We start from the raw sequence: 57,671 nt of genomic DNA, 5'->3' as shown, positions 1-57,671 counted from the left end.
TGCCCGACGCCGTCGTCTTCACCAGCCCGCTGGACCGCGCCAGGGAGACCTGCGCCCTGGCCGGCTTCGGCGACCGCGCCGTGGACCGCCCCGAGCTGCTGGAGTGGGACTACGGCCAGTACGAGGGCCGGACCGGCGCGGACATCCGCGCCACCGACCACCCGGGCTGGCTGATCTGGCGCGACGGCGTGCCCGGCGGCGAGAAGCTGTCCGACGTGGCCGCCCGGGTGGACGCCTTCCTCGCCGACCTCAACGACGAGCACGGTGTGCCCGAGGCCGACACCACCGTCATGCACTGCGCCGACCGCGACGTGGTGCTCTTCGCCCACGGCCACCTGCTGCGCATCCTCGCCGCCCGCTGGCTCGGCCTGCCGCCGGAGTTCGCCCAGCGCTTCAAGCTCGGGACGGCCGCCCTCTGCGTGCTCTCCTGGGAGTACGGCGCCCCGGCGGTCGAGATCTGGAACGACCTCAGCCACCTGGAGGGCCTGAAGCACTGACCCGCCGCGCCCTCCCGGCCGGTGCGGCGAACGCACCGTCAGGGAGGGCGCGCCGCCCCCGGGAGGGCCGGTCCGGGGTGTGCCCGGCCCCGGGCGGCGGCCGGCTCAGGCCGCGGCCGCGAGGTCGTACCGGACCAGGAAGTGTCCGACCTCCGGGACGTTCCGGTGCACGCGCAGCCGCTCGGCGGTGTCCGCCAGCATGCTGCGGATCCGGGCCGAGCGGACCTCGCCGAACAGCGCCACGGCGGCGTCGCCGTGGTGGGCCGCACCGGCCAGGTCCCCCCGGCCGAGCCGGTCGTGCGCCAACTCGGCGGTGTACAGCACCCGGTTGCGGACGAAGTGCGGCTCCTGGAGCGCTATGGCCAGCCCGGCCTGCTCGCTCGCCCGGTCCCAGTCGCCGAGGGCCGACCAGCACTGGGACTGCAGCCCGGCGATCTCCGCCTCGCCGAAGAAGGACATCCACTCCGGGTCCGCCTCGCAGGGGCCGCGGTCGAACAGCGTGTACGCGCGGGACAGCGCCCGTTCACAGGCGGTCCGGTCCTGCAGCAGCGCCCATCCGCCGGCCTCGCGCATGGCCAGCAGTGCGAGCAGCCGGTCGGAATCGAGGTCGCGGGCGGCGGCCTGCCCGGCCTGGGCGGCGCGCAGCGCCTCGCGCGGCCGGCCGGCGTCCCGGGCGAGGAAGGCGCTGTTGCAGAAGACGTGCGCCTCCAGGGCGGCGTCGCCCGCCATCCGGGCGGTCGCCAGCGCCTCGGCGTAGAGCGAGCGGGCGTCCGCCAGCCGGTTCGAGTCGTGCGCCAACCAGCCCACCGAGATGGCCAGTTCACCGGCCCCGGCCTGGAGCCGGCGCTCGGTCTCCGGGCCGTACTCGCCGTCGTTGAGCAGCAGGTACGCGGTGCGCAGCGACTGCCCGGCCCGTTCGAACAGGGCGTCGGCCCCGTGTGCGTCGTCCGCCAGCCGGATGTCCCGGACGGCCTGTTCGACGCCGAGCACCTCGGCCGTGCCGACCTTGCGCGGCGGCGGGACCGGCCCCGGTCGCCCGGGGACGACGGCGGCGCCGGGCTCGAACAGCGCCGGCCGGGGGCCGAACCGGCCCGCCCCGGGCCCCGCTTGGGCCGGGATGAAGGCGCCCGCCGCCCTCGCGGCGGCGCCCGCGGCCGGGGCGGGGCGGGTGGCGGCGGCCTCGACCGGGCGGTCGAGGCCGATCACGGCGGCCAGCGCGGCGGAGCCGCCGGCCAGCAACGTACGGCGACGCACGTCGTCGTTCTCCTCGTCGAAATGGTGCGGTCCGGCGGGCCCCCTGGGCGGCGCCGCGGGCCTCGGCAGCAGGGGCCCGTGCGGCGGGGGCGCTTCCGCGTACGGCGAGGCAGCGTACGGGAGTTGGGTGGAGAGCGGTGATCGGGGGGCGGGCACGGGCGGGAACGCGGGGTGGAGCGGGGGTGGTTCGACCCCGGTACCGTCCGTCGGGCGGCGGCGGACGGCGGTGCGGGGGCAGAAGCCGAGGTCGGTCAGCGACCGGTCCGGCCACATGTGCCGGAAGACCCGCTCGTACGCGTAGTTGGGGCAGCGGATCTCGCCCGCCTCGACCCGGCCGACGTAGCGGGCGTCGCAGGAGACGTGCTCGCCGATCTCGCGGGCGGCCCGGCGCACGGCCATGGCGAACTCGCCCGGCGAGCGGTCGCCGCGCAGCGCGCGCATCACGGCGTTGGGCGACGGGCGGTTCGGCTCGGCCGGTGGGGTGGCTGCCATGATGCGCTCCGTGGTCGTGCTCGGGGCTCGGGGCTCGGGGCTGGTGCGAGGTGGCGGGGCCGGACTGCGGGACGGCTGCGGACGGGCCCGGCCGGGGTGGGGCGGACCTCCGGGCTCGCCACCGACAGTACCCGGAGTCACCGACAGTACCCGGAGTCACCGACACGTTACGGCGAGTTCGTGGCTGATGTGCTGACAATTCTGTGCAAAGCGGGCGCGATTGCCGGGATCTGCCATGAAATGCCATGCCTTGCTGTAAGGCGCCCCGTGGCCTGGGGCGCATCCTCGGCGTTGTCCTGATACGCGGAAGCCCCGCCCGCCGCCCGCCCCGCCGTCCCCCGCGGCGCCCCGGCCCCCCGGGCGGCGGTGCTTCCGACCGGACGAGGTGACAGGAGGGCCCGTGATGGCCGCCGGAGTACCGCAGTACCGCCGCCTGGTCGCCGGGGGCGTGCTCGCCGACGCCGCCCCCGCCCTGTTGCCCGAACCGGTCGACGAGCGCGGGCCGGTCCGCGGCTCCGCGGCGGGCGGCCGCGCCCCGTGCGGCGGCGGCAGCACCCCGCTCCGGCGCCTCGGCGCGGACGACACCGGTGTCGGCGGCGTGGTCGTCTCCGGCTACGACACGGTCACCGTCGCCCTGCGGCACGGGCTGGAGGCGGTCGACATCCTGCGGCTGCGCCGGGCCTGCGGCGTGGTGCTGCAGAGCCGCAACGGCAGCACCCTCTCCTTCTTCGTCCCGGCCGGCACCTCGGCCACCTGGCACCTGCCGGGCAGCTCGTGCACCGCCGGGGCGCTGCTGCTGCCCGCCGCCGACCCGCGCTGGGTGATGCCGCCCGCCGGGGCCGACTGCGGCGCCCGCCCCACCGACGCCTGGGTCCTCCGATCGGCGCTCTGCGAGGCCGCCTGCACCCTCACGGCCGGCGGCCTCGGCCCGTTCTGAGCCGCGGCCCCCGCCGAACCTTCCGCCCCCGCCCGCAGACCGCCTTCCCCACCGGTCGGTCGCCCCGACCCCGCTGAGCTGCGGAGCCCTCCCGCGCGACGGCGATAATGGCCGGTATGGGACGCAGCAGCAGAGCCGGCCGGAGCACGGACCGAAGCCGAACGGCGGCCGACCCGCAGCCGGCGGCCACCGGCGCCGGCGGCCGGACGCACGCCCAGGGCCCGCTCACCCGCCCCGTCGACTCCGGGCTGGCCGAGCTCCGCCCCGACCGCGACCGCCCCGCCGCCTGGTCGCTGCTGATCGACGGCGCGCCGCAGTCCATGGTCGACCTCGCCGACCCGACCCACCTGGGATTCGAGTACCAGCGCCGGCTCGGCCACCTGATCGACCTGGCGGCCCCGCCCGGCCGCCCGCTCACCGTCCTGCACCTCGGCGGCGGCGCCCTGACCCTGGCCCGCTACGTCGCGGCCACCCGTCCGCGCTCCCGCCAGCAGGTCGCCGAGATCGACACCGCGCTCACCGAACTGGTGCGCACCGAGCTCCCCCTGGAGCGGAGCTGGCAGATCAAGGTTCGCGGCGCGGACGCCCGCAGCGTGCTGGAGCGGGCCCCCGAGGCCGGCGCCGACCTGGTGATCGCCGACGTCTTCTCCGGTGCCCGGGTGCCGGCCCACTGCACGACCGTCGAGTTCACCGCGCTCGCCGCGCGGGCCCTGGCCCCCGGCGGCCGGTACGCGGTGAACATCGCCGACGGCGCGGGGCTGCCGTTCGCCCGCTCGCAGATCGCCACCCTCGGCGCGGTCTTCCCCGAGCTCTGCCTGGTGGCGGACCCGGCGGTGCTGCGCGGCAAGCGCTTCGGCAACCTGATCCTGGCCGCCGCACACACGCCGCTCCCGCTCGCCGAGCTGGGCCGCAAGGTGGCCTCCGACGCCGCGCTCGGGCGGGTCGAGCACGGCCGCTCCCTGGCCGACTTCGCGGCCGGCGCCGCCCCGGCCACGGACGCCACTGCGGCGCCCTCGCCGGCCCCGCCCCCGGGCGTCTTCCACTGACCGCACCCGGTCCGCCGCGCCGGTGCGGCGGGGCGGTGGGCCGGTGCGGAAAAGCAGTTGGCCGCGACCGACGGGCCGTTGAGAATGGGAAGCTCTGTCCGGAATGCGGACGGCCGTGACCGGCCGGAGGGGCGTGCCATGAGGATCAGACCTGCTCGACCGGACGAGGCGGCGCTGCTCAGCGCCATCGCCCTGCGCTCCAAGGCCTACTGGGGCTACGACGAGGCGTTCATGGCCGCCTGCCGGGAGGAGCTGACCCTGGACCCCGCCGCGATCGAGCGGCGGCGAACGGCGGTGGCCGAGGCCGGCGGGCGGGTGCTCGGCTTCGTCACCCTCGTCGGAACGCCCCCGCAGGGCGAGTTGGGCATGCTCTTCGTCGAACCCGACAGCATCGGGCGGGGCGTGGGCCGCCGCCTCGTCGACCACGTCAGAGAGCGGGCCGGGGCGATCGGCTTCCGCCGCCTCACCATCGACGCCGACCCGAACGCCGAGCCGTTCTACCTCGCCATGGGCGCCACCCGGATCGGCACCACCCCGTCGGAGTCGATACCGGGCCGTGAACTGCCGCTGCTCGCCCTGGAGATCGCGGCGGCCGCGGGGGCCTGAACGGGCCCGGGCCGCGGTCAGTGGCCGCGGGGCAGTCCCCGGTGTTTGCACATCGCGGCGCCGGTCAGCAGCAGCCCGGCCGCGATCGGGGCGAGGACGGCCGTCCCGGTGCCCGCGAGGCCGTGCCCGGCCGGATCGGCGGTGACCACCGCCGGATCGACGGCGGCGAGGTTCTCGTGCGGAGCGGTTCGCTCGGCGGCGGCGGCGGTGCCGGGAACGCCGGTACCGCCGGGCCCGGCGGTCGACCCCGGCCGATCGGCACTGCCGTGGACGGACGGTGGGGCCGCCGCGCCGTTCGGCCCGGGGGACGGTGGCGCGGGCCGCCCCGCGGCGGCACCGGAACGGCCGGCCGGCGCCGCCGACTCCGGACCCTCGCCGTCCCGGGAGGCCCGCGCCTGCGCCGTGCGCGCCTGCACGGGCACGGCGTCGAGCAGCCCCGAGGCGATCGCGAACGCGTCCGGGACGGCGGCGGGCTGACCGGGCAGCGGCAGGCCGCCCGCCCTGATCCGGCCCTGGAGGACGTCGCCGACCCGCGCCCGGCCGGCGGCACGGGACTGCCCGTCGGCCGACGCCGAGCCCCGGCCGCGGCCCGTGCGGTCGGCGGGCTCACCCCGGTTGCCGGAGCCCTCGCCGGGGCCGTTCTCCCGGTCCTCCGCGGCGGGCCGCTCGGCTGACCCCCCGTCGGGGGCGCTTCCGCCGCCCGGGGCCCGGCCGACGGTGCGATTGACCGGCTCGGGCAGTGGTTCGGCGGTCGCGGCGAGAGCCCCGGGCGCCCCCAGCCACCAGACCTGGGCGAGGAGCGCCCCGCCGACCGCGACGGCCCGCGCCCGGGTCGGCCGCCTACCGTCCGTGCGCCCCGTGAGGGCGACGCCGCGTCGGACGGGTTCCGGTGCCATGGTCGCGTGATTGGCTCGCACGTGAATCGAGAACGAGCGGACGGGCCGTGAGGTCACGGTCGCCGTTACGGACAGTCATCGTCGCGAGCCGAGCCGCGAGCCGCGAGCCGCGACCGCACTCCGGACGGGCCCGAAGGCCCGGACGCGCCCAGTGACGGTCAGGAGTTGGGGCGCAGGGTCCAGATGACGGTCATGACGCCGGTCACAGCCCCGTCGGCACGGGTGATCTCGACCGTGACGGGGAACTCCGGGCGCTCGCCCTTGTCCAGCTCGGCGACGATGTCGGCGACCGGGCGGCCCAGCACGGCCGTGGCGGTGACGGCGCCCATGGCCAGCTTCTTGTACGCGATCTCGGCGCTGACCGCGAGGGGCACCGCGCGCGAGAGCTGGTCGCCGAAGGCGCCGAGGACGATGCAGCCGCTCGCGGACTCGGCGAGGGTGAACATCGCGCCGGCGTGCGGGCCGCCGACGTGGTTGTGGTACTCGGGCTGGTCGGGCAGCCGCAGCACGGCGCGCTCCGTCGTGGTCTCCAGGTACTCCAGCTTGAGGGTGCGTGCCATCGGCACGGTCGAGTCCAGCAGCTGGCCGATCGAAGGTGTCGTCATGGCAGCTAGGTTACTAGTCGGTAGCTTCGAGCGGCAGACCCGTCGACGGATCTCACACCCCGGATCGACCTCGGTGGATCCGTCCGCGGCGACCTCCCGCCGATTTCGTTCCGGGCGGGCGCCGACCCCCCGGGGGCGGAAGTCCCGGGCATGCGAAAACGCCTGAGGGCCGATCTCTTCCGAGATCGGCCCTCAGGCTCTGGGGTGAGTGACGGGACTCGAACCCGCGGCCACCTGGACCACAACCAGGTGCTCTACCAACTGAGCTACACCCACCATCTGTCCGGTCCGTTCCCGCTCTCGCGTTCCCGTTCCGACAGGAAGAACTCTACAGGATCCGAGAGGGTGCTCGCGCCAGGGTTTCGATCAGGCGTCCGCGGGCACCCTCCGGCCCGTTCCGACGGCTCCGACCGGGGCCGCCGGAACGGGCCGGGGAGGCCGGGTCAGTCCGTCGACGTCGGGGCCTGGTACTTCTCGGCGATCGCCCGGGAGGTGTCGGTGTCCGGACCGGGCTGGGGGACGAACACCGCCTCGCGGTAGTACCGCAGTTCGTCGATGCTCTCGCGGATGTCGGCGAGCGCCCGGTGGTTCCCGCCCTTCTGCGGGCTGTTGTAGTACGCCCTCGGGTACCAGCGGCGGGCCAGCTCCTTGATCGAGGAGACGTCCACGATCCGGTAGTGCAGGTGCCCCTCCAGCGCCGGCATGTCCCGGGCCAGGAAGCCGCGGTCCGTCGCCACCGAGTTCCCGCAGAGCGGCGTCCGCCCGGCCTCGGGCGCGTACTCGCGGACGTAGGCGAGGACGAGCGCCTCCGCCTCGGCGAGCGTGACGCCGTTCTCCAGCTCGTCGAGCAGGCCGGAGGAGGTGTGCATGGCGCGCACCACTTCGGGCATGTTGGCCAGCGCCTCGGCGGGCGGGCGGATGATGACGTCGACGCCCTCGCCGAGGACGTTCAGCTCCGAGTCCGTCACCAGCGCCGCGACCTCGACCAGGGCGTCCCGGTCGAGGTCGAGGCCTGTCATTTCACAGTCGATCCATACCAAACGGTCATTCACGCCACTCACCCTACGGCGCGATCACGCGCCGCGGGCACTGGAGGAGCCGAGCGCGGCGCCGGGGCGCAGGCCTCCGCGGCGCGCTCGGCCTGGCCGTGGCCGTCCGGTTCGTGCGCTTCGTGCGCCTCGCGGGCCGGGTCGGCCTGGCTGACCGGGTGGGACTGGTGGGCCTGGTGGGCGTCCCGAGCGGCCCGGGCCTCGCGGCCGGGGTCCGGGTTCCCGGCCCGCCCGCCCTGCGGACGGACCTGGGCGGCCCGGGCCTGCTGGGCCCGGCCCTCCGCCGTGCCGGTCGCGGGGGCCGGCACCCGGCCGGCGGGCGCACCGTGCCCGCGGCCGCCACCCGGCCCGACGCCGGGTACGCCGCTGCCGCCGGCCGGGCCGGAGTCGTCGGACGCCTGCTCCGCCGCGGCACGGTGCCCCTGGCCCTGGCCGCGTGCACCGGGCTGGGGGTGGCCGTCCTCCGCGGCGGCGTGCTCCGCCGTACGCGCCGGACGCCCCGCCCCCGGACCGGCCTGCGGCGGGACCAGCGGCGACCGGACCGGACCGCGCCCCGCCCCCGGCTGCCCGGGGTGCGGCTGGTGCGGGTACGGCTGCGCGGCGCGGGCGTGGAATCCCTGTGCTGCGGGCTGCCCGTGCTGGTGGCCGTGCTGCCCCGGGTGCCCGTGCTGGCCCGGGTGCGCGGAGCCGCCGGCCGCCGGGAACGCGGCCCCGGCCGCCTGCCCGTGCTGCCCGAGCAGCGCCCCGCTCGCCGCCGCGGCCGCAGCGGCGGCCGCGTGCGCGCCGGCCGACTGCGCGGCGGCGCCCACGGGACGGAGCTCGCCCGCGTGCACCGGAACCGGCGTGGGCGCGGCCGTGCCGGGCCGCCGGGCCCGGTAGCTGGTCCGGTAGGCGGCCGGCGAGACCCCGAGCTGGCGCCGGAAGTGCCCGCGCAGCGCGACCGGCGACCGGAAACCGCAGCGGCGCGCGACGTCGTCCACCGACAGCTCCGAGGTCTCCAGCAGCCGCTGCGCCTGGAGCACCCGCTGGGTGATCAGCCACTGCAGCGGGGCGCTGCCGGTCAGCGTGCGGAACCGCCGGTCGAACGTGCGGCGGCTCATGTAGGCGCGGGCCGCCAGCACCTCGACGTCGAACTGCTGGTTCAGGTTTTCCAGCGCCCAGGTGACCACCTCGGCCAGCGGGTCGTTGCCGATCTCCTCCGGTAAAGACTGGTCGATGTACTGGGCCTGTCCGCCGCCGCTGCGCCGGCTCGGCACCACCAGCCGGCGGGCGAGCGCGTTGGCCGCCTCGGCGCCGTGGTCGCTGCGCACCACGTGCAGGCAGAGGTCGATGCCGGCGGCGGTGCCGGCCGAGGTCAGCACGTCGCCGTCGTCGACGAAGAGCTCGCGCGGGTCGACGTGGACCCGCGGGTAGCGCTTGGCGAGGGTCGGCGCGTACATCCAGTGCGTGGTGGCCGGGCGGCCGTCCAGCAGGCCGGCGGCCGCGAGGACGAACGCGCCGGTGCAGAGGCCGATGATCCGTGCGCCCTCGTGGTGGGCCTTGCGCAGCGCGGTGATCGCCTCGACCGGGGGCGGCTGCGAGATCGAGCGCCAGGCCGGGACCACGATCGTCCCCGCCCGGGCGAGGGCCTCCAGCCCGTACGGCGCGGAGAGCGTGAGCCCGCCGGTGGTGGCGAGCGGCCCCTCCTCCCCGGCGCAGACCAGCAGGCGGTAGCGCGGGACCCCGGCGTCCTGGCGGTCGACGCCGAAGACGGAGAGCGGGATCGAACTCTCGAAGATCGGTGCACCGCCGAAGATCAGCACCGCGACGGTCTCGCGCCGGCGCCGGCCCGACAGCTTCCGGGGCGCGGTGCCCATCACGGGCGCGGAGGTGCCGTTCGCCCCGTGGCCGGTGGGGCCGTGGCCGCCCGGAGTGTGGCCGGCGGGGGTGTGGCCGCTCGGGCTGTGCCCGTTGGCGCCGGCGGCGATGCCCTGGCCCGCCGTCCCGGCGGGGAGTCCGCCGGCGTGGGCGGGCGCCGGGCCGCCGGAGAACGCGGGGAACGCCGCGTCCGCCGCCGGCTGCCCGAGGGCGGCCTGGCCGTACGACTGCCCGTGGCCCTGGCCGTGGCCGCCGTGCAGCGGGCCGCCGTACGTCTGGCCGCTGTGCTGACCGTTGTGCTGACCGGCGTGCTGGGCGAGGTGCTGGCCGCCCGCGTGCATTCCGGCGGCGTGGCCGGGAATCGACGGGCCGGCGTGACCGCCCGCAGCTGCGCCGTGGGCCGAAACCTGATTGACGGACGATCGGCTGACGGTTCGTCCACCGTGCTCCATCGCGGCCGAGTAGGCCGGCGAGCCCGGGGCGGCGGCCGGGGGAGCGGTCGGGACGGACGGGGCCGGAGCGGCCGCAGAGCTGTACGAGGGGTACGGGGCGGCGCTGGAGCTGCCGGAGAGGCGGGTGTTGGCAGCGGCGGAGGCGGCGGCTCTCGCGGAACGACCCGCGATGCCGGCCACCGGCTGGCCGCTGTCAGGACCCGCGTCGCTCCTGCTCACCCTGCTCAAGGCGCTCAAGCCCCCTCGGTGGTGTGGTGTGGTGGTGCGGCACTGCTAGCCAAGATCGAATCTATCGGGTGGACCGTTGCCGTTGTGACAAGTTCACCATCCGACGCTATGTCGACATGGCAATTTGGCGTGATGCATTCGATCACGAAGCGTGGCACCCGTCGACCCTTCTGGGAAGGGGGCCTGTGTCAGGGTGGCTGGTTGTCGCGGGACTGGTCCTGGGGCGTCCGGTTCCCGCGCGCCCGGTCGGCGGGTCTGGGCTGCGGCTTTGCCCAAGGCCGGGGGAGTCGCGCGAGATTGACCGAAAATCGACGGTGCACATGAGGGCGCACAAGTGACGAAGCGTGCGCCTCCCTGGCTTCATCCGGCCAGTGCCGGGGCGGGTGAACGGTGGTCGACCGCCCCGCGCTAGCGTCCTGATGTGAAGACCATCAGCCGGCTCGAACAGGCCACCGACAACGCTGCCGAATTCTGGCTCGCCCAAGCCCGCGCCCATGGTTGGCAGCGGCTCGTCGATCCCCGATTCACCGCGGTCCGCTGCGCCCGAACCCCGGAGGACGCCCACCGCATAGTCGTGACCCGCCCCGGCGACGGCATTGCCGCACTGGAGGACGACTTGGCGGGCCTCATCCGGGAGTGGGGCAGCATCGGCGTGACCGTCGAAGACCCTTACGGGGTCCTGGACATGACCCGCCACGGCCTCGGTCACGGCCGTGCGATGGCCGTGATGACCCGTGAGCCGGGCCCGCTGGAGGACCGGCGGTTCGATGGGTCGGCGGCCGTCCCGGCGGCGTCCTCCGGCCGCGGCGGTGGCTGGTCCCTGACGGTCGATGAGGTGCTGGACGCCGACGGCTTCGCCGAGGCGGAGCACGCCGTGGTCGACGGTTTCCCGATCGAGTCCAGCCAGCCCTGGACGCGCGGGGGGATGCTGCCGGAGGCACTGCTGCACGAGCCGGGCCTCCGGGCCTGGCTCGCCCGGATCGACGGTGCGCCGGCGGGTGCCTGCCTGACCTACGACGACGGCCGGGCCACCGGGGTCTACTGGGTCGCGACGCTTCCCGAGCACCGTTCCCGGGGGGTGGGCCGCGCGGTCCTGGAGACCGCGCTGGCCGGCGCCCACCCGGAGCGCCCGGCGACCCTGGTCGCCACCATGCTCGGCGAACCGCTCTACCAGAAGCTCGGCTTCACGGAGCAGGGCCGCACGCACTGGTGGACCCCGCTCGCCCCCGCGGCCGAGTAGTCGAGTAGCCGAGTGGCCGAGTAGCGGACCGGGTGCCGGTCGGCTCGGGTCGGGCCGCCAGGCCGCCGGGCCGCCGCTGTGACCGCCCGGCCGGCCCCGGTCGTCCGGGTCCGTACCGGGGCGGCACAGGGCCCGCACCGGGTGGGTGCCCGGTGCGGCTCGCCTCAGGTCCGGACGGCCGCTGCCCGGGCGGTGGCCTCGCCCGCTCCCTGCGGAGCGGCCAGGGCCGGCCACGGACCGAACCGGGCGGCCGGGGTCGCGAACAGCGTCCGTGCCGGGCGTTCAGCGGCCGGGCGCCCACTCGCCGGGCCCTCGGCGGTACGGCGCCCGCCGCCCGGCCGGTCGATGCCCGCCCGCGGTTCCGCCGGGACGGACGGGGGGCCCGTCGCGACCGCCAGGCCGACCGTGCCGGTCAGGGCCACGGTGCCGGTCAGGGCCACCGTGCGGGAAGAGGCCGCCGTGTTGGCAGGGGCCGCCGTGTTGGCAGGGGCCGCCGTGCCCGGCAGCCCCGCGGTATCCGTGGAGCGAGCGCCGCCGGCCACCGCAAATCCGCCGGAACGGTTTCGGACAGCGATCTCCGCCGCCTGGGCCGCGGGTCCGTTCCATGCCGCGCTCCCGGCATTGGGCGCATGAACCCCGTCCGGGGCGGACAGCGGAAGCTGTGCGCCGGGCCGCGCGCCGGGCCGCGCCGGCACCGCGCGGGCGCGCTCCCGGAGGGGGCCCGGTGTTGCGGCCGCCGGTGTTGCGGCCGCCGTGCGACGCCGGGCGCCACCGACGGCCCGGATCCCGGGCCGAAGGCCCGGCGCGCCGCGGGCGGACAGCACCTGCCCGATCGCCTCCGGCAGCCCGGCCGCCTTCAACGTCGGCCGGTAGCCGGGCTCGGCCCAGGGGCGGCCGTGGTGCAGCCAGACGCTGCGGAGCCCCGTCAGTTCCGCGCCCGCGATGTCGGCGGGGGCGTGGTCGCCGATCATCCAGGTGTCCGCCGTCCAGTCGCCGGTGGGCGCGATGCCGCACCGCTGGGCGGCGATCTCGAAGATCAGCGGGTCCGGTTTGACGCAGTCCGCCTCCTCCGAGATCACCCAGCCGTCGACGAGCGGGCCGAGGCCGGTCCGGCGGATCTTCTCCAACTGCGGCCGCGTGTTGCCGTTGCTGACGATGCCGAGCGTCCAGCCCGCCTCGCGCGCCGCCCGCAGCGCCTGGACGTGCCGAGGCGGGCAGTGGATGTGGGAGTTGATGCCGCGCCGGTAGTGCGCCAGCAGGAATTCGAAGGAGTCGTCCAAGCCGTAGCGGCGTCGGACGGCGGACAGTACGGTGCTGCGCGGCACGTAGCCGCCGCCGTCGATGGTGACGAACCAGTCGACGTCGCCGGGCGGCAGGTTTCGTTCGGCCAGAAGATCCTGAGCCCAGGCCCGGAAAGCGGCATCCCTGGGGAGCAGCGTGTTGTCGAGGTCGAGCAGGAGCAGGGGCATGCCGAGCATGGTGCCAGCGGGCACGGGTATGCATCTGGCAAATGCCAGAGGCCGTCGCGAACCGGCATGAAATGGCTGAAACCGGTATCGGCTCCTGACGCACGGAGCGGTGCCGGACAGGGCCCAGGGCTGTGCTCGGAGCCGTGCCCGTGGTGCGGATGTCGTGCGGTATCCGGCGAGCAGGTGGTACGGCACCCGGCCGGATCGCGGGCGGCCGCGCGCGGTGACGGGCGGCAACGGATCGTCGTCGATCAATGACAGTCCGGTCACGGTGTCCGGGGGGCCTGTTGCGCCGCCCGGTCCGCTCAGTCAAGCTCCAGAGAACCTCCTTTGCCAGAGGGGGCGCGACCGCGCACGCGACGGGCGCACCGCCGCCGGCGGGCGCATCCTCCGTTCGCGGGAACAAGGGTGATCCGGGGCTCCGCGGCTGGGCTGAGCCTTTCGCCCGTCGTACTCTGAAAGGAATAGGTCACAAACGGTGGTGCTCGGCGCAGACCGACGTCGTCCCGTGGGCGGCCCTGCTGCCTGGGCAGCGTTGTCCTCTCCTGTCGGCCCATCTCCTGCGAAGAGCCTTGAGCCATGGCTGGTTTTGAGTCCTCCCGACCGGTTGAACCGGATGCGCCCCGCGTCGGCGGCGCGTCGGCCGGAGGAGACGGCCGCCGGAGCGCGGACGACGCCGAGGTCCGGTCTGCTGCCATGGGCGCCGGTGCCCTTTCCCGCGCCCTCCGGAACATTGCGCGCCGGAGCCGCCCCGGCTCCCGTCAGCGCCGGGAACAGCACCGGTCCGACCCCGTGGAGCCGGCCGTGAGCGGCCGTCTGGGGCCGGGCGCCGAGCGTCCGGGCGTCCCTGGCCCGCCCAGCGCGACCGGCGAGCCGATCGCGCAGGAGGCTGCCGCCCGTGCCTGTGACCCGGCCTTCCAGCACGGTGTGGTGGTCGGTTTCGACGGCTCCCTGTCGAGCGAGCGCGCCCTCGCCTACGCGGTGGGCATGGCCCGTCGCTCGCAGTGCGGACTGGTGATCGTGCACGTCGCCAACCGCCTGCCCGCCACCGTCTGGGCGGGGTGCGAGCCCCCGGTCTTCGTCGACCTCCCCGACCACCGGACCGAAGTCCTCGGTCTGGAACTCGCCTGTGCGGACTTCCTCGCCGGTGTCCCCTGGATCCTGGTCGAGCGGGGCGGCGACATCTGCCACGAGATCGAGGAGGTCGGCCGCGAGTACGCCGCCGACGCCATCGTGGTCGGCAGCACCCACGGCCTGCTGGGCAAGATCTTCGGATCGGTCTCCGGTCGGCTGGCCCGCCGCGCCAACCGCCCGGTGATCGTGATTCCCTGACGCCCCGTCACGGCGGCGTGCTCCAGCCGCCGCCCGGGTCTTTCCAGGCCCCCCGCGGGCCCTCCGTGTGCACCACCGCGGCGGAGCGGGGCGCGGGAGGGCCCGCGGACGGACGTGCTTCCGTGAACGTGAGGGGGCGGACGCGCCTCAGACGACGCCGAGCTCGCGGGCGATGAGCATGCGCTGGACCTCCGAGGTGCCCTCCCCGATTTCGAGGATCTTGCAGTCGCGCCAGAAGCGCGCCACCGGGAACTCGTTCATGAAGCCGTACCCGCCGTGGATCTGGGTCGCCTCGCGGGCGTTGTCGACGGCGGCCTCGGACGAGTACAGCTTCGCGATCGCGGCCTCCTTCTTGAACGGTTCGCCGTGCAGCAGCCGGGAGGCGGCGTCCCGCCAGGCCAGGCGGGAGGTGTGCGCGCGCATCTCCATGTCGGCGAGCTTGAACTGGATGGCCTGGTTGGCGCCGATCGGTCGGCCGAAGGCGCGGCGCGTGCCGGCGTAGGTGACGGACTGGTCGACGCACCCCTGGGCCAGGCCGGTGCCCAGGGCTGCGATGGCGATGCGGCCCTCGTCGAGGATCCGCAGGAACTGGGCGTAGCCGCGGCCGCGCTCGCCCAGCAGGTTGGCCGCGGGGACGCGGCAGTCGGTAAAGGACAGTTCGCGGGTGTCGGAGGCGTTCCACCCGACCTTCGAGTACTTCTTCGAGACCTGGAAGCCCGGGGTCCCGGTGGGCACGATGATGGACGAGATCTCGCGCTGCGGCGAGGAGAATTCGCCTTCTTCACTCGAACGAGCGATCGGTTCGGTGAGGGCGGTGACGGTGACGAGGCCGGTGATCTCGGTGCCCGAGTTGGTGATGAAGCACTTGGTGCCGTTGATGACCCACTCGTCGGTGGCCTCGTCGTACCGGGCCGTGGTGCGGGTCGCGCCGGCGTCGGAACCGCCTTCGGGCTCGGTCAGGCCGAACGCGCCGAGCATCTCGCCGGAGGTGAGCCGCGGCAGCCACTCGCGCTTCTGCTCCTCCGTGCCGAAGCGGTAGACGGGCATCGCGCCGAGCGAGACCGCGGCCTCCAGGGTGATCGCGACCGAGGAGTCGACGCGGGCGAGCTCCTCCAGCGCGAGGCAGAGGGCGAAGTAGTCGCCGCCCATGCCGCCGTACTCCTCCGGGAAGGGCAGGCCGAAGAGGCCCATCCGCCCCATCTCCCGCACGATCTCGTAGGGGAACTCGCCCTGCTCGTAGAACTCGCCGATCTTCGGCGCGACCACGTCCTGGGCGAACTCGGCGACGGTGCGCCGGAGTTCCTCGTACTCGCTGTTCAGTCGGTGATCGAGCATGGTGATCCTCCTGTGGCCCCGGCGGGGTGGCCGCGGGCGTGAACGGGACGACCGCGGGTCCGCCCGACGGTGTGAGGGCGTGACGGGAACGCGGTCTGTTGAGGTGACGGTCGGTGCCGTCGGTGTGGTGGCGGCGCCGGGCCGGACGTGGCTCCGGCCGGGCGCCGCGGGGTCCTGGAGCGGAGCGGCGGCCCCGGGGTGGCGCCGGGCGTCCGCGGGGACGCCCGGCGGCCGGGGCGCCGGTCAGGCCCGGGCCGCGCCGAGCAGGGCCTGGACGGTGCGGGACGGGCTCGGCCGGCCGAGCCGCTGCGCCATCCAGCCGCTGGTGGCGACCAGGGCGCGGAGGTCGACCCCGGTCCGGATGCCGAGGCCGTGCAGCATCCAGACCAGGTCCTCGGTGGCCAGGTTCCCGGTGGCGCTCTTGGCGTACGGGCAGCCGCCCAGGCCGCCCGCGGAGGCGTCGACCGTGGTCACGCCGGCGCGCAGGGCGGCCAGCGTGTTGCTGAGCGCCTGGCCGTAGGTGTCGTGGAAGTGCACCGCGAGCCGCCCGACCGGGACGCCCGCCCGGGCGAAGCCGTCCAGCAGCGCGGTGACCTGGCCCGGAGTGGCCACCCCGATGGTGTCGCCGAGGCTGAGCTCGAAGCAGCCCATCTCCAGCAGCCGGACCCCGAAGCCGACCACCTGGTCGATCGGGACCGGGCCCTCCCACGGGTCGCCGAAGCACATCGAGAGGTAGCCGCGGACGCGGATCCCGGCCTCCGTGGCACGCGCCACGACCGGCTGGAACATCGCCATCGCCTCGTCCGCCGAGCGGTTGAGGTTGCGCCGGGCGAAGGTCTCGGTGGCGCTCGCGAACACCGCGATGTCGGCGGCGTGGTGGGCGAGCGCCCGGTCGAGGCCGCGCTCGTTCGGCACCAGCACCGGGAGCCGCAGCCCCGGGTGGCGGGCCGGCAGGTCGGCGAGCCGCGGAACCAGCTCCTCGGCGTCGGCGAGCTGGGGCACCCACTTCGGGTGGACGAAGCTGGTCGCCTCGACCGTGCCCAGGCCGGCCGCCGCGAGCCGGGCGATGAACTCGGCCTTGACCTCGACCGGGACGAGGCCGCTCTCGTTCTGCAGCCCGTCACGCGGGCCGACCTCGTGGATCCGGACCAGCTCGGGCAGGCCCGGGGCGCGGACGGGGTCGGGCAGGCCGAGGTCGAGCGCGTCGGGCTCGTGCGCGGGGGAGGGCGTGGCGGCGGTCACGACGTCACCTCGGCCGCGACCGCGCCGACGCCCCGGTCGGCCGCCTGCTCGGCGGGGCCGTCCTCGTCCGGGGCGACCACGACCAGCAGCTCCTCCATGGCGACGGTGGCTCCGGCGGTGGCCCGCAGCTCGGTCACCGTGCCGTCGTGCGGGGCGGCGATCACGTGTTCCATCTTCATGGCCTCCAGGACGAGCAGGGGTTGGCCCCGGCGGACCTGCTCGCCGGCCGCCGTCTTCACGACGGTGACGGTGCCCGGCATCGGGGCGGTGAGCGCGCCGTGGTGGGCGGCGCCGGCGGCGGCGCTCTCACCGACCGGGTCGTACGCGTGCAGCGGCCAGGCGTCGCCGTCGATGCCGAGCCAGGTCACCGGGCCGCCCACGGGGTTTGGGGCGTCGTCGGCGGCCAGCGCGAAGGTGGTCTGCAGGCCCGCCGCGGTGAGGTGCAGGCGGTCGCCGGTGCGCACGGCGCGGGCGCGGTGGACCGGCCCGTCGCCGAGCCGGACCTCCACCTCGGGGCTGACGCCCGGCCGGTTGTCAGTGGGCTCCGCTACGTTGCTCGCAGTGATCGGACGGATGCTCACCGCCACCGGGTCCTGGCCGGAGGCGCGGAGGCGGTGGGTGGTCCAGGCGGCGTCGCCCCCGAGGCGCCAGCCCGAGGGAAGGGAGAAGGGGTCGGTCCAGCCGCCGCCGTCGGCGGCGGGGGTGAGGTCCAGGTGCCGCGCGAGCGCGGCCGCGTAGTAGAGGAGGTGCGCCGGCGACGGAGCGTCGGCGGAATCGGTGGAGTCGGCGGAGTCGGTGGAATCGGTGCCGGAAGGAGTGGCGGAGCCGGTGTCCGCGGCCCGGGCCGGGGAGAAGGCGGAGGCCAGCAGCGCGGGTTGCAGCTGCGCCGTCTGCTCCACCAGACCGGTGTCGAGGCGGCCGGCGGCGACCTCGGGGTGTGCGAGCAGTCGCCGCAGGAAGCCGGTGTTGGTGGTCACGCCGAGGATCCGGGTGTCGGCCAGCGCGGCGCGGAGGCGGCGCAACGCGGTCGGGCGGTCGGGCCCGTAGGCGATGACCTTGGCGAGCATCGGGTCGTAGGCGCTGGTGATGACGGATCCGGCGGTGACGCCGGAGTCCACCCGGATGCCTTCGCCCTGCGGTTCGTCCAGTACCAGGATGCGCCCGCCGGTGGGCAGGAAGTCCCGCTCCGGGTCCTCGGCGCAGATGCGGGCCTCGATGGCGTGGCCCAGGAAGGAGATGTCCGGCTGGGCGAACGGCAGGTTCTCGCCGGCGGCGATCCGGACCTGCCATTCGACCAGGTCCAGCCGCTGGGGCTGGGCCGGGGCCGCCGCTGCGCCCGGGAGCGGGGCGGTGACGGCGACGGCGAGTTCGGTGACGGGGTGTTCCACCTGGAGGCGGGTGTTCATCTCCATGAAGAAGAAGTCCCGTACCCCCTCGGTGGGGGCGGGGGAGTCGGGGTCGATGCCGGGGACGATGAACTCCACGGTGCCGGCCCCGGTGTAGCCGCAGGACTCCGCGGCGCGCACGGCCGCGGCGCCCATCGCGGCCCGGGTCTCGGCGTTGAGCAGGACGGAGGGTGCCTCTTCGATCAGCTTCTGGTGGCGGCGCTGCAGGCTGCACTCGCGCTCGCCGAGGTGGACGGTGGTGCCGTGGGCGTCGGCCAGCACCTGCACCTCGATGTGGCGCGGCCGGTCGACCCAGCGCTCCAGCAGCAGGGTGTCGTCACCGAAGGCGGTGCGGGCGACCCGCCGGGCGGCGGCGATCTCGGTGGGCAGCTCGGCCGGGTCGCGGACCAGGCGCATGCCCTTGCCGCCGCCGCCGGCGGACGGCTTGAGCAGGACCGGGTACCCGATCTCGTCGGCGGCCGCGACGAGTTCCTCGTCGGTCGGCGCGGTCGCCTGGCTGCCCGGGACCACCGGGACGCCGGCGGCGCGGACGGCCTCCTTGGCGTTGATCTTGTCGCCCATCAGCTCGACCGCGGCGGGAGGAGGTCCGATGAAGACCAGGCCGGCGTCGGCGCAGGCGCGGGCGAAGGCGGCGTTCTCGGCGAGGAAGCCGTAGCCGGGGTGGACGGCCTGGGCGCCGGTGCGGCGGGCGGCGGCGAGGATCTGGTCGGTCCGCAGGTAGGTCTCGGCGGCCGAGCTGTCGCTGCGGTCGGCCGGTCCGAGCCGGACCGCGGTGTCGGCCTCGCGGACGTGGGGAGCGTCGGCGTCGGCGTCGCTGAACACGGCGACGGAGCGCACGCCGAGCCGCCGCAGGGTGCGGATCACCCGGAGGGCGATCTCGCCGCGGTTGGCGACCAGAACTGTGTCGAACATGGGAGGCGTTCCTCCGGGTCGAGGGGGCCGTACGAAGGAGGTGGTTGGGGAGGGATGGCGGCCGGACGGCCGGGGCCGGGCAGGGCCGGCCCCGGTGCGGGTCACATCCGGAAGACGCCGTACGGGCCGGGTGCCGGGAGCGGGGCGTTGGCGCAGGCGGTGAGGGCGAGACCGACGACGGTGCGGGTGTCCATCGGGTCAATCACGCCGTCGTCCCAGAGCCGGGCGGTGGCGTAGTACGCGCTGCCCTGGCGCTCGTACTGCTCGCGGACCGGGCGCTTGAACTCCTCCTCGGCGGCGGTCGGCCACTCCTCGCCGTGTGCCTCCAACTGGTCGCGGCGGACGGTGGCCAGGACGGACGCGGCCTGCTCGCCGCCCATCACGGAGATCTTGGCGCCCGGCCACATCCAGAGGAAGCGGGGCGAGTAGGCGCGGCCGCACATCGAGTAGTTCCCGGCTCCGTACGAGCCGCCGATCACCACGGTCAGCTTCGGGACGCGGGTGCAGGCGACGGCGTTGACCATCTTGGCGCCGTGCTTGGCGATGCCGCCCGCCTCGTACTGGCGGCCGACCATGAACCCGGTGATGTTCTGCAGGAAGAGGAGGGGGATGCCCCGCTGGTCGCACAGTTCGATGAAGTGGGCGCCCTTGACGGCGGACTCGGAGAAGAGCACGCCGTTGTTGGCGACGATGCCGACCGGGTGGCCGTGGATCCGGGCGAAGCCGGTCACGAGGGTCGCGCCGTACTCGGCCTTGAACTCGGCGAAGCGGCTGCCGTCGACCAGCCGGGCGATCACCTCGCGCACGTCGTACGGGGTGCGCGGGTCGACCGGGACGGCCCCGTAGAGGCCGGCCGGATCGACGGCGGGCGGCTCGGCCGGTTCGAGCGGCCACGGCCTGGCCGGGCGCGGGCCGAGGCCGGCGACGATGGTGCGGACGATGGACAGCGCGTGGGCGTCGTCCTCGGCCAGGTGGTCCGTGACCCCGGAGGTGCGGGAGTGGAGCTCGCCGCCGCCCAGCTCCTCGGCGGTGACCACCTCGCCGGTGGCGGCCTTCACCAGGGGCGGTCCGCCCAGGAAGATCGTGCCCTGGTTGCGGACGATGACGGCCTGGTCGCTCATCGCCGGGACGTACGCGCCGCCCGCGGTGCACGAGCCGAGCACGGCGGCGATCTGCGGGATTCCGGCGGCGGAGAGCCGGGCCTGGTTGTAGAAGATCCGGCCGAAGTGGTCGCGGTCGGGGAAGACCTCGTCCTGCATCGGGAGGAAGGCGCCGCCGGAGTCCACCAGGTAGATGCAGGGCAGGCGGTTCTCCAGCGCGACCTCCTGGGCGCGCAGGTGCTTCTTCACGGTCATCGGGTAGTACGTGCCGCCCTTGACGGTGGCGTCGTTGGCGACGACGACCACCTCGCGTCCGGCGACCCGGCCGATGCCCGCGATGACGCCCGCCGCCGGGGCGGCTCCGTCGTACATCCCGTCGGCCGCGAGCGGGGCCAGTTCGAGGAAGGGGGACGCCGGGTCGAGCAGGGTGTCGACGCGGTCGCGCGGGAGCAGTTTGCCCCGGGAGGTGTGGCGGGCCCGGGCCTTGGCCCCGCCGCCGAGCGCGGCCGTGCCGAGCTTCTCGCGCAATTCGGCGACCAGGGCCCGGTGGGCCTCGGTGTTCGCGCGGTAGGCCTCGGAGCCCGGATCGACGGCGGTGCCGAGCCGGGGCGCGGGAGCCGCGGCCCCCGGCGCGACGGACCCGGCGGCCGTGCCGCCCGGTCCGGAGACGCCCGCGCCGGGCGCGCTGCCGTTGACGCCGGTGGGTACGCCGGCGGTGGAGATGACCATTCCCAAGAGCTCCCTTGCCCTCGGCACCAGGTGGGTGGCAGAGCCGGGTGAGCCCGCGACCCCCAACGTTAATGAGCGTTAACTCGTGCCGCCCAGGTTAACGGTCGATAACCCGACTGTCTACGATGGGCAGCATGCCGAACGTCCCCGCCGCCTCCGCGCTCCCACGCCGTGACCAGATCCGTAAGGAGGCGGCCCGGCTGTTCGCCGCCCGCGGGTTCCTCGGTGTCGGCGTCGACGAGATCGGCAAGGCGGTCGGCATCAGCGGGCCGGGCCTCTACCGGCACTTCGCCGGCAAGGACGCGATGCTCGCCGACCTGCTGATCGGGATCAGCGAGCGCCTGCTGGAGGAGGGCCGCCGCCGGGCGGGCAACGGGGGCGGTGCGCCCGAGGCGCTGGACGCGCTGATCGGCGGCCACGTCGAGTTCGCGCTCGACGACCGCGACCTGATCACCCTGCACGACCGCGAACTGCTGAACCTCAAGGAGGAGGACCGCCGCACGGTCCGCCGGCTCCAGCGCGGCTACCTGGAGCTGTGGGTGGACGCGGTCCGGGGCGCCTATCCGGCGCTGGCCGAGCCGGCGGCCGAACCGGTCGCCCGGGCCGCCGTGCACGCCGTCTTCGGGCTGATCAACTCGACCCCGCACAGCCTCGGCCCGAACCCCGCCCAGGACGACCGGGTCGCCGGCCTGCAGCGCGACGGCATGGCGGCCCTGCTGCACAGCCTCGCCCACGGCGCCTTCTCGGCGGCGGCCGGCGCCGCTGCGGCCGGGGCCGGCTCGGGCGCCGGGGCGGCCTCCGGCACCGAGGCCGAGGCCGGCGCCGACACCGAAGTCGACACCTAGGCCGAGGCCGGCGCCGACATCGCCGTCCGCGACTGACCGGACCCGACGCGGGTCCGGCGCGGATCCGATGCGGGGTCGATGCGGGCTCCGGGCGGGCCCGACGCGAGTCCTAGGTCGAGGGTCGGACCGGTGGCTGCGCCGGTGGCAGGTGGGCGCGGGGCGCATCATCGCCCACTCTGGAAGTCGTCCACTCCGGCGACACGGCCAGGGCGGGGTGCGGTCGGGAATCACCGCAGGCCGCAGGCTGTTGGTTCCTCCGCCGGACCGGACGCCCGGCACGCTCTGGCCGGACGGTCCCCGGACAAAGCCATGGCGGCCACCCGACGGAATGGTTAGCATCCCTAAATATGCCTGAGACTCACGGATCTACGGTGGAGCTTTCCCCGAGCGGCACCCGAACCGGCACGCAGGGCACCACGGGCGAGCCGGTCGGCACCGGTGCGCCACGGGACGGCAGACCCGCGGCCGGCACGCCCGGCGGCCCGGTGCCCGGCGACGGCGTACCCGGCAGCGGCCGGCCGAAGGACGGCGGAGCCGACGGTTCGGGCTGGCTGCGCCGGCTGATCGGCTACTGCTGGCGGTCGCGGCGCAGCGTGCTGCTGGCCTTCGGCGCCTCCCTGGTCGGCATGGCCGTCACGGCCCTGGTCCCGCTGGTCACCAAGCTGATCATCGACGACGTCATCACCGCGCACACCCGGTCGCTGGCCCCGTGGGCCGTCGCGCTGCTGCTGGCTGCGGTGCTGGTCTTCGCCTGTACCCAGGTGCGCCGGTACTACGGCGGGCAGCTCGCCCTCGACGTCCAGCACGACATGCGCAGCGACCTGTTCCGCTCGCTCGGCCGGCTCGACGGCCACCGCCAGGACCGGCTGGACACCGGCCAGGTGGTCGGCCGCGCCACGTCCGACCTCCAGCTGATCAACGGCCTGCTGTCGATGCTGCCGATGATGACCGGCTACCTGCTGATGTTCGTCATGTCGCTGGCCGTGATGGTCTGGCTCTCGCCGCCGCTCACCCTGATCGCGTTGGTCATGGGCCCGGCGCTCTGGTGGGTCTCGGTGCTGAGCCGCAAGCGCCTGTTCCCGTCCACCTGGGCCGCCCAGCAGGAGGCCGCGGCCGTAGCGGGCGTGGTCGACGAGGCGGTCGGCGGCGTGCGGGTGGTCAAGGGCTTCGGCCAGGAGTCCCAGGAGCTGGACAAGCTGGAGGCCGCGTCGCGCAACCTCTTCGCGGCCCGGCTGCGCTCGATCCGACTGAACAGCCGCTACAACCCGGCGATGCAGGCGATCCCGGCGCTGGCCCAGGTCGCGGTGCTGGCCTTCGGCGGCTGGCTGGCCGTGGACGGCCGGGTCTCGCTCGGCACGTTCGTGGCCTTCTCCACCTACGTCGCCCAGATGACCGGCCCGGTCCGGATGCTGACCATGGTGATCACGGTCGGCCAGCAGGCCCGGGCGGGCGTGGAGCGGGTGCTCCAGCTGATCGACGAGCGGCCGCTGGTGCAGGAGCGCCCGGACGCGGTGGCCCTCGACCTCACCGGGGCCGCCTCCGCGGGGTCCGTCGCCAACGCCGCCTCCGCCACCGCCGGCACGGACACCGTCACCGCGGACGCCGTCACCGCCGACGGAGGGTCGACCCCCGGGCCGACCGCCACCGGCGCGTCAGACCCGGATCCGCGGGTGGTCGGCGCCCGTACCCCCGACGTGGCGCTGGAGTTCGACCGGGTCGAGTTCCGCTACGACCCCGAGCACCCGGCACCCGTGCTGCACGGGCTCGACCTCAAGCTCGCCCCCGGCGAGACCCTGGCCCTGGTCGGGGCGTCCGGTTCCGGCAAGTCCACGGTGGCGCAGCTGGTGCCGCGGTTCTACGACCCGGCGGCCGGCGCGGTCCGCCTCTACGGCCACGACCTGCGCGACCTCACCCTCGACTCGGTCCGGGCGGCCGTCGGCATCGTGCCCGAGGAGAGCTTCCTGTTCTCCGAGACCGTCCGCACCAACATCGCCTACGGGCGGCCCGACGCCACCGACGAGCAGGTCGTGGCGGCCGCCCGCGCGGCGCAGGCCGACGAGTTCGTCCGGGAGCTGCCCGAAGGCTACGAGACCAAGGTCGGCGAGCAGGGCCTCACGCTCTCCGGCGGCCAGCGCCAGCGCATCGCCCTGGCCCGGGCCATCCTCACCGACCCGCGGATCCTGTTGCTCGACGACGCCACCTCGGCGGTCGACCCGCAGATCGAGGCGGAGATCCACGACGCGCTGCGGTCGGTCATGGCCGGCCGCACCACCCTGCTGATCGCCCACCGCCGCTCCACCCTCCAGCTCGCCGACCGGATCGCCGTCCTGGACCACGGCCGGCTGCTGGACATCGGGACGCACGAGGAGCTCGACGCCCGATGTCCCCGGTACCGGGCGCTGATATCCGACCACGAGGCCGACCGCACCGGCGGACCCGCCACCACGGCCGTCACGGCTGTCGGCAGCACCGCCGTCGTCACGGCGACCGGAGCCACCACGGCCACCGTGACGGCCGAGCCCACCGCGCCGGGGACCGGGAACGCCCCCGCCACCTCCGCGGACACCCCCGCCCCGCAGCCCGCACCCGACCTGCCGACCGCGGCCCTGACCAAGGCGGCCCGCACCGCCGCCCCCGACCTGATCGCCAAGGTCGCCGCGCTCCCGCCGGCCACCGACACCCCCGCGATCTCCCGCGCCGAGGCCGAGGCCGGTGACCCGGACTTCACCCTCCGCCGCCTGCTGCGCCCGTTCCGCCGCCCACTCGCCCTCGCCCTGCTGCTGGTCGCCCTCGACGCGGGCGCCAACCTGGTGCTGCCGGTCCTGATCCGGCACGGCATCGACGACGGCGTGAGCAAGGCGCTGATGTCGGGCGTGACCGTCGCCGCGCTGACCGCGCTGGTGGTCGTCCTGCTGGACTGGCTGGTGCAGAGCGCCGAGAACCGGGTCAGCGGCCGCACCGGCGAGCGCGTGCTCTACACCCTCCGGCTCAAGATCTTCGGCCACCTCAACCGGCTGGGCCTGGACTACTACGAGCGCGAGCTGTCCGGCCGGATCATGACCCGGATGACCACGGACCTGGACTCGCTGACGTCCTTCCTGCAGACCGGTGTCGTCACCGCCGTGGTCAGCCTGCTCACCTTCTTCGGCATCTTCGGCGCCCTGCTGGTCATCGACGCCGGGCTGGCCCTGGTGGTCTTCGCCGTGCTGCCGCTGCTGGTGGCCGCGACGCTGGTCTTCCGCAAGAAGTCCAAGGCCCAGTACGAGATCTCGCGCGACCTGATCAGTACGGTCAACGCGGACCTGCAGGAGAACGTCGCCGGGATGCGGATCGTCCAGGCGTTCCGCCGGCTGGACGCCAACACCGACCGCTTCGTCGCCCGGGGCATCGCCTACCGCGAGGCCCGGGTCCGGGCGCAGCTCTACATCTCGCTGTACTTCCCGTTCGTCCAGTTCCTCTCCAGCGTGGCCGCCGCGCTGGTGCTGATCGTGGGTGCCGCACGGGTCGACGCCGGCACGCTGACGGTCGGCGCCCTGGTCGCCTACCTGCTCTACATCGACCTGTTCTTCGCCCCGGTGAACCAGCTCTCGCAGGTCTTCGACGGCTACCAGCAGGCGGCCGTCGGCCTGGGCCGGATCCGCGAACTGCTGCGCACCCCGACCACGACCGCCGAGGCCGCCGACGCGGTGCCCGTGCGGAAGCGCCTCCGCGGCGAGATCGACTTCGAGGACGTCAGCTTCGCCTACAACGGCGGCGCCGACGGCGCCCCGGACGTGCTCACCGGTGTCACCCTGCACGTCCCCGCGGGGCAGACGGTGGCGCTGGTCGGCGAGACGGGGGCCGGCAAGTCGACGCTGGTCAAGCTGGTCGCCCGGTTCTACGACGCGACCGCCGGCACCGTGCGGGTGGACGGCGTCGACCTGACCCGCTACGACCTGGCCCAGTACCGCCACCGGCTCGGTGTGGTGCCGCAGGAGGCGTACCTGTTCGCGGGCACCGTGCGCGAGGCGATCGCCTACGGGCGGCCCTCGGCCTCGTCGGCCGAGGTGGAGGCGGCGGCCCGCGCCGTCGGCGCGCACGACATGATCGTCAAGCTCACGGGCGGTTACGACCACGAGGTCACCGGTCGCGGCCGGAACCTCTCGGCGGGGCAGCGCCAGCTGATCGCGCTGGCCCGGGCCGAGCTGGTCGATCCGGACGTCCTGCTGCTGGACGAGGCCACCGCGGCGCTCGACCTGGCCACCGAGGCGGCCGTCAACCACGCCTCCGACCGGCTCAGCGGCGGCCGCACCACGCTGGTGATCGCGCACCGCCTCACCACCGCCGAGCGGGCCGACCGGGTCGTCGTCCTCGACCACGGCAAGGTGGTCGAGGACGGTACGCACACCGAGCTGCTCGCCCGGGGCGGTGTCTACGCCCGGCTCTGGCAGGCGTTCATCGCCGACGGCCACCACGCGCCGGCTCCGGCACCGGCACCGGTGGCGGGCTAGGCAGCTTCGTTCCGCGGACGTGGGCCGTCGACGGCGCGTGGGCGAGGGTGTTCACCGCTTCGACGGCCCGGGCTGACGCCGACGAGGACCTGGACCGGGCCGTGTCGGTGGACTCCACGACGTTCGCGCCCACGCGCACGCGGCCGGGGCCCGCGAGAGGGCCCCGGCCGGCGAGCCGGGTGACCACGCCGTCGGACGCTCCCGCGGCGGACCGACCACGAAGATCCACCTCGCCGTGGACGGCCGGTGCCGGCCCTCGGCCTTCGTGCTGACCGCGGGCCAGGCGGGCGACGCACCCGCCTTCACCGCGGTGATGGCCCGCCCGCGCGTTCCCCGGCCCGTGGACGGCGACCGGCCGACGCCCGCCTCGGCCGAAATTCGGTTGCCGCGGGCCTCCGCCTCGATCATGATCGCCCGCATGGACTTTTGATGACTGCCACGTAGTACGTACCTGTCGCGCGATCGACCTCGGAGCCTGACGACCCGGCCCCGGGGCGATGGGTCGCGCCCCTCGTGAGCATCCGTCAGAGAGCGGGAGCCGCCGAGTGAGTTCGGCATGCCCTCCTGCTGAGTCCTGAAAGCAACCACCACACATGAATACCGACCGTAAGGCCCTGTGGGCCGTGCGTCAGTCCGCCCTGCCCACCGTCGTCCGGCCCTGCCCGGACTGCCCCGGCACGCGGCACCGCGCCTCGGGGAAGATCCGCGTCAACGCGAACGGCAAGCTGCTCGACGTCTGGCTGCTGCTGAGCTGTGCGTCGTGCGACCGCACGTCGAAGGTGCCCGTCCACGAGCGCGCCCACGTCTCGACGCTGGAGCCGGCCCGGCTGGTCGCGTACGAGATCAACGACCCGGCCGCGGTGCGGGAGTTGGTGATGAGCGCGTCGCTCGCGGCGAAGAACCGGTACCGGCTCGACTGGACCGGCACCTGGGAGCTGGAGACCCGCATGCCGCTGTACGCGCTCGACGATCCGAGCCCGCTCTCGATATCGGTGGGCTTCGAGCTGCCCGCGCCGGTCCGGGTGGAGCGGCTGCTCCAGCTCGGTCTCGGGCTGAGCCGTGCCGAGGTGCGCCGTCTGGTCGCGGACGGGCGGATCCGCCTGCCGTTCGCGCCGGACGCCAAGGCGCACCAGGACTTCGAACTCACCATCCACGGCCCCGGTTCCGTCGATGCGGCGAAGCACGCGAAGGCCGTCGACCTGCCGACCGGCGAGCGTGCCGCCCCGGCCCGGATCGGGCTGCCGCCGGCATCCGGCGGGGTACTTCCGCGTCGGGCATCGGCGCGCGCCTAGGTGCGCGAGGCAGGCCCGGTCACCCCGGTCGGGGCCCGGGCCTGCCGGCTCAGGCGGCGAGCAGTGCGGCGAGCAGGCCGGTCACGTCGATCCCGCGGGGCAGGCCGCTGACCTGTCCGTCGCCGACCTCCACCACCCGCCAGCCGGAGCCGTCGGCCCGGCTGGCGAGGTCGGTGGTGACGAAGCGGCAGCCCAGCGCGCGGACCAGCGGCCTGACCTCGGTGAGGTCCGGCTCCGCGGACTGCTCCGGAGCGTCGGGGTGCGGTCCGACCAGGACGGGCTCGCCGTCCAGCCACCACACCCGGGCCTCGACCGCCCGGCCGTTCCCGCCGGTGGGGTCCGTGCTCTCCCCGCTCCCGTCGGACCCGGTCTTCGGCGCCGCGTCCTTCGGCACCCCGCCCTTCGGCGCCCCGTTCGCCGAGGACCCGTTCGCCGCCGGCGTGCCGCCCGCGGGCTCACCGCCCTCCGGCCCGTTCGCGCCGACGACGGCAGTGCCGTCGATCCGGGCGAACTCCTCGAACCGGCGCAGCACCACGCCGCCCGCCAGGAAGTCGCCCTGCAGGTCGACGAAGCGTTCCACGACCCGCCCGACCGCGGCAGGATCGGCCAACTCCGGGATGTAGCAGGCCTCGTCCCACTCGTCCTTGCGGGACTTCACGTAGTCCTTGACGATCGCCGGCCCGCGCCCGCCGAGCCGCGCCACGGCGGCCGCCAGCTGCTCGGGGCCGGGCCGCCCGGCCGCGGGGGCCAGCGGGATCCAGACACTGGGCGGGGTGGCCCCCTCGAACACGCCGTACCAGCCGGGAAGTTCGTGCGCCGAGGTGTAGGCGGGGGCGCTGGTCAGCAGGTTGGCGCCGCGGTCGGCCAGCGCCCGGGCGAAGGCCGCGTAGTCGGCGGACGGGATCATCCAACCCCGGTACCAGACCGGGCCGCAGTCCCGCGGCACCAGCCGGACCGCGTCCTCCGCCTCCCCGGCGAGCAGGGCGTCGTGGTCGACGAGGTACTGCTCACCACCCAACTCCCGGAGCGTCCGGGCCTCCCAGGCGAAGTGCGGGTCCGGTCGGCGAGGGTGGAGCGGGTCGGCCGGGAAGATGATCGCTGGTGCAGGCATGGGCGCCAGCGTACGGGCGGGCGCGGTGAGCGGTGGTGCCAACACCCGTGCGTCCGAAGGAATCCGGTCGACGCTCCGGAGGCGGCGCTGCGAGAGTGGCCCGATGCGAAACCTGTTGCGCACGAAGCGGACCCCCAGGCAGGCGGCCCGGACGGTGGTCCTCGACGAGACCGGATCCGTCTTCCTCCTCCGCTCCGACAACATCGAGGTCGGCGTGCACTGGACGATGCCCGGTGGCGGCATCGAGAGGGGGGAGACGCCCTGGGCCGGCGCGCGGCGCGAACTCTGGGAGGAGACCGGCTGGACCGACCTCGAACCCGGTCCGCTGCTCTGTACCTGGGAGCACGACTTCACCTGGCACGGCATCCGCGTCCGCCAGCACGAGCACATCTACCTGACCAGCGGTCCGCACCGCGGGCCGGTCGGTGACGTCAGCGCGGTGCACGCCGCCGACCTGATCCTGGACTGGCGCTGGTGGACGCCGTCGGAGCTCGCCGACCCGGACGCGGATGCGCTCTGGCCGCCCCGGCTCCCGGAGCTGCTGGCCGACGTCCGGGACGGCTGGCTCTCCGACCGGCGGGAACCGGTCCCCGTACACCTCGGCTACGTCCCCAACGCCCCGGCACCGACCGCCTGATCACCCGGCGCCGCGGCCACGGGGAACCCTCGGCCGACGGGTGCGCGGGCCGGCACCGACCCGGCCCCGCTACGGCGCAAGCGGCCGCGGACCGCGCCGGCCCGGCCGCCCGGTCGGGCCGGCCTGCCAGCCGTGCAGGTCGAGCTCCCGGTCGTGCAGCGCATCGGGGTTGATCAGTACCGACAGCTGCGAGCCGGCCAGACGGTCGAACCCCAGGCCGGTGGCGTGCAGCAACTGCTCGGTGGGTACCGAGACGGCGATGGCGGGCCGCCACGCGGGCAGCACCACCAGAACGGTGCCGCGGCCGACCTTGATCAGCTCGGCCGTCACCCGGGTCGACCGGTGCTCCTCGGGGAGGTGCGGCGTGCCGCCGATCAGGATGCCCAGCGGCGTCTCGGCACCCGCAGAAGCGGCGCCGCCTCCGCCGGCCCCGCCCGCACCGCCGGTCCCGCCCGCTCCGGCAGCCGGTCCCCGAACGACCCCCGGTACCGCACCTGCGGTGCCGGGCGTCCGATCGACTGCCGGGCTTCCCGGCACGGCCGACGCCGACTCCGCCTCGCCGGCTCCGGCGCGGCTCGCGGGTGCCGTTTCCGGGTGCATCCGCCGCAGCCGTCGCGAGGGCGACGGCCGCCTGGTCGGGACGGCCCGCGGCTCCTCCTGCGCGGCGCGCAGGACGGGGACGGCCCGGTCCTGGGCGGGTTCGCCGGGAGGCTGGAGCCGGACGAAGCCCGGGGCGCCCCCGGCGGGCTCGCCGGGGCCGCCGTCGCACGTGTGGTCGTCACTGCTCCGCGGCCGGGGCACGCTGTCCGGTCGGGCGGTACCGCCGGCCCCGCTGTCCACCGCCGTGACCGAGCAGCGTCCGGCCGGCTCGCGGACCGGACCGGAGGCAGCGGACGAAGCGGACGCGGCGGCCGTAGCCGTCGAAGCGGCGGCAGGCGCGGACGGGCCGGGCGAGGGCAGCTCGGCGACGGTCGCGGTGTGGTCGAGTGTGGTCATCGGCACGGGCCCTTCGCGGTGCGGTCCCGACGATCCTCCCGCACCCCGCGACCAGCTCCAAGCGGCTCTCCGCCAGGTGTGCGCCACACCACCGTTCCCTTCCCTCCTTCCGGACACTGCGTTCTCCCGGCCGTCGCCGAGGCGGTGCTTCAGCGCAGCTCCTGCCCGGCCGCTCCTCCGACGTCCGGACGCCCACGGCGGGGCGGCCCCGGTTCAGGCGCCCGGCGCGACGAAGCCCTTCAGATCGGCCAGCACCACATTGGCCGCGCCGACCCCCAGCCCGAGGAACCAGGTCTCGTCCGAGACGGGCCTCGCCCGCCCCGACTTGACCGCGCCGAGGGTCTTCCAGAGCGCGCCGCCGAGCACCGCGTCCTGGTTGGTCGAGGTGGGCGTGCCGTAGACGCCGTAGAAGATCCAGTCGGCGTCGGCCTTGTCGATCTGCTCGGGGCTGATCTCGACCGCCAGCTCCTTGACCCGCTCGATCTCGGGCTGCGGCAGCTGGACGTCGGTGAGGACGGTGCCGATGAAGGAGAGCTCCGCGTAGAGCCGGGTCTTGCCGGGCATGAACCGCAGGGGCGTGACGGTGGGCCGCTTCGCGCCGAGCCCGGCACCGATCGCGGCGGCCGCGGCCTGGTAGGCGTCGAGCTGCGCCCTGGCCTCCGCCTCCATGTCGAAGGGCGTCGCGTTGAGCTGGAAGTTCTGCTTCCAGGGGTAGCCGGGGCGCAGCGAGAAGACGGTCGGCGCGATCTTGGAGAGCTGGGCGTACTGGTCCTGGGCGCGCAGCCGGCTGCCGAGGATCAGGTCCGGCTTGAGTGCGGCGATGGCCTCCAGGTTGAGGGCGTTGATGGTGCCCACGGCGGCCGGGTTGCCGGCCTTCTCCTTCAGATAGGACGGCATGCTCTTCGAGCCGTCGGTGTGGACCACGCCGACCGGCTGGATACCGAGCGAGACGACGTTGTCGAGCTCGCCGGTGTCCAGGACCACGACCCGGACCGGCTTGGCCGGGATGACGGTCTCGCCCATGGCGTGCCTGATGGTCCGCGGGTAGACGCCAGGGGCGGCGTCGGTGCCGAAGCCCTTCATCTTCTCGATCACCGTGGCGTAGTCGTCGCCGCCCTGCTTGACCGACTTCTGGTCGGGCGGGGAACCGGCCGAGGCCTGCCCCGATCCGCCCGCCGAGCCCGCCGAGCCCGCCGAGCCCCCGGAACCGCCCGGGCCGCTCGACCCGCCCGAGCTGCCGCAGGCGGTGAGCAGGACGCCGAGGCCGAGGACGGCGCCGCCGGCGATCCCGGTGGTGAGGAAGCTCCGGCGCGAGGTGGTACGGCCGGGGAGCAGCCCCTCGGCGGGGCGGTCGGCAGGCTGGTCGGCGAGGTGGGGGGCCACGCGACGCTCCTTCTCGATCGATCAACGCTGGTTAGGTGAGGCAAACCTATCCGAACCCCTGGGCGGGATCGATCGAGAGTCTTGAGAGGCCGTGGCCAAACCGTCTCAATCTATGACATAGGGGAGAAAATAACCCGCCATCAGTCCTTCAAAACAAAGGTACACGACGCAACACGCCATTCATCCGTCGGCCACGGGTTCGATTTGACACATGAATCGAAGCAAGTGGTTCAGATCACCAAGGGTTGGCCTACACAACCTTCGACACCCCCACCTAGGGTGCGCTGGTGTTTGATCAGCAGCTCTCAGAGCACGGAAGCAGCGGGCGGGCAACGGCGCCCACCGCTCCGCAGGGTGCCCCGGTCAGTGGCATCAGTGGTGGAGCCCCCGACCCGGGGGCGGCGGGGGCGACGGGGGACAAGGGCCTACGGGGGAACTCGGTCGGCCTGTTGAGCAGCGTGGTCCTGGGCGTCTCCACGGTCGCCCCGGTCTACTGCCTGACCGCGACGCTGGGCCCGACCGTCACCGCCGTCGGCGTCCAGATGCCGGCGGTCTTCCTGGCCGGTTTCCTGCCGATGCTGCTCGTCGCGTTCGCCTACAAGGAGCTGAACAAGGACTTCCCGGACTGCGGCACGTCCTTCACCTGGACGGTCAAGGCCTTCGGCCCCCGGGTCGGCTGGATGGCCGGCTGGGGCCTGACGGTCGCCACGATCATCGTGCTCTCCAACCTGGCCGGGGTGGCGACCGACTTCCTCTACCTGATGCTCGGGGAGATGACCGGCAGCAGCTGGGTCGCCGAGCTCAACGACACCAAGGCGATCCACCTGCTCACCGTGGTCGCACTGATCGCCGCCGCCACCGCGATGAGCTACCGCGGCATGACGGCCACCAAGTGGTTCCAGTACAGCCTGGTCGGCCTCCAGCTCGCGGTCCTGCTGCTCTTCTCGGTCATCGCCATCGCCAAGGCCGCCGCCGGCGACCTGCCGGACTCGATCGGCTTCTCCGCGTCCTGGCTCAACCCGCTCGACGTCTCCTCGTTCAGCGCCTTCACCGCCGGGCTGTCGCTCTCGATCTTCATGTACTGGGGCTGGGACACCTGCCTGACCATGAACGAGGAGACCAGCGGCAGCGCCAAGACCCCGGGTCGGGCCGCGATGATCTCCATGGTCACCCTGGTCGGCTCGTACCTGCTGGTCGCGATCGCCTCCCAGATGTTCGCCGGCGTCGGCAGCGCCGGCACCGGCCTCGGCAACCCCGAGACCGCCGACAACGTCTTCGCCGCGCTGGCCCGCCCGGTGCTCGGCTCGCCGTGGAGCGTCCTGCTCTTCCTGGCGGTCGTCGCCAGCGCCGCCGCCAGCCTGCAGACCACCTTCATCCCGGTGGCCCGCACCCTCCTCGCGATGAGCGCCTACAAGGCCGTCCCGCCGCGCTTCGGCACCGTCCACCCGCGCTTCCGCACCCCCGGCACCGCCACCGTGGCCGCCGGCCTCGCCACCGCCGTCTTCTACGTCGGCATGAGCGTGATCAGCGAGGACGTCGTTGAGGACACCATCCTGGCCCTCGGCCTGATGATCTGCTTCTACTACGCGCTGACGGCCTTCGCCTGTGTCTGGTACTTCCGCCGCTCGCTCCGCAACAGCCTGCGCGACCTGCTGCTCAAGGGCGTCGCCCCGCTGCTCGGCGGCGTGCTGCTCAGCGGCGTCTTCCTGCAGACCCTCACCGACGCCTGGGACCCGGACTACGGCAGCGGCGCCGTCCTCGGCATCGGCTCGGTGTTCGTCATCGGCGTCGGCATCCTGCTGCTCGGCGCCGTGCTGATGCTCTGGTACGGCGCGGTCCGGCCGGAGTTCTTCCGCGGCGAGACCCTGCGCAAGGACACTCCCGCCCTCGTCGTGGAGGACTGACGCTATCCTCGAACGCATGAAGCGCTTCGCAGGTCTCAACTGGTGGCCGTCCTAGGACGGCCACCAGCCACGCCTGACCAGGGCCGTCCGGACGGACGGCCCTGACGCGTTTTCCGACGGAACGGGCCCGAGCCCCGGACGGCCGCGAACCCACCGCCGTTCCGAGGAGACCCCGTGACCGTCACCACCATCACCACTGCCGACGCCGACGCCGCCAACGCCACCGAGGCCGCCGCATGCGCCGGCCTCGACGAAACGATCCGCCAGGAACCTGGCGCCCACCGCGTCCTCACCGGCGACCGCCCCACCGGCCCGCTCCACCTCGGCCACTACTTCGGCACCCTGCAGAACCGGGTCCGCCTCCAGCACCTCGGGGTCGAGATGTTCGTCGTCGTCGCCGACTACCAGGTGATCACCGACCGCGACGTCGCCGACCGGCTCGCCGAGCACACCGAGAACCTCGTCCTCGACTACCTCGCCACCGGTCTCGACCCCGACCGCGCCACGATCTTCGCCCACAGCGCCGTCCCCGCCCTCAACCAGCTGTTGCTGCCCTTCCTCAGCCTGGTCAGCGTCTCCGAGCTGAACCGCAACCCCACCGTCAAGGACGAGATCGCCCACTCCCGCCAGTCCGCCGTCAGCGGACTGATGTTCACCTACCCCGTCCACCAGGCCGCCGACATCCTCTTCTGCAAGGCCGACGTGGTACCGGTCGGCCAGGACCAGCTGCCCCACCTCGAAGTCGCCCGCACCGTCGCCCGCCGCTTCAACGAGCGCTACCCGCACGCGGACGGCACCCCGGTCTTCCCCCGCCCCGAGGGCCTGCTCTCCGCCGCCCCGCTGCTGCTCGGCACCGACGGCACCAAGATGAGCAAGAGCCGTGGAAACGCCGTGGCCCTCGCCGCCGACGAGGACACCACGGCCCGCCTGATCCGCTCCGCCAGGACCGACACCGAGCGCCGGATCGGCTACGACCCGGTCGCCCGCCCGGAGGTGTCGAGCCTCGTCCTGCTCGCCGCGCTCTGCCAGGACCGCCGGCCGGAGGAGGTCGCCGAGGAGATCGGCGACGGCGGCGCCGCCGCGCTCAAGCGGACGGTGACCGAGGCCGTCAACGAACACCTCCGCCCGATCCGGGCCCGCCGCGCCGAGTTCGCCGCCGACCGCGGCTACGTCCGGCAGGTCCTGCGCGACGGCGCCGAGCGCGCCAACGCCGTGGCCGACGCCACGCTCGACGAGGTTCGGGCGGTGATGGGATCGGTCTGAAGACCACGGGGCATACCTACTCCGAGCGGTGGCGCGGGCCCCGAACACGGACCACCCCGGACCCGGCGGCGCCACCTCGCCGCGTCGCGGCCCCGCCAGCCACGTGCACGTCACGCCACCCCGCTACGTCGCGTCACCCGCACCCTGGAAGGATCCCGGCCATGGACCAGCACCCGACCACGCCCGGCCGAGGGCTGACCCGTCCGCCGCACCTCCGCCCCGGGGACCACGTCACCGTGGTCGCCCCCAGCAGCCCGATCGACCCCCAGCGGCTCACCGCCGGGGCCGAGATCCTGCGCTCCTGGGGGCTGCGGGTGACCGTCGCCCCGCACGTCCTCGACACCCACCCCGTCCTCGGCCACCTCGCCGGCACCGACGCCGACCGCGCCGCCGACCTCCAGACCGCCTGGCTCGACCCGGCCGTCGACGCGGTGATCTGCGCCCGCGGCGGCTACGGCGTCCACCGCATGGTCGACCTGCTCGACTGGGACGCGATGCGCGCCGTCCCGCCCAAGGTGCTCGTCGGCTACAGCGACGTCACCTCCCTGCACGAAGCCTTCGCCCAGCGGCTCGGCGTCACCACCCTGCACGGGCCGATGAGCGCGACCACGTCCTTCCTCACCGACGGCCCGACCGCCGAGCACCTCCGCCGCACCCTCTTCGAGCCGGCGGCCACCACGGTCCTCACCTCGCCCACGGCCACCACACTGGTGCCCGGGCGGGCCCGGGGCACCACCGCAGGGGGATGCCTCACCGTCCTCACCGCCGAACGCGGCACACCCGCCGCCCGACCCTCCTTCACCGGCAGCATCCTGCTCCTGGAAGACGTCAACGAGCACCCGTACCAGCTCGACCGCCTCCTCACCCAGCTCCTGCGCTCCGGCGCCCTCGACGGCGTCGCCGGTGTCGCGCTCGGCTCCTGGGACGGCTGCGGCCGACCCGAGCGGGTCCGGGACGTCATGCTCGACCGCCTGGGCCCGCTCGGCGTACCGATCGTCTGGGAACTCGGCTTCGGCCACGCCGCCTCCACCCTGACCGTTCCGCTCGGCGTCCCCGCGCTCCTCGACGCGGACACCGGCACGCTCACCCTGGAGCTGCCCGCCCTCGTACCGCCCGCAGCCGCTCCACGCACGACGACGCACGACGACGCCCGGCGCCGGACGGGACGGTGAGTAGGGTGCGCCCCATGAACGAGGACACCCTCACCGCCCTCGCCCTGCGCCTGCTGCACGGCCCGGGCAGCAACGCCCGCACGATCCTCGGACTCGCCGGACCGCCCGGCGCCGGCAAGTCCACCCTGGCCCGGCACCTCGTCGCCGAGGTCGAACGACACGAAGGCCCCGGCAGCGCCGCCTACCTCCCGCTCGACGGCTTTCACCTGTCGGCCGCCCAGCTCGACCGCCTCGGCCTGAGCCACCGCAAGGGCGCCCCGGCCACCTTCGACGCGCACGGCTATATCGCGCTGCTGCGCCGGGTCGCCGCGGACCGCTTCCAGCACATCTACGTCCCCGACTTCGACCGGGACCTCGACGAGCCCGTGGCCGCCCGGCACGTCGTCGCACCGCACGCCCGGCTCGTCATCACCGAGGGGAACTACCTCGCCGCCGCCGAACACCCCTGGCCGGAGGCCCGCCGGCTGCTGCGCGAGCTCTGGTGGGTGGAGACCGACGACACGGTCCGCGAGGAGCGCCTGCTCCGACGCCATCGTGACGGCGGCCGCGACGAGACCACGGCCCGGCACTGGGTCAGCTCCAACGACCAGCCCAACGGTGAGTACGTGAAGGCCGGCCGCTCGCTATGCACGCGGATCGTCCACGGGACCGGGTTGCCTTCGCTCCCGGATCGGCGTAGTGTTTCCTAGTCGCTCGGCAGGGAGCACCGGACACGCATCTGCGCGGACGGTCCCGGGGCGGCCAATCCCTTGAAACACCACTCCTTCCCCTTCGGGCTGGATTGCGCTTTGTCGCGTTCCTGTTCGGGTCGGGGTCTATTCGGGGTGTGCGTTTATCGGGATTGTGGCCGGATTCGCCTTTCGGGGCGGGGATCGGCTAGAGTTTGAAACGTCGGACGGGGCGTCAAGCCCCAGAAGACACCGGCGAGTTGGATGAACGAAGCCCCGGAAACGGAGCGGAAAACATCTGGTAAGCTGGAAACACGAAAGAACGAAGCGCCCGGAGGGCCGGTGTGAAAGCCGCCTGAAGGAAGTGTCCGTTCCTTGAGAACTCAACAGCGTGCCAAAAGTCAACGCCAGATATGTTGACATCCCCGGCCTCAGATTCTCTGGGGTTGGAGATTCCTTTTGAAATAACACAGCGAGGACGCAGTGCGCGGGGCCGCCCTATTCCGGTGGTTGCCGTGCCGCTCAACGCGAGTGTGTCGCCCGATTACGGGCAAGCATTCACGGAGAGTTTGATCCTGGCTCAGGACGAACGCTGGCGGCGTGCTTAACACATGCAAGTCGAACGGTGAAGCCCTTCGGGGTGGATCAGTGGCGAACGGGTGAGTAACACGTGGGCAATCTGCCCTGCACTCTGGGACAAGCCCTGGAAACGGGGTCTAATACCGGATATGACCTTCCTCCGCATGGGGGTTGGTGGAAAGCTCCGGCGGTGCAGGATGAGCCCGCGGCCTATCAGCTTGTTGGTGGGGTAATGGCCTACCAAGGCGACGACGGGTAGCCGGCCTGAGAGGGCGACCGGCCACACTGGGACTGAGACACGGCCCAGACTCCTACGGGAGGCAGCAGTGGGGAATATTGCACAATGGGCGAAAGCCTGATGCAGCGACGCCGCGTGAGGGATGACGGCCTTCGGGTTGTAAACCTCTTTCAGCAGGGAAGAAGCGCAAGTGACGGTACCTGCAGAAGAAGCACCGGCTAACTACGTGCCAGCAGCCGCGGTAATACGTAGGGTGCGAGCGTTGTCCGGAATTATTGGGCGTAAAGAGCTCGTAGGCGGCCTGTCGCGTCGGATGTGAAAGCCCGGGGCTTAACCCCGGGTCTGCATTCGATACGGGCAGGCTAGAGTGTGGTAGGGGAGATCGGAATTCCTGGTGTAGCGGTGAAATGCGCAGATATCAGGAGGAACACCGGTGGCGAAGGCGGATCTCTGGGCCATTACTGACGCTGAGGAGCGAAAGCGTGGGGAGCGAACAGGATTAGATACCCTGGTAGTCCACGCCGTAAACGTTGGGAACTAGGTGTTGGCGACATTCCACGTCGTCGTGCCGCAGCTAACGCATTAAGTTCCCCGCCTGGGGAGTACGGCCGCAAGGCTAAAACTCAAAGGAATTGACGGGGGCCCGCACAAGCAGCGGAGCATGTGGCTTAATTCGACGCAACGCGAAGAACCTTACCAAGGCTTGACATATGCCGGAAACGTCTAGAGATAGGCGCCCCCTTGTGGTCGGTATACAGGTGGTGCATGGTTGTCGTCAGCTCGTGTCGTGAGATGTTGGGTTAAGTCCCGCAACGAGCGCAACCCTTGTTCTGTGTTGCCAGCATGCCTTTCGGGGTGATGGGGACTCACAGGAGACTGCCGGGGTCAACTCGGAGGAAGGTGGGGACGACGTCAAATCATCATGCCCCTTATGTCTTGGGCTGCACACGTGCTACAATGGTCGGTACAAAGGGCTGCGATGCCGCGAGGCGGAGCGAATCCCAAAAAGCCGGCCTCAGTTCGGATTGGGGTCTGCAACTCGACCCCATGAAGTTGGAGTTGCTAGTAATCGCAGATCAGCATGCTGCGGTGAATACGTTCCCGGGCCTTGTACACACCGCCCGTCACGTCACGAAAGTCGGTAACACCCGAAGCCGGTGGCCTAACCCGTAAGGGGAGGAGCCGTCGAAGGTGGGACCAGCGATTGGGACGAAGTCGTAACAAGGTAGCCGTACCGGAAGGTGCGGCTGGATCACCTCCTTTCTAAGGAGCAATACGCCGGTTGCAGGCGAGTGTCCTGCACGGTTGCTCATGGGTGGAACGTTGACTATTCGGCACACTGGGTTGGCATTCGTTAGTACTGCTTCGGCGTGGAACACGGGTTTGCTGATCGGGTGTGTCGGGCACGTTGTTGGGTCCTGAGGGAACGGAAGTTGCCTCATGGATGCCGGTCTCACTGAAGAGGCGCCTTCGGGTGTCTTGGAGGTGGGTGACTGGTCGTTGTTTGAGAACTGCACAGTGGACGCGAGCATCTGTGGCCAAGTTTTTAAGGGCGCACGGTGGATGCCTTGGCACCAGGAACCGATGAAGGACGTGGGAGGCCACGATAGGCCCCGGGGAGCTGTCAACCGAGCTTTGATCCGGGGGTGTCCGAATGGGGAAACCCGGCAGTCGTCATGGGCTGTCACCCGCTGCTGAACACATAGGCAGTGTGGAGGGAACGCGGGGAAGTGAAACATCTCAGTACCCGCAGGAAGAGAAAACAACCGTGATTCCGGGAGTAGTGGCGAGCGAAACCGGATGAGGCTAAACCCAAGTGGTGTGAGACCCGGCAGGGGTTGCCGCTTGGGGGTTGTGGGAATGAGCTTCAGTCGTCTGCCGGCGGCTGGGCGAGTCAGAAACCGTATGGATAGTCGAAGGACATGCGAAAGGTCCGGCGTAGAGGGTAAGACCCCCGTAGGCGAAATCTGTACGGCTTGCTTGCTCATCTCCCAAGTAGCACGGGGCCCGAGAAATCCCGTGTGAATCTGGCGGGACCACCCGCTAAGCCTAAATATTCCCTGGTGACCGATAGCGGATAGTACCGTGAGGGAATGGTGAAAAGTACCGCGGGAGCGGAGTGAAATAGTACCTGAAACCGTGTGCCTACAAGCCGTGGGAGCGTCGTCAGTGGGCTTGCCTGCTGGCCGTGACTGCGTGCCTTTTGAAGAATGAGCCTGCGAGTTTGCGGTGTGTAGCGAGGTTAACCCGTGTGGGGTAGCCGTAGCGAAAGCGAGTCCGAATAGGGCGTTTGAGTTGCATGCCCAAGACCCGAAGCGGAGTGATCTAGCCATGGGCAGGTTGAAGCGCGGGTAAGACCGTGTGGAGGACCGAACCCACCAGGGTTGAAAACCTGGGGGATGACCTGTGGTTAGGGGTGAAAGGCCAATCAAACTCCGTGATAGCTGGTTCTCCCCGAAATGCATTTAGGTGCAGCGTCACGTGTTTCTTGCCGGAGGTAGAGCACTGGATAGGCGATGGGCCTCACCGGGTTACTGACCTTAGCCAAACTCCGAATGCCGGTAAGTGAGAGCGTGGCAGTGAGACTGTGGGGGATAAGCTCCATGGTCGAGAGGGAAACAGCCCAGAACACCGACTAAGGTCCCTAAGCGTGTGCTAAGTGGGAAAGGATGTGGAGTCGCAGAGACAACCAGGAGGTTGGCTTAGAAGCAGCCACCCTTGAAAGAGTGCGTAATAGCTCACTGGTCAAGTGATTCCGCGCCGACAATGTAGCGGGGCTCAAGCACACCACCGAAGTCGTGTCATTGCAGCATGAAGGGCCAACGCCTGCTGTGATGGGTAGGGGAGCGTCGTGTGCCGGGTGAAGCGGCGGTGGAAACCAGTCGTGGACGGTATACGAGTGAGAATGCAGGCATGAGTAGCGATACAAGAGTGGGAAACTCTTGCGCCGATTGACCAAGGGTTCCTGGGTCAAGCTGATCTGCCCAGGGTAAGTCGGGACCTAAGGCGAGGCCGACAGGCGTAGTCGATGGACAACGGGTTGATATTCCCGTACCCGCTTTGAAGCGCCAACGCTGAACCTCTTGATGCTAAGCCCGTGAAGCCGGCCCGGAGTCTTCGGACGATGGGACGTGGTGGAGCCGGTGACCCAACGGGGTAGTAGGTGAGCGATGGGGTGACGCAGGAAGGTAGTCCAGCCCGGGCGGTGGTTGTCCCGGGGTAAGGGTGTAGGACGAACGGTAGGCAAATCCGCCGTTCACATAGTCTGAGACCTGATGCCGAGCCGATTGTGGTGAAGTGGATGATCCTATGCTGTCGAGAAAAGCCTCTAGCGAGTTTCATGGCGGCCCGTACCCCAAACCGACTCAGGTGGTCAGGTAGAGAATACCGAGGCGTTCGGGTGAACTATGGTTAAGGAACTCGGCAAAATGCCCCCGTAACTTCGGGAGAAGGGGGGCCATTCCTGGTGACGAGTCTTGCACTCTGAGCTGGGGGTGGCCGCAGAGACCAGCGAGAAGCGACTGTTTACTAAAAACACAGGTCCGTGCGAAGCCGTAAGGCGATGTATACGGACTGACGCCTGCCCGGTGCTGGAACGTTAAGGGGACCGGTTAGCTCCATTTCGGTGGGGCGAAGCTGAGAACTTAAGCGCCAGTAAACGGCGGTGGTAACTATAACCATCCTAAGGTAGCGAAATTCCTTGTCGGGTAAGTTCCGACCTGCACGAATGGCGTAACGACTTCTCGACTGTCTCAACCATAGGCCCGGTGAAATTGCATTACGAGTAAAGATGCTCGTTTCGCGCAGCAGGACGGAAAGACCCCGGGACCTTTACTATAGCTTGATATTGGTGTTCGGTTCGGCTTGTGTAGGATAGGTGGGAGACTTTGAAGCAGCAACGCCAGTTGTTGTGGAGTCGTCGTTGAAATACCACTCTGGTCGTGCTGGATGTCTAACCTGGGTCCGTGATCCGGATCAGGGACAGTGTCTGGTGGGTAGTTTAACTGGGGCGGTTGCCTCCTAAAGGGTAACGGAGGCGCCCAAAGGTTCCCTCAGCCTGGTTGGCAATCAGGTGTTGAGTGTAAGTGCACAAGGGAGCTTGACTGTGAGACTGACGGGTCGAGCAGGTACGAAAGTAGGGACTAGTGATCCGGCGGTGGCTTGTGGAAGCGCCGTCGCTCAACGGATAAAAGGTACCCCGGGGATAACAGGCTGATCTTCCCCAAGAGTCCATATCGACGGGATGGTTTGGCACCTCGATGTCGGCTCGTCGCATCCTGGGGCTGGAGTAGGTCCCAAGGGTTGGGCTGTTCGCCCATTAAAGCGGTACGCGAGCTGGGTTTAGAACGTCGTGAGACAGTTCGGTCCCTATCCGCTGTGCGCGTAGGAGTGTTGAGAAGGGCTGTCCCTAGTACGAGAGGACCGGGACGGACGAACCTCTGGTGTGCCAGTTGTTCTGCCAAGGGCATGGCTGGTTGGCTACGTTCGGGAGGGATAACCGCTGAAAGCATCTAAGCGGGAAGCCTGCTTCGAGATGAGCACTCCCACCTCCTTGAGAGGGTAAGGCTCCCAGTAGACGACTGGGTTGATAGGCCGGATATGGAAGCCCTGTGAGGGGTGGAGTTGACCGGTACTAATAGGCCGAGGGCTTGTCCTCAGTTGCTCGCGTCCACTGTGTTGTTCTGAAACAACGACCCCCACCGCTCTGCGGGTGGGCGGCAGATAGTTTCATAGTGTTTCGGTGGTCATAGCGTGAGGGAAACGCCCGGTTACATTCCGAACCCGGAAGCTAAGCCTCACAGCGCCGATGGTACTGCAGGGGGGACCCTGTGGGAGAGTAGGACGCCGCCGAACAATTCTTCTGAAGAACCCCCATCCGGGTCCCGGATGGGGGTTCTTCGCATTTCCCGGCAAATACCCCACACAATCCCGCACCTGCAGAGCGGGCGGGGGTCTGGAACCACTCGGGGGTGGTGCTAGGTCCACCTCCGTAATGGGGTGCGACGGCCAGTGCCCCGCAGACGACGTTCGGGAACACTGAAACAGGACGATCGGGACCGGCCTCAGGAGCATCCGTGACAGCAGCGACTCGAACCAGCGGCGCGACCATGCGCGCTCAGGCGGAGGAGGCACTCACGTCGGGTGGTCGTGGACTCGCCCGGCTCGGCCTCCTGGTGCTGGGCATCCTCCCGGTCACGGTGTTGCCGTTCCTGGCGGCTCTGATGGCCGGCGGGGCGGTCGTCTCGGCGCTGGATCCGTACAGCATGGCCGAGCTGTTCGCCATGGCAGCGGCCGGCGTGGTGGGTGCCGGAGTGGCGGCCCTCTTCGTCCGCCGGGTCGCCCGCCGGACGCGTGACCAGCTGTCCCGCTGGTGTGACATGAGGCTGCCGGTGTCGTACACCCCCCGGCCGGGCCTGGAGCGGGACGAGCGCGGCCACTGGTGGACGGGGTACTCGTACCACCGCTCGCACAGCGTCGCGCGGATCGCCCAGCTGCTGCACTGGGGGCTGCGCGACCGGGCGACCCGTGCGGAGATCCTCTGGCTGGCGGTCAGCCCGATCGTGGTGGTGGGTCTCGCGGTGCCGGTGGCCGCCCTGTTGCTGTTCGGGTTCGGCTGCACCTTCGCCTTCAACGATCCGGTGGTCGTCGACGGTTACGCGGCGGGCGGCGAGCGGATGCTGTCGCTGCTGCTGAACGGCCTGCTGGGGCTGGGGCTGATGGCCGTCGGAGTGGCGGTGGCGCCGCTTGCGGTCCGCGCGTACGCGGAGATCGCGCGCCGTGTGCTGGGCCAGGGCGACCGCGCCTCGCACGCGCAGCTGACCAAGCGGGTGGCCGAGCTGACCGAGACCCGGGCGGATGCGGTCGGGAACCAGGCGGCCGAGCTGCGGCGGATCGAGCGCGACCTGCACGACGGGGCGCAGGCGCGGCTGGTCGCGATCGGGATGACGCTGGGCACGATCGAGCACCTGATGGACACCGACCCGACGGCGGCCCGCGTACTGCTCTCCGAGGCCCGGCAGTCCTCGGCCCGGGCGCTGCAGGAACTGCGCGACCTGGTGCGCGGCATCCACCCGCCGGTCCTCGCCGAGCGCGGGCTGGGCGACGCGGTGCGGGCGCTGGCCCTGGACAGCGCGCTGCCGACCGAGGTCTGCGTCAGCCTGCCGGACCGGCCGCCGGCCCCGGTGGAGGCGGCCGCCTACTTCAGCATCTGCGAGCTGCTGGCCAACGCCGCCAAGCACTCGGGCGCGGAGCAGGTCTGGGTGGACATCCTGTACCGGGCCGGGACGCTGCGGATCACGGTGACGGACGACGGTGTCGGCGTGGCGGACCCCACCCGGGGGACCGGCCTGCGCGGGATCGAGCGGCGATTGGGTACCTTCGACGGTGTCCTCGCCATCGACAGCACGTCGGGCGGTCCGACCACCATCACCCTGGAGCTGCCGTGCGAGTTGTCCTCGCCGAGGACCTCTACCTCCTCCGTGAAGGCCTGATCCGCCTGCTCGAAGCGCACGGCTTCACCATCGCCGCCGCCGTGGAGACCGGGCCGGAGCTGCTCGACGCGTTGCTGACCCACCGTCCGGACGTCGCCGTCGTGGACGTCCGGCTGCCGCCGACGCTGACCGACGAGGGCCTGCAGGCGGCGCTGCAGGCGCGGCGGGAGATCCCGGGCCTGCCCGTCCTGGTCCTGTCGCAGCACGTGCAGCAGCTGTACGCGCGGGAGCTGCTGGCGGACGGCACCGGCGGCGTGGGCTACCTGCTGAAGGACCGGGTCTTCAACGCCGAGCAGTTCATCGACGCGGTCCGCCGGGTCGCGGCCGGCGGCACGGCGATGGACCCGGACGTGATCGCCAAGCTGATGCAGAGCACCTCCCGCCGCCCCGGCCCGCTGCAGCGGCTGTCGCCGCGCGAGCGGGAGGTGCTGGAGCTGATGGCGGAGGGCTGCTCGAACTCGGCGATCGCGGCGAGGCTGGTGGTCAGCGACGGGGCGGTGGCCAAGCACATCGCCAACATCTTCACCAAGCTGGAGCTGGCCCCGGCCGACGACGCGAACCGCCGGGTACTGGCGGTGCTCACCTACCTCAACGGCACGGCGGAGCGGGCGCGCTGACGTACCGACCGGTGTCCGGCGGGGAATCGCGGCAGATGGTGACACCCTGGGCTGCGGAAACGCTGAAACAGCTGTACGAGTAAACTCCGGTGGGCCGAGCCCGGAGGTCGCTCGGCCGTCCGGTGCCCCGACAAGCGGGACCAGGCAGCCCGAGCAGCGTACGGCCAGCGGCCGACATCCAGGGGTTGATAGACGTTATGGCACGCCCAACGCTCACCAAGGCTCACCGGAGCCTGCTGGGGCTGGTCGCCGCCGGGGCCTGCCTGATCTCGGGCATAGGTTTCGCCGGGTCGTACAACGCGGTGCGCGAGCTCGCCGCGGAGAAGGGATTCGGCACCTTCGCCTACGCGTTCCCGATCGGTGTGGACGCGGGCATCGTGGTGCTGCTGGCGCTGGACCTGGTGCTGACCTGGCTGCGGATCCCGTTCCCGCTGCTGCGGCAGACGGCCTGGCTGCTGACCGTGGCCACCATCGCCTTCAACGCCGCCGCCTCGTGGGGCGACCCGCTCGGCATGGGCATGCACGCGGTCATCCCGGTGCTCTTCGTCGTCGTCGTCGAGGCCTCGCGGCACGCCGTCGGGCGGATCGCCGCGATCACGGCGGACCGGCACATGGAGTCCGTCCGGCTGATGCGCTGGGTGCTCTCGCCGGTGCCGACGTTCCGGCTCTGGCGGCGGATGAAGCTCTGGGAGCTGCGCTCCTACGACGAGGTGGTCCGGCTGGAGCAGAACCGCCTGGTCTACCGGGCCCAGCTGCGCTTCCGCTACGGCCGGGGCTGGCGCCGCTCGGCGCCGATCCAGGCGCTGCTCCCGCTCAAGCTGGCCAAGTACGGGGTGCCGCTCGACCCGGCGGTGCTGGACCGGCTGGACGAGGAGGCGCGCGCGGCCCGCGAGGAGCGTGAGGCGACGGAGCTGCGGGACGGCCGGACCGTGGTGGCCGGGGCCATCCCGGCGGCCGTCGCCGCACCGCCCGCCGCCGTTGCCGCGGTCCCGGTGCCTCAGGCCCCGGGGCCTCAGCTCCAGCAGCCCGCCCCGGCGGCCCAGGCGCAGCCGCAGCCCCAGCCGCAGCAGCCCCAGCCGCAGCAGGCCGAGGCGGCGCCCGCCGTGACGCCGGTGCCGGCCGAGGTGGCCGCGCCGATGCTCGCCAAGCTCGCCGCGGTACGGCTGCGGGCCGCGAACGATCCGGAGGGCGAGCAGGAGCAGGCTCCGCCGCCGCGGGAGGAGCTGAACGTCTGGACCGAGCGCCCGGTCCGCACCACCGGCCCGCACGCCCAGGGCGAGGGTGCCACCGGCGGCGGCCGGGTGCCGGGTCAGGCCTCGCCGTGGTTCAAGCCGCCGCGGCCGACCGGGGCCGAGCCGGCTCCGGAGCCGGCCCCCGCACCGGTGCGCCAGCCCGCTGCCGCGGTCGCCCAGGGGGCTCCGGCCGCCGCGCCGCAGGCCGGCTACGCCGAGCAGGGCGAGTTCGTCGGCCAGGCCGTCCACGCGGGCCAGGCCGTTCACGCGGTGCAGGGCGAGTACGCCGAGGAGACCGGGTACGTCGAGAGCGAGCAGGTCGCTCCGCAGGGTCCGGACTTCGCCGAGCAGCAGGACGGGCTGTCCGCGTCCGGCCCCTCGGGCGAGCGGAACGGCCCGGCGCCGCGCCCGGGGCACCACCGGCTCGACCCCGAGCTCGCCTACGAGGCGCTGGTCAGCTACATCGACAGCCACGAGTTCCAGCCGGACCCGCAGCGGCTCGCCGACTGGCTCACCACGAACTACGGCGTGACCGGCAACCGCCCGGACGGCTCGGTGAACCCCAAGGAGGTCGCCGAGCTCTACCCCGAGCTGAGGGACCGCTACCTGGCCGCCGGGAGGGACTGACCCCGGCGTCCCCCGTCCGACCCGCCCCCGCCGCGACCGCAGCCGTACCGCAGCCGTGGATCACAACCGGGGACCACAGCAGGACCGCCGCCCGGGGCCCGTCGGCCCCGGGCGGCGGCGTCCACCGCTCGGTCGGCCATTGACGCCCGATCCCGGCGGAGCTACCTTCACCTCAACAAATTGTTGAAGCGCTGGTCCGCCCCGGGCCGGCGAGGCGTGGAGGAGTACGGATGTCCCAGGTCGAGGTGGACGGTACCGGACCGGCGGGGGGAGCCTCGTTCTCCGACGCGGCCCGCGCCGCCGTGGACGCGCTGCTCGCCCCGGTCGACGCCGACCTGGCCCGCCGCTACCCGGGCGACTCCGGCACCCGGCAGCCGGTCCACACCGTCTACGTCCCGGCCGACGCCTTCGCCGCCGACACCGTCCGCGCGTGGGGCCGCCAGGCCCTGGAAGCCTTCGACACGCACGCGGGCACCCCGGCCGAGCTGGCCCGCGCACTCGGCGTGGCGGACGACGCGCTGCTCGCCGACGTCCACGCCCGGGTCCGGGCCAAGCTGGAGCGGGAGCCGATCGAGGACCTGCGGATCGACTTCGAGGACGGCTACGGCCCCCGGCCGGACGCCGAGGAGAACGCCGCCGCCGTCCGCGCCGCCGAGCTGGTCGCCGCCGCGGTGGCGGACGGCAGCGCCCCGCCGTACATCGGGATCCGGATCAAGTGCATGGAGGCGGCCGTCCGGGACCGCGGCATCCGCACCCTGGAGCTCTTCCTCGCCACCCTGCTGGCCTCCGGCGGCCTGCCCGACGGGCTGGTGCTGACCCTTCCCAAGGTCACCTACGCCGAGCAGGTCACCGCACTGGTCCGGCTGCTGGAGGACTTCGAGCGCTCGGCGGGGCTGCCGGCCGGCCGGATCGGGTTCGAGATCCAGATCGAGACCACCCAGGCCATCCTCGGCCCGGACGGCCGCGCCACCGTGGCCCGGATGATCGAGGCCGCCGAGGGCCGGGCGACCGGACTGCACTACGGGACCTTCGACTACAGCGCCTCCTGCGGGGTCAGCGCCGCGTACCAGAGCATGGACCACCCGGTCGCCGACCACGCCAAGGCGGTGATGCAGGTGGCCGCCGCCGGCACCGGCGTCCGGCTCTCCGACGGCTCGACCAACGTCATCCCGACCGGTCCGGCCGAGCAGGTGCACGCGGCGTGGAAGCTCCACCACGACCTGGTGCGCCGCTCGCTGGCCCGCGCCTACTACCAGGGCTGGGACATGCACCCGGCCCACCTGCCCACCCGCTACGTCGCCGTCTACACCTTCTACCGCGAGGGCCTGGAGGCCGCCGCCGCCCGACTGGCCGCGTACGTGGCCAAGGCCGGCGGCGACGTGATGGACGAGCCGGCGACCGCCCGGGCGCTCAGCGGCTACGTGCTGCGCGGGCTGGACTGCGGCGCGGTCGACCTGGCGGAGGTCACCGCGCTCACCGGCCTGGACCGTGCCCGGCTGGACGCGCTGGCCGGCCGGTGAGCCGCCGGCGGCGGCCATGAGCCGACCGGTATCCGGGGCCGCCCGGACAGGGCCTAGGCTGGCGGTACTGCCCCAGGACCTCCCGACCCTCGGGTCGGCGGGTCCTCCCGGGCGGTACCGCCAGCCTTTTCGCGGTCCGCCGCCGGGCCGCTAGGCCGCCCGCCGCCCCGCCGTCTCGTTGTCCGGGAGGACCACCGCACCATGTCCGCCACGCCGGAGCCGACCCCCAGGCAGTACCTCACCATCCGGCGTGCGGTCAGCCACGAGATCGAGATCAAGAAGTCCCGTTTCATCTGCCACCTCGCCCGGGTCGCGGACGAGGACGAGGCCCAGGCGTTCATCGCCGGCATCCGCAAGCAGTACTGGGACGCCCGGCACAACTGCACCGCCTTCGTGGTCGGCGACGAGCAGCGCCGCGAGCGCTCCAGCGACGACGGCGAGCCCGGTGGCACCGCCGGGGTGCCGATGCTGGAGGTGCTGCGCCGGCGCGGGCTGACCGACACGGTGGCCGTGGTGACCAGGTACTTCGGCGGGATCAAGCTCGGGGCCGGCGGCCTGGTCCGGGCGTACGGGAGTTCGGTGTCGGAGGCCGTGGACGCGGTCGGGCTGCTGGAGCGCCGGCCGGTGGCGCTGCTCGCGGTGACCGTGGACCACACCCGCGCCGGCCGGGTGGAGAACGACCTCCGGGCGGCCGGGTACGCGGTCAGCGACCTGGTCTACGAGGCGACGGGGGTGCGGATCGAGGTCGGGGTGCCCGAGCCCGGGGTGGCCGAGTTCCACACCTGGCTGGCCGAGGCGACCGGCGGGACCGCGGGTGCGGTGGCGGCGGGGCGGACGTACGTCGAGGTGCCGGTCTGACCCGGTGCCGCCGTGTTCGGACGGCGCGGCGCCGTCGATCCGGCGCGCAGCGGACCGGTCGGTTTTCGGCCAGTGTTTCGGACAGTTCGGATCCGGGTGTTCGAACGTCCGGGCCGTCTCCCTAGCCTGGCCGGAACCGAGCAGGGAGCCGAGCCGCGATGCCCGTTGTCCAGACCGTCACGCTGCCCCCGGGCGGCAGCACCGGCTGGCACTACCACCCGGGCCGGGTCGCGGTGGTGGTGCTGTCCGGGACGCTGACCAGGACGCTGTACGACGGGCGGGTCGAGGTCAGCGGCGCGGGGGACTCGCTGGTCGAGGAGGCCGGTCCGCGCCACATCCACGTCGGCCGCAACCACGGCACCGTCCCGGTGGTCCTGATCGCCGACTACGAGGCGCCGGAGGGCTGCCCGCTGGCGGTGCCGGTGGCGGAACCGGAGTGGAGCCGCAGCGGCGCCGGGACGGCCGGGAGCTGAGTGCGCGCCGGGCTCCGCGTGCACGTCGGGGCTTGAGCGAGCGCCGGGCGCCGAGTGACGGCCGGGCCCTGCCGATCGGGCCGGCGGCTTGAGCGGATTCACCCCAGATTCACTCGAACGTATTCACGTGGCCTCGATTTGGAACTTCCGCTCCGGGTTGTGGCGTTTCCTGGGCAAGGATCCGGCCGAACCGGACGAACCCCCCATCGATGGAGGAAGACGGACCCCACCCCCGCCACGGAGGTATGCGCATGACCTCAGACCGCTCCACGTCGCGCGCCCGCGCCGATCTACCCGGCCCCAGAGGCCCCGCGACGCCCTACCGGATGACCGTCACGACCGCACTCCCGCACGCCGACGCCCTCGCCCTGGCCGACCAGCGCCTCGGCGCCTGGCTGAAACAGGAGGGCTGCGAGGAGCCCCCGCCGCCGCCGGCCCCGGCGATCCCCCGCCCGGACCGCGCCCACGCGGCCCCCGCCGAACCCGCCGACCCGGCCGCCCCCGCCGGACACCTCACCGTCCCCGCCGGACGCATCGTCCGCCCCGAACCCGCCGACCCGGCCGGCCGCGTGCCGGCCGCCGCCGAGGCCCCGGCCGAGCGCCTGCGTCTGGGCGGCCGTGTCCTGCTCGACCGCGACGGCGGCCCGCTGCGCGGCCGGGCCGGCCGCTACGACCGCCGCCGCCTGCGCACCCCGGCGCCGCACGGCACCCACCAGCTCACGCTGACCGTAGCCACCGGGGTCGACGGTCCCACCTGGGTCCGGCTGGAGGCCGAGACGCACACCACCGGCAGCGGTGTGCGGACACCCTGCCGGGTGCCGGTGCCCGAGCTGGCCTGCGCACTGCTCCCGCTCCTCGACGCCGCCGACGGCCCGGCCGCCGTCCAGCTGGCGCCGCGGGTGCTCACCGCCGGCGAGGTCGACGGCCTGATCGACGAGCTCTGCGACCCGGAGCGCCGGCTGCCCACCGTGGTGGCCAGCGTCCCCGCCGACCGGGGGCTCGACGAGTGGGTCGCCGAGGTGGTCCGCCCGCTCTGCGGCCAGCTGCCCGGGCTCGCCACCGCCTACGTCCTCGATCCCGCCGCCCGCACGGAGTTCAACGTCGCGCTGGAGTACCACAGCGTGTACGGCGGCGCGGTGCGCACCTACCTGCCCGAGGTCGACCCGGCCTCCCGGCACGACGGCGCCCGGCACCCGGTGCTGGCCCGCCGCCGGATCGAGGAGGACCTCCGCCGGGCCGCCGGGCTGTTGGCCCGCGAGCCGCGCCGGATCGCCGCCGAGCAGCCACTGCCGCCGCCGCTGGCGGCCGTGCCCGTGCTGCGGGTGGCCCCGGTCGTGCCCCGCGCGGGCACCGGCCCCGACGCGGCCGCGGTCGAGCTCGCGGTGCTGGCCCACGAGGAGCAGCAGGACCGGGCCGAGGAACAGGCCAGGGCCGACGAGCTGCAGCGGGTCCGGCACAGCCTGCGCCGGGAGCGGCGCGGCGGGGCCCAGGTCCGGGCACTGGCCGGCCGGTTCTGCGGTGGCGCCGGCGGGGCGGCCGGGCGCACCGGGCGCCCTCCCGGCGGCCCCGGCCTCGCCGGTGTGCCGGTCGTCCCCGGGAGGCCCGGCACTCCGGGGACCTTCACCGAACTCATGGCCAGGATCGACGAGTTCCCGCTGCTGACCTTCACGGGCGACCAGAAGTCCGCGCTCGCCCTGGACGGGATGCAGTGCACCGGGGCGGGCTGGGCGCGGCTCACCTGGGACGGCCTGACCGCCCTTCAGGAGTACGCCGAGGCCGCCGTGCGGGGCGAGGCGGGCGGCGACTTCAAGCAGTGGTGCGAGCACACCCCGGCCGGCTGTCACCGTTTCCCGCCCCGCAAGGCGGTGCGCGGGGAGTCCCGGACGGTGTTCAGCCACACCAAGTGGAAGCGGGAGCGGATGCTGCCGGTGCCGGAGTGCGTGGACGCCTCACGGCGCGCGTTCATGGGAGCGCACCTGCGGATCGGCGGCGGGCGGACCGCGCCGCGGCTGCACTACCTCGACGACTGCTCGGGCAGTGGCCGGATCTATGTCGGCTACATCGGCCTGCACCTGACCAACACCAGGACCAACTGAGAGGCTTGGCTGACCGGTGCGCCCGTTCGGTGGACAATGACCGACAGGGGCGGGCCGCGGGGTCGCCGGCCGGCCCGGGCAGGTGCCGGACGAGCATGGGGGAACGACCACCGATGCAGTACTCAGCTGACGGGCGCTCGGACGGCACGGTCACGGCCCCTCAACCCGGTTTTCTGGCCTCGGTCTTCCGGGACCTCGGCGTCGAGGGGCCGGGCGGTCCGGACCTGCCCGAGGGGTTCGACGGGTTCGACGGGTTCGGCGAGGGGCCCGGTGCGGAGCGGCCGACCGCCGCGCCGGCCGGGCCCTCGGCCGCCGCTCCGGACGACGCGCCGTCCGGGGCGGGCGCTCCTGCCGGCGCCGGTGCCGGCGCCGACGTCGGAACGGACGAGGCGGTCGCCGCACATGGCCGGGCCGCCGCGTTGACCCACCACCGCACGCTCACCGTCCAGGCCGAGCACGAGCGGCTGGCCGACCTGCTGCGCCGGGCGGCGCTGCCCGTCTCGGCGATGGACTTCGAGAGCCAGCTGCGCCACTACGAGCCGCGGCCCTACCCGGCCGGCGGCGCGGAGCCGGCCGGCACGGACGCCGAGCCGCGCTGGGAGGACTACGCACCGGCAGAGCCGCCGGCCGCCGACCCGGACGGACCCCCCGCCCGACGGCTGCTGGACTCCGGCTACCAGCGCGAGCTGGCCCAGGCCCGGCTCACCCACCAGCGGGCCCTGCGGGAGTGGCGCACCCGGCAGACCGCGGCCGGCAGCCCGGCCGGGGACGCGTCCCGGCGCGCCCACGAACAGGCCGAGCAGGCCCGGGCCCGGGCCGTGCGGGAGTACAACGACAGCCTGGAGGAGTGCCGCCGGGCGTACCGGCTGGCCGAGCCGGCCGCGGTGGAGTCGCTGCTGGAGCGGGCCCTGGCCGCCGCCGAGACGGCCACCCAGGACCTGCCCGCGCCCTGCCGGGCGGTCTTCCGCCCGCTGACCCGCACCGCCGTGCTGGACCTCGACCTGCCGGCGCTCGACCTGGTGCCCTCGCTGAGCGGCTACCGGCTCGGCGCCGACGGCGAGATCCTGCCGGTGTCGCGGCCGCCCGCCGACCGGGCCACCGACTACCTGCGGCTGGTCGCCAGGCTGGCGCTGCGCGCGCTGCAGGCGGCCGACGCCGTCGACACCGAGGAGATCCTGGCGGGCGTGGTGCTCAACGGCTGGCTGCGCGAGGCCGGCGGCGAGGAGCCGCTCTGCTTGCTGAGCGTGGACGCCGACCGCGACGCCCTGGCCCGGACCAGGCTGCTGCCGCCGGCCGCCCCCTCCGCGGAGCCCGACGGCGAGGGCGTCTACGCCGATGCCGAGCAGGACGAGGCACTGGTGCGGCTGCGCCGGCTCGGCGCCGCCGTCACCCCGGACCCGTACGCCCGGGCGGCGGTCGAGCCGGCCGCGGTGGCGGGGCCGGCCGTGCCGTCCGCGCCGGACCTCTCGGCCAACGAGTTCGCCCAGCTGGTCCGCGAGCTGCTCACCAGGGGCGGTCTGACGCAGTGGAGCGTGCGGCTGCGCGGTCCGGCCGGGCTGGTCGCCACGGGGGAGGGGCCGACGGGCAGTGCGCTGCCGGGTCGCTGGGTGGTCTGGGCCTCCCGGGGCGCGGAGCCGGTGGGGGAGGAGGAGATCAGGACGCTGGCGGAGGCGGTCCGCGAGGAGTCCGCCGAGCGCGGACTGCGGCTGACCACCGGCCGGTTCACCGACGAGGCGCTCGACCTCACCGGTGAGGACGGCCACCAGCACATCCACCTGGTCGACGGCGACGGCGTGAGCGAGCTCGCCCGCACCCACCTCGGACTTCCGTTCGCCACCGGCCACTGAGCGGAGCCGGGTCCGCGCCGGGCCCGGCCAGGGCGCGGCTCGGACAGGGGACGCGGCGTCGGTGGCGGGCAGCCGGGTCGCCTTCGGCGCGGCTCACCCTGACGGCCCGTCCGGCGGGCGGGCGCCCGGGGACGGCGCGAGGCTGGTGCGCACGGGCTGCCGGGGCGGCCGGTCGGGACACGGGGGAGGCACGGTGGGCACGGTGCCCGGTACGGGGGAGGTGCGTTGACCGCGATCCTGGTGGCCGCCGGGGCTTTCCTGATGACGCTGATCGGCGGCTACGTGGCCCAGCGCACGGGCGACCGGCGGCACCTGGTGCTCGGCTTCGCCGCGGGGCTGATGCTCGGGGTGGTGGCGTTCGACCTGCTGCCGGAGGCGCTGCACCAGGCGCCCGCGGAGGTGCACGGGGTGCCGCAGGCCCTGCTGATGTTCGCGGCCGGGTTCCTGACCATCCACATCATCGAGCGTGCGGTCGCCATCCACCGCGGCCACGAGGCCGAGTACGCGGAGCACACCCACGGCCAGCGGCCCGCCCACGTCCACGGTCACGCGCATGCGCACGGCCACGCGTCCGCGGCCGGGGCGCAGGGGGTCGGCCTGACCGCCGCGCTGGCCCTGGTGGGCCACAGCGTGATGGACGGTTTCGCGATCGGCGCGGCCTTCCAGGCCGGGACCACGGTCGGGACGGTGGTGGCCATCGCGGTGGTCGCCCACGACTTCGCCGACGGCTTCAACACGTACACGATCACCCGGCTCTACGGGAACAACCGGCGGCGTGCGCTGACCCTGCTGGCGGCGGACGCCCTGGCGCCGGTGACGGGTGCCGCGATCACCCTGCTGTTCACCATCCCCGAGCGGCTGCTCGGCCTCTACCTCGGGTTCTTCGCGGGCTTCCTGCTCTACCTGGCGACCTCCGACATCCTCCCGGAGGCGCACAGCCCGCACCCCTCGCGCACCACCCTGCTCTGCACCCTCGCCGGCGTCGGCTTCATGTGGTTGGTGATCGGCTTCGCGGCCTGAGCGCCCCGCCCGGCCCGCGTCGCGCCCCGCTCGCCCGGCCGGCGCCCGGCACGCCCGCCCGGCACGCCTGTCCGGTCCACGCCCGGCCCGGCGCCTGCCTCGCCGGCACCCGCCTCACCCGCCGAGCGCGGCCCACCGCTCCCGCATCGCGGCCAGTGCCTCCGTGATCGCCGGGCGCCGGGAGGCCTGGGTGCGCCAGATCGCGAACACCCGGCGCGCGGGCTCCGGAACGACCGGCCGGGAGACCACCCCCGGGGGCAGCGCGCCCCGCCCGAGGCGTGGCACCAGGCCGATCCCCAGGCCGGCCGCGATCAGCGCGATCTGGGTCTCGAACTCGCCGACCTGGTAGCGGACGTCGGGCTCCTCGCCGGCCTCGCGCAGCGTCCGGACCAGCCAGTCGTGGCAGATGTTGCCCGGCGGCACGCTGATCCAGCGCTGCCCGCAGAGCCGCCCGACCGGCACCACGGCGAGCTCCGCCAGCGGGTCCTCGACCGGCAGCAGCAGGTCGACGGCGTCCCGGCCGAGGTCCAGCCGGGAGAGCCCGGCCTGGACCGGCAGCGGTACGGTCGGCCAGTCCTGCACCAGCGCGAGGTCCACCTCGCCCCGGGCGACCAGCTCGGCCGCGAGGTACGGGTCGCTCTCCAGCAGCCGGACGTCCAGGTCGGGGCAGCGTACGCGCAGGTCGGCGAGGACCCCGGGCATCAGCCCGCGGGCGCCGGTCGCGAAGGCGGCCACCAGCAGCCGGCCCACGGCCTGGCCGCGCTGCTCCTCCAGACGCACCTCGGCCTGCTCCACCAGGCCCAGGACCGCCTGCGCGGTGGCGGCGAGCTCGCGGGCGGCGTCCGTCAGCACCACACCGCGCCCCTGGCGCTCCAGCAGCACCGTCCGGGTCTCGCGCTCCAGCTTGGCGATCTGCTGGGAGACCGCCGAGGGGGTGAAGCCGAGCGAGGCGGCCGCCCCGCCGACCGAACCGTGCACGGCCACCGCGTTCAGCGCCCGCAGGCGTCCCAGATCCATCATGCCGACCATCATGCAGCACTGCTAAAGCATGCACTTCAGAATTCATCGCTGGTGCTACACGGTTCCCGGCGGCCATCCTCGATCCATGACCGCCACACCGGCCGCCTCCGGCGGCAGCATGAGCCCGCGTCACATCGGCCTGGCCGTCCTGGTGGCCGCCGTCTGGGGCCTCAACTTCGTCCTCATCCACATCGGTCTGGAGAACTTCCCGCCGCTGCTCTTCTGTGCCCTGCGGTTCGCGGTGGTCGCCGTCCCGGCGGTCTTCTTCCTCGGCCCGCCCAAGGTGGCGTGGCGGTGGGTGCTCGCGGTCGGGTTCGTGCTCGGCGTCGTCAAGTTCGGGCTGCTCTTCCTCGGCATGCACGCCGGGATGCCGGCCGGGCTGTCCTCACTGGTGCTGCAGAGCCAGGCGATCTTCACGGCCCTGTTCGCCGCCGTGCTGCTCCGCGAGCGCCCCGGCGGCCGACGGCTGGCAGGTCTCGCGATCGCCTTCGCCGGGATCGGGCTGAGCGCCGTCGACCGCGGGCTCGGCGGCCCGATCGGGGCGTTCGCGCTGGTCCTGCTGGCCGCGGTCGCCTGGGGGCTGTCCAACGTGCTGACCCGCCGGGCCGCCCCGTCGGACGCGCTGCGCTGGATGGTCTGGGTCAGCGCCGTGCCGCCGCTGCCGCTGCTCGGGCTCTCGCTGCTGGTCGAGGGCCCGGCCGAAGACCTGCGGGCGCTGCGCGAGATCACCCCGGCCGGCCTGGGCGCGATCGGGTACGTCGGGCTGGTCTCCACCCTCTTCGGCTTCGTCGCCTGGAGCTACCTGCTGCGCAGCTACGACGCCACCGCGGTGGCGCCCTACTCGCTGCTGGTGCCGGTGTTCGGGATGTCCTCGGCCTGGCTGCTGCTCGGCGAGCGGATCAGCCCGCTGGCCGGTGGCGCGGCGCTGCTGGTGATCGTCGGCATCGGGATCACCGCGCTGCGCCCGGGGGCGCTGTCCGCCGCGGCGGGGTGGCGGCCGCGTACGCGGCCTCGGCGGACCGCAGTGCCCGCAGCAGCAGATCCTGCTCCGCGGGGCTGACCGGGCCGAAGTACTCCAGCGCCACCTCGTGCCGGACCTGCCCGATCCGCTCGACCGCGGCGTGGCCGGCGTCGGTCAGCACGATCCGCACGGCCCGCCGGTCGGCCGGGTCCGGGGTCCGCTCGACCATGCCCGCCTCCTCCAGCGCGTCGACCACCGTGGTGGCCGAGCGCGGGGCGATGTGCAGGCGGTCCGCGAGGTCGCTCAGCCGCATCGCCCGGTCCGGCAGCTCGCAGCCGGGTGCGTGCGCGAGGGTGCGCAGGGCGCGGCCCTGGCCGGGGGTGATGCCGTAGGGCTCCAGCCGTTCGCTGGTGCGGCGGCGGATCCGCTTGATCGCCCGGGTCATCGCGTCGGCCAGCTCGGCGGCGGTGTCCTGCGCCGCCGCCGGGGCGTCGCCGGGAGCGCCGGCGGGGGTGCCGGGGGCCGGGGAGCCGGGGGAGGAGCTCGCCGCGTCGTCGGTCGGCGTGGTGGTCATGGGCGGCTCTCCTCGGCAGGTGTTCGACCAAGCGTATCGGCCGGTCCGGGGGCCGGAGGAAGGGCGGGAAGAAGGGTGGTGGGTGACCCGGGAGTGGCCCGGGTGTGGGCTGGGACCCGGACGGCCCGGAAAAGTGTTGAGCAAGGCTCACTATCTGAGTTAGCGTAGATCCGAGTGAGGGCACCCTAAGTTCCCTCCCCAGACCTTGGAGGGCCTGTGCCCCGCTCCGAAGCCCGCGTCGCCACCGACCGCCCGGGCCGTTACGCCAAGCAGCTCGCCGCCCACATGGGCCGCAAGATCGAGGCCGACTGGTCCGACGAGACCGGCCGCGGCACCCTCACCTTCCGCATCGGCACCGCCACCCTGGAGGCCGCCCCCGACGCCCTGCTGCTCGCCGTCGAGGGCGAGGCGGAGAACCTGCCCGGCCTGGAGGACGTGGTCGGCCGCCACCTGGTCCGCTTCGGGACCCGCGACGAGCTGGTCGTCGAGTGGCACCGCGACAACGGCGAGGCCGGCCACGTCCACCGCAACGACGAGCCCGCCGAGGGCTAGCCGCTCGGTCCGCCCGGGGCTAACCGGCCGCCGGCCGGTGGGTCGACGAGTCGGGCGAGGCCGGGGGCGGCGGTGGGTCGGTGGGCAGCCAGCGGGCCAGGGCCCAGAGCACCAGCCCGGCCAGGCACCAGCCGGCCACCACGTCCAGCAGCCAGTGGTAGTCGCTCCAGACCAGCCCGAGGCCGACCCCGACCGACAACAGGGCGGCCGCTCCGCAGAGCCGGCGCCGGCCCGCGGCGCCGACCGTGCGGGCGACCAGCAGCGCGGCCACGCCGTACGAGAAGCTCGCCGTCGTCGTGTGGCCGGACGGGTACCAGCCCCACTGGTCCGGCGCCAGCGGCACCCCGAACGGGCCCGGCCGGCCGAACCAGGCCTTCGCCGGGACGACCAGCAGCGGGATCAGCCCCGCGGTCAGCACCGCCACCAGCGGCGGCAGCCACCGGCGCGCAGCCCCCGCCCGGTGGATCCGCCAGGCGGCCAGTATCCCGCCCGCCAGCAGCACCGGTATCGCCGGGACGGAG

The 57,671-nt window shown here is 73.2% G+C and carries 40 protein-coding genes, 1 tRNA gene, 3 rRNA genes and 1 pseudogene (2 of these 45 running past the window's edge); 28 read left to right on the top strand and 17 right to left on the bottom strand.

Annotated elements, in window-relative coordinates; genetic code table 11:
• On the top strand, positions 1-497 hold the 3' portion of the coding sequence (locus RMN57_RS14795; RefSeq protein ID WP_313763868.1) for a histidine phosphatase family protein. Its footprint begins 154 nt before the window's first position; 497 of the gene's 651 nt are visible here — the last part of the coding sequence; its start codon lies off the left edge, out of view; its stop codon occupies positions 495-497.
• Between the two features lie 105 nt (positions 498-602).
• Here the strand turns inward: RMN57_RS14795 and RMN57_RS14790 are convergent, their stop codons facing one another.
• Complete coding sequence (locus RMN57_RS14790; RefSeq protein WP_313763867.1) at positions 603-2,243, bottom strand: tetratricopeptide repeat protein; 1,641 nt, start codon at positions 2,241-2,243, stop codon at positions 603-605.
• A 403-nt stretch (positions 2,244-2,646) separates the two neighbouring features.
• Here RMN57_RS14790 and RMN57_RS14785 point away from each other — a divergent pair, with 403 nt between their 5' ends.
• From RMN57_RS14785 to RMN57_RS14775, 3 genes are all read left to right on the top strand, one after another.
• Complete coding sequence (locus RMN57_RS14785; RefSeq protein WP_313763866.1) at positions 2,647-3,180, top strand: hypothetical protein; 534 nt, start codon at positions 2,647-2,649, stop codon at positions 3,178-3,180.
• A gap of 107 nt (positions 3,181-3,287) precedes the next feature.
• A complete protein-coding gene (locus RMN57_RS14780; protein WP_313763865.1) occupies positions 3,288-4,226 on the top strand; it encodes a fused MFS/spermidine synthase in 939 nt (312 codons plus the stop codon).
• Positions 4,227-4,364: 138 nt separating this feature from the next.
• Positions 4,365-4,832, top strand: a complete 468-nt coding sequence (locus tag RMN57_RS14775; protein WP_313763864.1) for a GNAT family N-acetyltransferase — start codon at positions 4,365-4,367, stop codon at positions 4,830-4,832.
• Positions 4,833-4,849: 17 nt separating this feature from the next.
• Here the strand turns inward: RMN57_RS14775 and RMN57_RS14770 are convergent, their stop codons facing one another.
• From RMN57_RS14770 to RMN57_RS14750, 5 genes and pseudogenes are all read right to left on the bottom strand, one after another.
• Positions 4,850-5,728 (bottom strand): hypothetical protein, encoded by an 879-nt coding sequence (locus tag RMN57_RS14770; protein WP_313763863.1) that lies wholly within the window; start codon positions 5,726-5,728, stop codon positions 4,850-4,852.
• 158 nt (positions 5,729-5,886) lie between these two features.
• Entirely contained in the window at positions 5,887-6,333 is a 447-nt protein-coding gene (locus RMN57_RS14765; protein WP_313763862.1) for a DUF4442 domain-containing protein, read from the bottom strand.
• 200 nt (positions 6,334-6,533) lie between these two features.
• Positions 6,534-6,609 (bottom strand) — tRNA-His (locus tag RMN57_RS14760).
• Positions 6,610-6,776: 167 nt separating this feature from the next.
• Complete coding sequence (gene orn, locus RMN57_RS14755; RefSeq protein ID WP_238862692.1) at positions 6,777-7,385, bottom strand: oligoribonuclease; 609 nt, start codon at positions 7,383-7,385, stop codon at positions 6,777-6,779.
• An 850-nt stretch (positions 7,386-8,235) separates the two neighbouring features.
• Positions 8,236-9,238, bottom strand: a pseudogene (locus RMN57_RS14750) (helix-turn-helix domain-containing protein); the annotation flags it as partial.
• 1,102 nt (positions 9,239-10,340) lie between these two features.
• Here RMN57_RS14750 and RMN57_RS14745 point away from each other — a divergent pair.
• Positions 10,341-11,159 carry a GNAT family N-acetyltransferase gene (locus RMN57_RS14745; protein ID WP_313763861.1) on the top strand — a complete coding sequence of 273 codons (819 nt, stop codon included), beginning with the start codon at positions 10,341-10,343 and terminating at the stop codon, positions 11,157-11,159.
• A 164-nt stretch (positions 11,160-11,323) separates the two neighbouring features.
• Here RMN57_RS14745 and RMN57_RS14740 read toward each other — a convergent pair whose 3' ends face one another.
• The gene (locus tag RMN57_RS14740; protein WP_313763860.1) at positions 11,324-12,883 is read right to left on the bottom strand and encodes an HAD family hydrolase; all 1,560 of its coding nucleotides are present in this window, start codon (positions 12,881-12,883) and stop codon (positions 11,324-11,326) included.
• Between the two features lie 561 nt (positions 12,884-13,444).
• Here RMN57_RS14740 and RMN57_RS14735 point away from each other — a divergent pair.
• Positions 13,445-13,960: a universal stress protein gene (locus RMN57_RS14735; RefSeq protein WP_380234045.1), complete on the top strand. Its 516-nt coding sequence runs from the start codon at positions 13,445-13,447 to the stop codon at positions 13,958-13,960.
• Positions 13,961-14,107: 147 nt separating this feature from the next.
• Here the strand turns inward: RMN57_RS14735 and RMN57_RS14730 are convergent, their stop codons facing one another.
• The 4 genes from RMN57_RS14730 to RMN57_RS14715 form a co-directional block, all read right to left on the bottom strand.
• Entirely contained in the window at positions 14,108-15,295 is a 1,188-nt protein-coding gene (locus RMN57_RS14730; RefSeq protein WP_313763859.1) for an acyl-CoA dehydrogenase family protein, read from the bottom strand.
• Positions 15,296-15,538: 243 nt separating this feature from the next.
• Positions 15,539-16,537: a hydroxymethylglutaryl-CoA lyase gene (locus RMN57_RS14725; RefSeq protein WP_313763858.1), complete on the bottom strand. Its 999-nt coding sequence runs from the start codon at positions 16,535-16,537 to the stop codon at positions 15,539-15,541.
• A complete protein-coding gene (locus RMN57_RS14720; protein WP_313763857.1) occupies positions 16,534-18,855 on the bottom strand; it encodes a biotin carboxylase N-terminal domain-containing protein in 2,322 nt (773 codons plus the stop codon). Before RMN57_RS14720 ends, RMN57_RS14725 begins: the two co-directional genes overlap by 4 nt.
• A gap of 101 nt (positions 18,856-18,956) precedes the next feature.
• Entirely contained in the window at positions 18,957-20,684 is a 1,728-nt protein-coding gene (locus RMN57_RS14715) for a carboxyl transferase domain-containing protein (RefSeq protein ID WP_313763856.1), read from the bottom strand.
• Between the two features lie 134 nt (positions 20,685-20,818).
• Between RMN57_RS14715 and RMN57_RS14710 the strand changes: the two genes are divergently transcribed.
• The 3 genes from RMN57_RS14710 to RMN57_RS14695 all read left to right on the top strand — a co-directional run bounded on the left by RMN57_RS14710 (position 20,819) and on the right by RMN57_RS14695 (position 27,311).
• Positions 20,819-21,529 (top strand): TetR/AcrR family transcriptional regulator, encoded by a 711-nt coding sequence (locus RMN57_RS14710; protein ID WP_313763855.1) that lies wholly within the window; start codon positions 20,819-20,821, stop codon positions 21,527-21,529.
• A gap of 347 nt (positions 21,530-21,876) precedes the next feature.
• Complete coding sequence (locus RMN57_RS14705) at positions 21,877-26,019, top strand: ABC transporter ATP-binding protein (protein ID WP_313763854.1); 4,143 nt, start codon at positions 21,877-21,879, stop codon at positions 26,017-26,019.
• Positions 26,020-26,612: 593 nt separating this feature from the next.
• Entirely contained in the window at positions 26,613-27,311 is a 699-nt protein-coding gene (locus tag RMN57_RS14695) for a DUF1062 domain-containing protein (protein WP_313763853.1), read from the top strand.
• A 49-nt stretch (positions 27,312-27,360) separates the two neighbouring features.
• Here the strand turns inward: RMN57_RS14695 and RMN57_RS14690 are convergent, their stop codons facing one another.
• Positions 27,361-28,422: an ATP-grasp domain-containing protein gene (locus RMN57_RS14690; RefSeq protein ID WP_313763852.1), complete on the bottom strand. Its 1,062-nt coding sequence runs from the start codon at positions 28,420-28,422 to the stop codon at positions 27,361-27,363.
• 103 nt (positions 28,423-28,525) lie between these two features.
• Here RMN57_RS14690 and RMN57_RS14685 point away from each other — a divergent pair, with 103 nt between their 5' ends.
• Positions 28,526-29,059 (top strand): NUDIX domain-containing protein, encoded by a 534-nt coding sequence (locus tag RMN57_RS14685; RefSeq protein ID WP_313763851.1) that lies wholly within the window; start codon positions 28,526-28,528, stop codon positions 29,057-29,059.
• Positions 29,060-29,128: 69 nt separating this feature from the next.
• On the opposite strand, the gene RMN57_RS14680 is transcribed toward RMN57_RS14685, so the two are convergent.
• The gene (locus RMN57_RS14680; RefSeq protein WP_313763850.1) at positions 29,129-30,055 is read right to left on the bottom strand and encodes a hypothetical protein; all 927 of its coding nucleotides are present in this window, start codon (positions 30,053-30,055) and stop codon (positions 29,129-29,131) included.
• A gap of 213 nt (positions 30,056-30,268) precedes the next feature.
• Positions 30,269-31,342: an ABC transporter substrate-binding protein gene (locus RMN57_RS14675; RefSeq protein ID WP_380234043.1), complete on the bottom strand. Its 1,074-nt coding sequence runs from the start codon at positions 31,340-31,342 to the stop codon at positions 30,269-30,271.
• A 467-nt stretch (positions 31,343-31,809) separates the two neighbouring features.
• Between RMN57_RS14675 and RMN57_RS14670 the strand changes: the two genes are divergently transcribed.
• The 16 genes from RMN57_RS14670 (at position 31,810) to RMN57_RS14595 (ending at position 54,043) form a co-directional block, all read left to right on the top strand.
• Entirely contained in the window at positions 31,810-33,342 is a 1,533-nt protein-coding gene (locus RMN57_RS14670) for an APC family permease (protein ID WP_313767826.1), read from the top strand.
• 258 nt (positions 33,343-33,600) lie between these two features.
• Positions 33,601-34,605 carry a tryptophan--tRNA ligase gene (trpS, locus tag RMN57_RS14665; RefSeq protein WP_313767825.1) on the top strand — a complete coding sequence of 335 codons (1,005 nt, stop codon included), beginning with the start codon at positions 33,601-33,603 and terminating at the stop codon, positions 34,603-34,605.
• A gap of 161 nt (positions 34,606-34,766) precedes the next feature.
• A complete protein-coding gene (locus RMN57_RS14660; RefSeq protein WP_313763848.1) occupies positions 34,767-35,777 on the top strand; it encodes an LD-carboxypeptidase in 1,011 nt (336 codons plus the stop codon).
• Between the two features lie 14 nt (positions 35,778-35,791).
• Entirely contained in the window at positions 35,792-36,466 is a 675-nt protein-coding gene (locus RMN57_RS14655; protein WP_313763847.1) for a nucleoside/nucleotide kinase family protein, read from the top strand.
• 536 nt (positions 36,467-37,002) lie between these two features.
• Positions 37,003-38,525 (top strand): 16S ribosomal RNA (locus RMN57_RS14650).
• Between the two features lie 273 nt (positions 38,526-38,798).
• Positions 38,799-41,919: ribosomal RNA gene (locus RMN57_RS14645) — 23S ribosomal RNA — on the top strand.
• 80 nt (positions 41,920-41,999) lie between these two features.
• A 5S ribosomal RNA gene (gene rrf / locus RMN57_RS14640) occupies positions 42,000-42,116 on the top strand.
• Together the 16S, 23S and 5S rRNA genes form the textbook arrangement of a ribosomal RNA operon.
• Positions 42,117-42,337: 221 nt before the next feature.
• Positions 42,338-43,753 (top strand): histidine kinase, encoded by a 1,416-nt coding sequence (locus RMN57_RS14635; protein WP_313763846.1) that lies wholly within the window; start codon positions 42,338-42,340, stop codon positions 43,751-43,753.
• Positions 43,705-44,370: a response regulator transcription factor gene (locus RMN57_RS14630; RefSeq protein ID WP_313763845.1), complete on the top strand. Its 666-nt coding sequence runs from the start codon at positions 43,705-43,707 to the stop codon at positions 44,368-44,370. Before RMN57_RS14635 ends, RMN57_RS14630 begins: the two co-directional genes overlap by 49 nt.
• A 197-nt stretch (positions 44,371-44,567) precedes the next feature.
• The gene (locus tag RMN57_RS14625; RefSeq protein WP_313763844.1) at positions 44,568-46,229 is read left to right on the top strand and encodes a DUF2637 domain-containing protein; all 1,662 of its coding nucleotides are present in this window, start codon (positions 44,568-44,570) and stop codon (positions 46,227-46,229) included.
• Between the two features lie 230 nt (positions 46,230-46,459).
• A complete protein-coding gene (locus tag RMN57_RS14620) occupies positions 46,460-47,749 on the top strand; it encodes a DUF6986 family protein (protein ID WP_313763843.1) in 1,290 nt (429 codons plus the stop codon).
• A 201-nt stretch (positions 47,750-47,950) separates the two neighbouring features.
• Positions 47,951-48,607: a YigZ family protein gene (locus tag RMN57_RS14615; RefSeq protein WP_313763842.1), complete on the top strand. Its 657-nt coding sequence runs from the start codon at positions 47,951-47,953 to the stop codon at positions 48,605-48,607.
• Positions 48,608-48,765: 158 nt separating this feature from the next.
• Positions 48,766-49,080: a cupin domain-containing protein gene (locus tag RMN57_RS14610; protein ID WP_313763841.1), complete on the top strand. Its 315-nt coding sequence runs from the start codon at positions 48,766-48,768 to the stop codon at positions 49,078-49,080.
• Between the two features lie 326 nt (positions 49,081-49,406).
• Positions 49,407-51,176 (top strand): hypothetical protein, encoded by a 1,770-nt coding sequence (locus RMN57_RS14605; RefSeq protein WP_313763840.1) that lies wholly within the window; start codon positions 49,407-49,409, stop codon positions 51,174-51,176.
• 113 nt (positions 51,177-51,289) lie between these two features.
• The gene (locus RMN57_RS14600; RefSeq protein ID WP_313763839.1) at positions 51,290-53,023 is read left to right on the top strand and encodes a restriction endonuclease; all 1,734 of its coding nucleotides are present in this window, start codon (positions 51,290-51,292) and stop codon (positions 53,021-53,023) included.
• 261 nt (positions 53,024-53,284) lie between these two features.
• Complete coding sequence (locus tag RMN57_RS14595; protein WP_313767824.1) at positions 53,285-54,043, top strand: ZIP family metal transporter; 759 nt, start codon at positions 53,285-53,287, stop codon at positions 54,041-54,043.
• Positions 54,044-54,157: 114 nt separating this feature from the next.
• On the opposite strand, the gene RMN57_RS14590 is transcribed toward RMN57_RS14595, so the two are convergent.
• The gene (locus RMN57_RS14590; RefSeq protein ID WP_313763838.1) at positions 54,158-55,063 is read right to left on the bottom strand and encodes a LysR family transcriptional regulator; all 906 of its coding nucleotides are present in this window, start codon (positions 55,061-55,063) and stop codon (positions 54,158-54,160) included.
• A gap of 118 nt (positions 55,064-55,181) precedes the next feature.
• Here RMN57_RS14590 and RMN57_RS14585 point away from each other — a divergent pair, with 118 nt between their 5' ends.
• Positions 55,182-56,123, top strand: a complete 942-nt coding sequence (locus tag RMN57_RS14585) for an EamA family transporter (protein ID WP_313767823.1) — start codon at positions 55,182-55,184, stop codon at positions 56,121-56,123.
• Here the strand turns inward: RMN57_RS14585 and RMN57_RS14580 are convergent.
• Positions 56,014-56,598 (bottom strand): MarR family transcriptional regulator, encoded by a 585-nt coding sequence (locus RMN57_RS14580; protein WP_313763837.1) that lies wholly within the window; start codon positions 56,596-56,598, stop codon positions 56,014-56,016. The two genes, RMN57_RS14585 and RMN57_RS14580, sit on opposite strands and share 110 nt — an antisense overlap.
• A 216-nt stretch (positions 56,599-56,814) precedes the next feature.
• Here RMN57_RS14580 and RMN57_RS14575 point away from each other — a divergent pair, with 216 nt between their 5' ends.
• Positions 56,815-57,150 carry a DUF2218 domain-containing protein gene (locus RMN57_RS14575; RefSeq protein WP_313763836.1) on the top strand — a complete coding sequence of 112 codons (336 nt, stop codon included), beginning with the start codon at positions 56,815-56,817 and terminating at the stop codon, positions 57,148-57,150.
• A 19-nt stretch (positions 57,151-57,169) separates the two neighbouring features.
• Here the strand turns inward: RMN57_RS14575 and RMN57_RS14570 are convergent, their stop codons facing one another.
• Positions 57,170-57,671 carry the 3' portion of a phosphatase PAP2 family protein gene (locus RMN57_RS14570; protein WP_313763835.1) on the bottom strand. The gene runs 149 nt beyond the window's last position, so the window shows 502 of its 651 coding nt (coding positions 150-651); its start codon lies off the right edge, out of view; its stop codon occupies positions 57,170-57,172.

The sequence above is a fragment of the Kitasatospora sp. CM 4170 genome, assembly GCF_032110285.1.
Lineage (GTDB): Bacteria > Actinomycetota > Actinomycetes > Streptomycetales > Streptomycetaceae > Kitasatospora > Kitasatospora aburaviensis.
This window is presented reverse-complemented; position numbering and strand designations above follow the sequence as displayed.

Coding starts and splice junctions, on each gene's coding strand:
- RMN57_RS14790 (WP_313763867.1), bottom strand. CDS start 2,243: ATGGCAGCCACCCCACCGGCCGAGCCGAACCGCCCGTCGCCCAACGCC.
- RMN57_RS14785 (WP_313763866.1), top strand. CDS start 2,647: ATGGCCGCCGGAGTACCGCAGTACCGCCGCCTGGTCGCCGGGGGCGTG.
- RMN57_RS14780 (WP_313763865.1), top strand. CDS start 3,288: ATGGCCGGTATGGGACGCAGCAGCAGAGCCGGCCGGAGCACGGACCGA.
- RMN57_RS14775 (WP_313763864.1), top strand. CDS start 4,365: ATGAGGATCAGACCTGCTCGACCGGACGAGGCGGCGCTGCTCAGCGCC.
- RMN57_RS14770 (WP_313763863.1), bottom strand. CDS start 5,728: ATGGCACCGGAACCCGTCCGACGCGGCGTCGCCCTCACGGGGCGCACG.
- RMN57_RS14765 (WP_313763862.1), bottom strand. CDS start 6,333: ATGACGACACCTTCGATCGGCCAGCTGCTGGACTCGACCGTGCCGATG.
- RMN57_RS14730 (WP_313763859.1), bottom strand. CDS start 15,295: ATGCTCGATCACCGACTGAACAGCGAGTACGAGGAACTCCGGCGCACC.
- RMN57_RS14720 (WP_313763857.1), bottom strand. CDS start 18,855: ATGTTCGACACAGTTCTGGTCGCCAACCGCGGCGAGATCGCCCTCCGG.
- RMN57_RS14715 (WP_313763856.1), bottom strand. CDS start 20,684: ATGGTCATCTCCACCGCCGGCGTACCCACCGGCGTCAACGGCAGCGCG.
- RMN57_RS14710 (WP_313763855.1), top strand. CDS start 20,819: ATGCCGAACGTCCCCGCCGCCTCCGCGCTCCCACGCCGTGACCAGATC.
- RMN57_RS14705 (WP_313763854.1), top strand. CDS start 21,877: ATGCCTGAGACTCACGGATCTACGGTGGAGCTTTCCCCGAGCGGCACC.
- RMN57_RS14695 (WP_313763853.1), top strand. CDS start 26,613: ATGAATACCGACCGTAAGGCCCTGTGGGCCGTGCGTCAGTCCGCCCTG.
- RMN57_RS14690 (WP_313763852.1), bottom strand. CDS start 28,422: ATGCCTGCACCAGCGATCATCTTCCCGGCCGACCCGCTCCACCCTCGC.
- RMN57_RS14685 (WP_313763851.1), top strand. CDS start 28,526: ATGCGAAACCTGTTGCGCACGAAGCGGACCCCCAGGCAGGCGGCCCGG.
- RMN57_RS14680 (WP_313763850.1), bottom strand. CDS start 30,055: ATGACCACACTCGACCACACCGCGACCGTCGCCGAGCTGCCCTCGCCC.
- RMN57_RS14660 (WP_313763848.1), top strand. CDS start 34,767: ATGGACCAGCACCCGACCACGCCCGGCCGAGGGCTGACCCGTCCGCCG.
- RMN57_RS14655 (WP_313763847.1), top strand. CDS start 35,792: ATGAACGAGGACACCCTCACCGCCCTCGCCCTGCGCCTGCTGCACGGC.
- RMN57_RS14625 (WP_313763844.1), top strand. CDS start 44,568: ATGGCACGCCCAACGCTCACCAAGGCTCACCGGAGCCTGCTGGGGCTG.
- RMN57_RS14620 (WP_313763843.1), top strand. CDS start 46,460: ATGTCCCAGGTCGAGGTGGACGGTACCGGACCGGCGGGGGGAGCCTCG.
- RMN57_RS14615 (WP_313763842.1), top strand. CDS start 47,951: ATGTCCGCCACGCCGGAGCCGACCCCCAGGCAGTACCTCACCATCCGG.
- RMN57_RS14610 (WP_313763841.1), top strand. CDS start 48,766: ATGCCCGTTGTCCAGACCGTCACGCTGCCCCCGGGCGGCAGCACCGGC.
- RMN57_RS14605 (WP_313763840.1), top strand. CDS start 49,407: ATGACCGTCACGACCGCACTCCCGCACGCCGACGCCCTCGCCCTGGCC.
- RMN57_RS14600 (WP_313763839.1), top strand. CDS start 51,290: ATGCAGTACTCAGCTGACGGGCGCTCGGACGGCACGGTCACGGCCCCT.
- RMN57_RS14595 (WP_313767824.1), top strand. CDS start 53,285: ATGACGCTGATCGGCGGCTACGTGGCCCAGCGCACGGGCGACCGGCGG.
- RMN57_RS14590 (WP_313763838.1), bottom strand. CDS start 55,063: ATGATGGATCTGGGACGCCTGCGGGCGCTGAACGCGGTGGCCGTGCAC.
- RMN57_RS14585 (WP_313767823.1), top strand. CDS start 55,182: ATGAGCCCGCGTCACATCGGCCTGGCCGTCCTGGTGGCCGCCGTCTGG.
- RMN57_RS14580 (WP_313763837.1), bottom strand. CDS start 56,598: ATGACCACCACGCCGACCGACGACGCGGCGAGCTCCTCCCCCGGCTCC.